This is a genomic window from Vibrio sp. 1874 (assembly GCF_033344395.1).
GTDB lineage: Bacteria > Pseudomonadota > Gammaproteobacteria > Enterobacterales > Vibrionaceae > Vibrio > Vibrio alginolyticus.
Genome location: NZ_JAWPOR010000021.1, coordinates 1 through 51773, shown reverse-complemented (window position 1 = coordinate 51773; position 51773 = coordinate 1). Strand labels below are relative to the sequence as shown.

The following is a 51773-nucleotide window of genomic DNA, read 5'->3' as shown; positions in this document are numbered from 1 at the left end:
GTCTACGTTTCGCGATCCGTGAAGGTGGCCGTACAGTAGGTGCTGGTGTTGTTGCTAAGATCTTCGACTAATTCATAACGAATTAAACGAAATCTTGCACTGTTCTTCTTTTTGAAGAAAGCGCATCGAAAAGGGAAGCTTAGGCTTCCCTTTTTCATTTCTAGATTACATTTAGTTATAAGTGTTGAAATAAAAGACGTCACTTTTTCGATTTAAAAACAGAGTTTTACCGGCTTTGTTTCTTAACGCTTTTACTCACCCCTCTTAACCCTTTGATCTTTTCCTGCAGCGGTAAAATCGTTATAACCAAATATTCTGAGCGGACACCATAATGCGACTGGTAACAAGAACTATTCTTGTTTATATTGTTTGTCACAGATTAGTTTTATAGGTTTTTTGAGTATGTACGTTTGTCTTTGCCATGGTGTCTCCGACAAAAAAATTAGGAAGTTGGCGATAGATGAAGGCGTAACAGATATTAAAGGAATCAAAAAGTGCACGGCATTGGGCAGCCAATGTGGTAAGTGCATCAGACAGGCCAAGGAAATTTTAGCGGAAACTAGTTACACGGAATTTAAACAAGCCAGCTAATTGCTGTAAGTATGCAGTAATTATTTGCCTTACATTTTGACACCTTCTCATTTGCTTCTACATTTAAATGAAGCCAAAGAGGAGGGTTTTGTCATGAAAGGCGATCCAATCATCATTCAACATCTCAATAAAGTGCTCGGTAACGAGCTCGTCGCTATTAATCAGTATTTTCTTCACGCCCGAATGTATAAAGACTGGGGCTTAAAGCACCTAGCAGACAAGGAATATCACGAATCTATCGATGAGATGAAGCATGCCGATCATCTAATTGAGCGTATTTTGTTCCTTGAAGGCCTACCGAACCTACAAGATTTAGGTAAGTTGATGATTGGTGAAGATACCAAGGAAATGCTCGAGTGTGACTTAAAGCTTGAAATGGCGGCTATTCCAGATTTAAAAGATGCGATTGCCTACGCTGAAGACATTCGAGATTATGTGTCTCGAGATCTCTTCCAAGATATTCTTGAAGATGAAGAAGAACATGTTGATTGGCTAGAGACGCAACTTGGCTTGATTGAAATGTCTGGTATTGAGAATTATCTCCAAGCGCAATACGTGGACGAAGAGTAACGATACTTTCTAAGTTTGCATACTCCAATAATAGTAAGAAGAAAGAGCACCTGACTCGAAAATCGGGTGCTTAACCCCGTTATCTGGTCTAATCTCTTTTATTATCGGCTTTTTAAGGATATTGCTCGCAATCTTGCCTATGAAGTTTGATTTCTATCCGATAGAATTTATGCCCCCTTACCTAAAAATAAAAAAGAGAAACGTCCATGTCTGAAGACAACCACCAAGCAGCCACTCCAGAAGAAGAACATCGCCAAAAAGCATTGGATTACCATGCTTATCCAACTCCAGGAAAGATTGCTGTCGAACTGACAAAGCCTGCGGAAACGGCGGGTGATCTTGCCCTTGCATATAGCCCTGGTGTTGCAGAGCCAGTGCGTGAAATCGCACAAAACCCGGATAACGTGTACAAGTACACTGCAAAAGGGAACATGGTTGCTGTTATTTCTAACGGTACCGCTATTCTAGGTCTAGGTAACCTAGGTCCACTTGCATCTAAGCCAGTGATGGAAGGTAAAGCGTTACTGTTTAAGCGTTTTGCAGGTCTTGACTCTATTGATATTGAAGTTAAGCACCGCACGATCGATGAATTTGTTGATACTGTTGCGAGCATTGCAGACACTTTTGGCGGTATCAACCTTGAAGATATTAAAGCACCAGACTGTTTTGAGATTGAAAAGCGTCTGATTGAACGTTGTGATGTACCAGTATTCCACGATGATCAACATGGTACTGCTATTGTAACGGCAGCGGGTATGCTGAATGCAATCGAACTTCAAGGTAAGAAACTTGAAGATTCAACAATTGTTTGTCTTGGCGCTGGCGCTGCCGCTGTAGCGTGTATGGAGCTTCTGATCAAATGCGGCGCAATGCGCGAAAAAATCTACATGCTAGATCGCAAAGGTGTGATTCACACTCGTCGTGATGATCTTAATGAATATAAGCAGCTATTTGCGAACAATACAGATAAGCGCACACTAGAAGACGTGATTGAAGGTGCAGATCTGTTCCTAGGTGTATCTGGTCCAAACCTATTGCCAGCGGAAGCGTTGAAGTTGATGGCAGATAAGCCAATCGTATTCGCATGTTCTAACCCGGATCCTGAAATCAAGCCGGAACTTGCTCACGCAGTTCGTGATGACTTGATCATGGGTACTGGCCGTAGTGATTATCCTAACCAAGTTAACAACGTATTGTGTTTCCCATTCATTTTCCGCGGTGCTCTTGATGTGCGTGCAAGTGAAATCAATGATGAAATGAAACTTGCAGCCGTTGAGGCGATTCGTGAGCTAGCAAAAGAGCCTGTACCTGAAGCCGTATTGAAGGCTGCAGGTGTTGATAAGCTAGAGTTTGGTGCGGACTATATTATTCCAAAACCAATGGATTCACGTTTGCTACCACGTGTTGCAAAAGCGGTCGCTCAGGCGGCGGTTAATTCAGGTGTAGCTCGTATCGAGATGCCTGAAAACTACATGGCAGAGTAATATATCTTTCAGATGTGATACACAAAAATGGGACGCTATTGCGTCCCATTTTTTATGTCATTCATTTGGCTCGAGGCAAGAGTTATTACCTGAAACCTCTTATCAGGCTTTTTTATTCTTCGTCGAATGACTCAAATTCGATGCCCATTTCCGTCATCAGCGCTTTTACTTCTGTTGGAATATCATCAGGACGGTCTTTACGAAGGTCTTCATCTGTCGGAAGTGGCTGACCTGTGTACGCGTGCAAAAATGCCTCGCATAGCAATTCGCTATTGGTTGCATGGCGTAAGTTATTGATCTGACGGCGAGTACGCTCATCAGTTAGCACCTTTAAAACTTTTAGCGGGATAGAGACGGTAATTTTTTTTACTTGTTCGCTTTTTTTGCCGTGCTCTGCATATGGGCTAATGTATTCGCCATTCCAGTCAGCCATTGCACACCTTCATTTATGTAATCGGTTAAAAATAATTTAGGTGCTGATTTTAGCTGCATTTACCGCCATAAGCAAAGACATATAGACGTCTAGAAGTGTTGACGTCTCATTTTTTGACGAGTAAAGTGAACATAACAGCAAAGGAAGCGTGTTGATCACTTTATGTTACTCATTAGATATAGCGCATTCCTATTTAGAAGTCATTACCCGTGAAAGGATACACCCATGAGCACTCGCAAACTTGCGACCATTGCAGTACGCACTGGTATTGAATCAGACAGCCAATATCATGCTGTCGTTCCACCTATTTATCTTTCCACTAACTATGGTTTTCCTGCTTTTGGTGAAGTGCCCAAGTATGATTACACACGATCTGGTAATCCAAACCGCGGACTGTTGGAAAGTGCGCTATCTGAACTTGAGTCTGGAAAAGGAGCGGTTGTTACTAACTGCGGTACGTCGGCATTAAATTTATGGGTTTCCGCTTTTCTCGGCCCAGATGATCTCATTATTGCTCCTCACGATTGTTATGGCGGCACCTATCGTCTTTTTAATACCCGAGCTAGCAAAGGCGATTTTAAGGTTCAGTTTGTCGATCAATCAGACGAACAGGCTTTAGATGCTGCATTGGCACAAAAACCAAAACTCATTTTGCTAGAAACTCCGTCAAACCCTCTGGTTCGCGTAGTGGATATTGCAGCTACTTGTGAAAAAGCGAAACAAATCGGCGCGTTAGTTGCGGTGGACAATACCTTTTTGACACCCGTGTACCAAAAACCTTTAGAGCTAGGTGCGGATTTTGTTATCCACTCCACAACAAAGTACATCAACGGTCATTCGGACGTAATTGGTGGAGTAATCATCACCAACACAGAGGCGCATGCAGAAGAGCTTGCATGGTGGGGCAATTGTATTGGTGCAACGGGCACACCTTTCGATAGTTATATGACGCTGCGAGGTATTCGTACGCTTGGTGCTCGTATGCGAGTACATGAGGAGAGCTCACAGCAGGTACTGGCTTACCTACAGAAACAAGCGTTAGTTAAAACTATCTATCATCCAAGCCTGCCGGAACATCCAGGTCATGACATCGCTAAAAAGCAGCAAACGGGCTTTGGCTCTATGTTGAGTTTTGAGTTTGCTGGTTCGTTTGAGCAGATAAAGGTGTTTGTGAAAGAGCTCCAACTGTTTTCATTAGCTGAATCATTAGGTGGTGTAGAAAGTTTGATTTGCCACCCGGCATCCATGACTCACCGTGCAATGGGTGAGGAGGCACTGGCGGAGGCTGGGGTCTCTCATCAACTATTGCGTTTGTCTGTCGGTTTGGAAGATGCACAAGACCTCATCACAGATTTAGAACAAGCGTTCGCTAAAGCTACCCAGTAATAGGAGACGATAACAATGACTGTACAACGTCAGCTGCATAAGTTTGGTGGCAGTAGCTTAGCAAACCCAGAATGCTACTTACGCGTTGTGGGTATTCTCAAGGAGTATTCGACAGAAAATGATCTGGTGGTCGTATCTGCTGCAGGAAAAACCACTAACCGCTTGATTGAGTTTTTGGAAGGGTTAAGTAAAGATGGCCGAATTGCGCATGAAGCGCTTCAAAGCTTGAGACAGTTCCAAACTGAGCTAATAGAAAGCTTGTTGGAGAGTGAAGCAAAAGAAGAGCTGTTAGCTTTATTACATGATGAGTTCAGTACTCTCTCGGAGCTAACTGCACCACTCACTAATGCGCAAAAAGCTGCGGTACTGGGACACGGAGAAGTATGGTCTGCTCGCCTATTGGCCGCGTTATTATCTCAACGTTCTATCCCTGCGGTTGCACAAGATGCACGAGCGTTTTTACGTGCAGAAGCGGGAACTCAACCAGAGGTTGATCGCGCTCGTTCATACCCTTTAATTAAAGAGATCCTCGCGCAGCATAACCATAAACGTGTGGTAATTACTGGCTTTATGGCTCAGAACGAGGCAGGAGAAACCATTCTACTTGGTCGTAACGGCTCTGACTATTCTGCAACGGTCATAGGCGCGCTTGCTGAAGTCAGTACTGTCACGATTTGGAGTGATGTTGCTGGTGTCTATAGTGCCGATCCACGTTTGGTGTCTGACGCTTGTTTATTACCGTTACTTCGATTGGATGAAGCCAGTGAACTTGCTCGCTTAGCTGCCCCAGTGCTACACAGTCGTACGCTTCAGCCTGTGGCGCAAAGTACCATGGACCTTAATCTCAAGTGTAGCTATCTGCCAGAGTCGGGTTCTACTCGTATTGAGCGTGTATTGGCATCTGGTCGTGGCGCTAAAATTATTACTTCACTGGATGATGTTTTATTGGTGCAGTTGTCTTTCATGCATGGGCACGACTTCGAAAAAACACAGAGTGATGTATTACAAGCGTTGCAGCGCGCGCAATTAGAGCCACTGGCATTTGAAGCTCAATCCGATCAGCACACGCTACGCTTGGCTTACACCGCAGAAATCGCCGGTGGTGCATTGAAACACTTGCAAGAGCTTGCGGTAGAGGCAGAAATTAAGCTAAAAGAAGGTTACTCGCTCTTAGCTGCGGTAGGTGCAGGCGTTACGAAAAACGCCAATCATTGCTTTGGCTTTTATCAGAAGCTAAAGCACTCTCCGGTAGAATTTATCTCTGAAACAGACTCAGGGCTGAGCCTAGTCGCTGTTTTGCGCCGTACTGATACCGAGGCGTTGGTTCAAACGATTCATAGCCAGTTGTTCCAAGCGCAAAAACGCGTGGCAGTGGCTTTATGTGGCAAGGGTAATATTGGTTCTAGTTGGTTAAATTTATTTGCGACGCAAAAAAGTGAGCTCGAAAAACGTCATGGTATGAGCTTTGATCTTGTCGCGGTTGTGGATAGCCAAACCTATTGGTTCGATGAGCAAGGTATTGAGGCGGCGAGTGTTGCTGAACGATTTGATGATGAAAGCATAGCCAACAATGGGGATTGGCTGGCACGTTTGGGAGCGCTTAAAAGCTATGATGAAGCCGTCGTGCTTGATGTTACCGCGAGTAAAGAGTTAGCTCAGCGCTACGTAGAAATCGCACAGCAAGGCATTCATTTGATTTCCGCTAACAAAGTGGCCGGTTCCGCAGATAGTCAGTACTACCATCAGGTTCAAGATGCATTCGCTAAAATTGGTCGTCATTGGCTATACAACGCAACGGTTGGTGCTGGGTTACCGATAAACCATACCGTGCGAGATCTTCGTGAAAGTGGGGATGAAATCGTCGCTCTATCGGGGATTTTCTCGGGGACGTTATCATGGCTGTTCCAACAGTTTGATGGTTCTGTGCCATTTAATGATTTAGTCGATCTTGCTTGGCAGCAAGGGTTAACCGAACCTGACCCTCGTTCTGATTTAGATGGCTCCGATGTAATGCGTAAGTTAGTCATCTTGGCTCGAGAATCGGGCCTAGATATAGAACCAGACAGCGTTAAAGTTGAGTCTTTGGTGCCAGAAGAATTAAGAGAACTGAGCTTAGATGATTTCTTTGATAATGGAGCATTGTTGAGTGAAATACTTCAAGAGCGTCTGACAAAAGCACAGAGAAACGATCAAGTGCTTCGCTATGTTGCGCGTTTAGAAAAAAATGGTAAAGCAACGGTGGGAGTCGAAGCGTTGTCTCGTGAGCACGCGCTCGCTAACTTATTGCCATGCGATAACATTTTTGCCATAGAGAGCAAGTGGTACAAAGATAACCCTCTGGTCATTCGAGGACCAGGCGCAGGCAGAGAAGTGACAGCCGGCGCTATTCAATCCGACCTCAACCGATTGGCTGGTTTATTTTAAAGTTGCGATTGACCTAAAAACCCTGGAACTAATCCAGGGTTTTTTATTCCCCTATCAGTGCCATACTGAAGTCATAACCCGTGCAAAATGGTGAGATGATGCTCAAGTAGAAACTTGAACTATCTTCATTATTAACTTGAGAAAAATTCATAATTACAAGGTTGACATTAAATCGTATTCAATACATTCTGTAGACATATAGACGTCTAAACGTCGATTTTAAGGATTTGTTTTCGTGGCGGAGTGCCGCAGGGAGAGTAAGATGGGATATACGCACGCAGGCCATATCGACGCCTTGAACCAGAATATTGCTGAGTTATCAGATAACATCAATGTATCGTTTGAGTTTTTTCCGCCAAGCAGCGCTAAGATGGAAGAAACACTTTGGAATTCAGTGCACCGTCTTAAAACGCTTCAACCTAAATTTGTTTCTGTGACTTACGGTGCGAACTCCGGCGAGCGTGACAGAACACACTCCATCATTAAAGAAATTAAAGCAACAACCGGATTGGTTGCCGCTCCCCATCTCACTTGTATTGATGCGACTCGTGAAGAGCTGATTAATATTGCCGATGACTATTGGAACAATGGTATTGAAAATATCGTCGCTCTGCGTGGTGATATTCCTCCAGGTGGCGGTGCGCCTGATATGTATGCCTCGGATTTGGTTGAGCTGCTGAAATCACGCCACGATTTCGATATCTCCGTTGCTGCATTCCCTGAGGTTCACCCTGAAGCTAAAAGCGCACAGTCTGACTTATTGAACCTAAAACGTAAGGTAGATGCAGGTGCAAACCGTGCTATTACTCAGTTCTTTTTTGACGTTGAGTCTTACCTGCGATTCCGTGACCGTTGTGTCGCAGCAGGAATTGACGTAGAGATTGTGCCAGGAATTTTGCCTGTATCGAACTTTAAGCAAGCTTCTCGCTTTGCGGCACAGAACAATGTGAAAGTACCAGGATGGATGAGCAAACAATTCGATGGCTTGGATGATGATCCGGTGACTCGCCAGCTTGTAGGAGCTAGCCAAGCTATTGATATGGTGCGTGTACTGAGTCGTGAAGGGGTTAAGGATTTTCACTTCTACACACTAAACCGTGCAGAGATGACTTACGCGTTATGCCATACGTTGGGTGTTCGTCCTCGCGCAGTAGTCGGTGCGTAAACCTAGTTTCAAAAAGATAAAAGGCTTGCCAAGTGGCAAGCCTTTTTCGTTTTATCAAAGCAAAAGGAGTTTAACCAATCACTTCAAGTTCAGTTAGAACTTCTTCTGCCCAAGTGATCCAAGTTTCACGTAACAGTAGGTTACGGCGAAGCGTTAGACGTTCTAGGCGAGCTTGTTTATCTAAAGTTGACGGCGTTGCGTAGTAAGCCGCTTCAATTTCTTTGTAGTGAGAAACCAGTTTGCGAGACTCTTCAACTAGCTCGGCGAGTTGGTCACGGAATGGAGCCGCTGGTTGAACGGCACATGCCATCAATTTCGCTGAAAACTCATCACGAACTGTTGGGTGTGCAGTTGGTTGATCAAACCACTCTCCTAAAGCGCTGCGACCAGCGTCTGTAATGGAGTAAACCTTGCGGTCTGGTTTGCCTTCTTGGGGTTCTAATACGCAAGTAACCAGTTCTTTCTCAGCCATTTTGTTGAGTTCACGGTACACCTGTTGGTGGCTTGCTTTCCAGAAGTAACCGATGCTAGCAGAGAATTCTTTAGTGATATCGTAACCGGTTGCGTCGCGAGTGCTAAGAACAGTTAAGATTACGTGTGGTAATGACATGTCTTCAATCCAAATGGTCAATAAACTTGTAAACAAGCTACTTATACTTTCAGCTGCGCTCTTACTGGCACTTGAGTTTTTTAATGTATAAGTAGCACCAACAATGTTGGTCCTGTCACCTTAAAGCCGTTTATCACCTAGAGAGATGGGGAGTCCCATCAAGGCTGGAGCAGGTATGATTGGATTTATGAGCTCTCAGCAGGCAAGTAGTATATAAATAATAAGCATGAAGTGGAATAGTAGGACAAAATTACCCTAAAAAACTAACATAATAATCAATAGTGTTAACTTGTGGTTTTTTGTTCTTTTATTTTGGTATTTTTTGGGTCTCTAGTAGTTTATTTAACTGCTTTTGTTTTGGTGCGATTATCCTGTGATAAAAAAAAGCTGAGCATTTGCCCAGCTTTCTATTAAAAATGAAACGATTAGCCTGTGTTGCGCATACCTGCAGCAATACCAGCAATCGTCACCATCAACGCTTCTTCCAAGTTTGCAGAAGCTTCTTCGGTTTGACGCGTGCGGTATAGCAGCTCTGCTTGTAGCATATTCAATGGCTCAACGTAGATATTGCGTAAGCGAATAGACTCGAGTCCCCAAGGGTCATGCTGCATCAAGTTTTCATTGTTCTCTACATTCAGTACCGCTTTGATGTCTTCTTGAAGCTGAGCACGAAGTTTTTCACCGAGTGGACGGAGCGACTCATCCACCAATCGCTCATCGTAGTAGCGAGAGATATCAATATTACACTTCGAGTACACCATCTCTAGCATGCCGAGACGAGTAGAGAAAAACGGCCATTCGCGGCACATCTCTTCGAGCAATGCTTGGTGGCCTTTATCGATCGAGTATTGAATCGCTTCACCTGCGCCTAGCCATGCAGGAAGTACCAAACGGTTTTGACTCCATGAGAAGATCCACGGGATTGCACGTAAGCTTTCTACTCCGCCCTTAGGGTTGCGTTTTGCAGGACGAGAACCAAGTGGCAACTTACCGAGTTCGAGTTCTGGTGTTGCTTGGCGGAAGTAAGGCACGAAATCTGGCTCGCCACGAACCACATTTCGGTAAGACTCACAGCTTACTTCTGATAGCACTTCCATCAAGTCGCGCCATTCTTGTTTTGGCTCCGGTGGCGGTAACAAGTTGGCTTCCAGAATCGCACTTGCGTATAGGTTAAAGCTGTTTACTGCGACATCTGGGAGACCCAGTTTAAAGCGGATCATCTCGCCTTGCTCTGTTACACGTAAACCGCCTTTCAAGCTTTTTGGTGGTTGCGACAAAAGCGCAGCATGCGCAGGTGCGCCACCGCGACCGACTGTGCCCCCACGACCATGGAATAGAGTTAGCTCAACGCCTTCTTCTTCAGCCACTTTAACTAACGATTCCATCGCATGATACTGAGCCCAACCTGCAGACATAACACCTGCATCTTTCGCTGAGTCAGAGTAACCAATCATGACCATCTGGTGGTTTTGGATAAAACCACGGTAAAGGTCAATCCCCATAAGCTGCTTGATGACCGATTCCGCGTTATTCAAATCGTCTAGCGTTTCGAACAGAGGACACACATCCATGCGGTAAGGGCAACCAGCTTCTTGTAGCAGTAGATGAACGGCTAGTACGTCAGAGGCGGTACGTGCCATTGAAATAACGTAAGCGCCAAACGCTTCACGCGGTTGTGCTGCAACAATCTTACAGGTATCCAAAACCTCTTTGACGGGTTCAGACGGTTCCCAATCACGAGGGAGAAGCGGACGTTTAGATGCCAGCTCGTTAGTTAGAAAAGCAATCTTATCTTGCTCACTCCATTGTTCGTAATCACCAATACCTAAGTAGCGAGTCAGTTCAGACAAGACGTCTGAGTGACGCGTGCTCTCCTGGCGGATATCAAGACGTACAAGATGGATACCAAATGCTTTTACGCGGCGTAGTGTATCCAGTAGTGAGCCGTTGGCTATTACACCCATGCCACATTCGTTTAGTGACTGGTAGCAGGCATACAACGGTTCCCAAAGTTGCTCGACTTTTTGCAGTGGTGCTTTAACGGCCAGTTTTTGACCGTGGATCTTAGCATCGAGAATATCTTTGGTTTCATTGAGCAGAGTGCGTAATTGCTTCAGGATCGCACGGTATGGTTCGTGCTGATCTTCGCCAGCAAGCTCACGGACTTGATCGTTTGAAACTGTCATAGACAGCTCGCTGATCAACTCGTTGATGTCATTGAGATAAAGATCGGCGGCTTTCCAACGAGACAAAAGTAAGACTTCACGCGTAACGTTGTGAGTAACAAACGGGTTACCGTCACGGTCACCGCCCATCCAAGAGGAAAAGTGCACTGGGCGAGCATCAATGGGTAAACCTTCTCCAAGGTAAGATTTTAGACGGTCATTCATCTCACGTAGGAAGTCCGGTACTGCTTCCCATAGCGAGTTTTCAACGACCGCAAAGCCCCACTTTGCTTCATCCAACGGAGTTGGGCGTTGTTGTCGAATCACGTCTGAATGCCAGCCTTGGGCAATCAGTTGCTCTAGGCGGCGTTCGGTTTTTCTGCGCTCTTTAGAAGAAAGATCGCTTAGCTCCAACTTTGATAAGCACTCGTTTATCTTGACCAGTTTGTTGATCATCGTGCGGCGCGTAATTTCTGTTGGGTGAGCCGTCAATACCAATTCAATATTTAGATCACGAACCGCTTGGGCAGTGTCCAGTTTGCTCACATCGTTTTGTACCAGTTTAGAAAACAGCGAGTTAATCGCGTCTGGTTCGCAAATGTGCTCTTCACAATGGCGTGAAATCGTGTGGTATTGCTCAGCGATATTGGTGAGGTTTAGAAATTGGTTAAACGCGCGAGTAACGGGCGTTAGCTGCTCATCAGGTAGATGTTTGATTTCTTCGATCAAGCTGTCCCTGTCTGCTTGATTCCCTGCTTGAGCTGATTTGGATAATTTACGAATGGTTTCCACTTTCTCGAAGATTTCTTCGCCATGGGCATCGCGAATGGTGTTACCCAATAAGTGGCCTAACATGCGCACATTACTTTTGAGTGCGGCGTATTTCTCGTTCATTGTCGTCCTGCCTCGTAAAAAAACTACATCCATTGTCCTTGTTAAGACTCCAATCTAGCGAAAAGCACCAGTTATAGTCAAATAAAGCAGACTAAGTTTGCAATTATTCCGCTGTCTCCTGATTTAGAGCAAATTTACGGCAGCCATAGAGTAAGAAGTGAAAATTAATTACAAAATAACAAGTTAAATAAGTGTTAAGACTAGCGCTAAATTGTGAAGATAAAAAGATGCAGCTCAATCGAGCTGCACAGACTTTTGAGCTTAAACGCGTATTAACAGCAGTACTTGACCATCGCCTTTGAAAGCACATCAATTGTGGGGTCGATAAAGTCGAAGGATAGAAACTCATCCGGTTGGTGGGCTTGGTCGATTGACCCAGGGCCGAGCACCAAGGTTGGACACAACTGCTGTAGAAATGGTGCTTCAGTACAGTAGTTCACGGTTTCTGAACTGGTTTGGCAGATCTCTTCAACACCACCAATAAATGGGTGGTCATGTTGGCATTCGTAACCTGGAATAGGCTCATGCAATGGAATAATCTCCAGTCTCCCAGGCCATTTCGCTTCGACTTCTTTTAATGCTCCGCGCAACATGTTCTCTAAACCATCAAGACTAATGCCGGGAAGAGGACGCACGTCGTAATGCAGTTCGCAGCAACCACAAATACGGTTAGCGCTGTCACCACCATGAATGTGTCCAAGATTTAGGGTTGGGCTTGGAATGGCAAAACCCGGATGGTGATATTCTTTAATCAATTTGTCACGCAGTTGCATCATGGCGAACATGACTTCATGCATGATCTCAATAGCGTTAACGCCAAGCGCTGGGTCCGATGAGTGACCGGACTTGCCTGTTACGCGAATGGCATTTGCCACATGCCCTTTATGACCTCGAATTGGTACAAGGCTGGTGGGTTCACCAATGATGCAGTAATCCGGCTTAAATGGGGCGTTTGCTGTGAAATGTCGCGCGCCCAACATGGTGGTCTCTTCGTCACAAGTGGCTAATACGTAAAGTGGTTTGCTCTGCTTGCTCCAATCGACTTTCTTCACTGCTTCATAAATAAAGGCGAAAAAGCCTTTCATGTCTGCTGTGCCTAAACCGTAGAAGCGGTTGTCTTTTTCCGTCAGTTTATGCGGATCAAAATTCCATCGCCCTTGATCGAATGGCACGGTATCACTATGGCCAGCAAGTAAAAGGCCACCTTCTCCCTCTCCCATACGTGCGATCATATTGTGCTTGCCTGGCTCGACTTCGATCACTTCAACGCTAAAACCCAGATCTTTAAACCAAGATGCGAGTTTTTCGATGACTTTTGCATTGCCCTGATCCCAGCTCGGATCCGTGGAGCTGATAGAAGAGGTGCTGATGAGTCCTTCATAGACCTCTAGAAAAGTTGGTAATTGCATGGATTCTTCAAATCTCCTGTTGACAGACAGACCACAAAAATGTAAAACACATATTAAATCATATTTAATGAATAAAAAATCAAAATAAAGCAAAAATTAAATATGAATAGTCATTTGAGCCTTTAAGTATATGGATGTCACACAATGCTAAAAACCACGATTATTGGAGCCAGCGGTTACACCGGCGCAGAGTTAGCGTTAATGGTTAATAAACACCCACAACTCACGCTATCAGGTTTATACGTTTCCGCCAACAGTGTTGATGCGGGAAAGAGCATCGCGCAGCTACACGGTAAGCTAGCGGGCATCATTGATATGCCAGTTTTACCACTAACGGATCCACTGCAAATCGCTCAAGAATCGGACGTGGTGTTTTTGGCAACGGCTCACGAAGTCAGCCATGATTTAGCCCCAACTTTCTTGGAGACAGGCTGTCAGGTATTCGATTTATCGGGTGCATTCCGTGTGAAAAGTGAAGGCTTTTACGACACTTTTTATGGCTTCGCACATCAACATAACAACTGGTTAGATAAAGCAGCATACGGCTTAGCAGAGTGGAACCAAGAATCAATAAAAACCACTCCTTTGATTGCAGTAGCAGGTTGCTACCCAACCGCTTCACAGCTTGCAATCAAACCTTTATTAGAACATGCGTTGCTTGATACCAACCAATGGCCAGTGATCAACGCAACCAGTGGTGTATCTGGTGCAGGGCGTAAAGCCTCCATGGTTAACAGCTTCTGTGAAGTGAGCTTGCAACCTTATGGTGTATTTAACCATCGTCACCAGCCAGAGATTGCTCAGCACTTGGGTTGCGATGTGATTTTTACTCCGCACCTCGGCAACTTTAAACGCGGCATTCTTGCCACTATCACCATGAAGCTTGCGCAAGGTGTGACAGAAGCACAAGTGGCACAGGCGTTTGAACAAGCTTATCAAGGCAAGCCTGCGGTGCGTCTTAAAGGCGACGGTATTCCACGTATTCAGGATGTCGAAAATACCCCTTTCTGCGATATCGGCTGGAAGGTACAAGGCGAACACATCATTGTGATTTCAGCTATCGACAACCTACTTAAAGGTGCATCGAGTCAAGCGATGCAATGTCTCAATATTCATTACGGTTACCCAGAACTGACAGCGTTGCTGTAGTCGTTGAAAGAGGGAAATGCGATGACGCAAACCAATCAAGCTCCTTTAGTCATTAAGCTAGGTGGTGCAGCTCTATCATGCACTCAAACCTTAAGCCAACTGTTTGGTGCCATTGCGGCTTACCAAAAATCGGCACAGCGACAAATCGCCATCGTTCATGGCGGTGGCTACCTAGTTGATGAGTTGATGGCAAAGCTTCAGCTTGAAACCGTAAAGAAAAACGGTTTACGCGTAACGCCTTACGATCAAATTCCTGTGATTGCAGGCGCGCTTGCAGGCACTGCGAATAAGTTACTTCAAGGTCAAGCGATTGCGGACGGTCTTAACGCTGTGGGCCTTAGCCTTGCGGATGGTGGTTTGTGTCTTGTTGAAGAACTTGACCCAGAACTCGGCGCGGTAGGCAAAGCATCACCGGGTGACTCAGCACTATTACAAGCGGTGCTAAACACAGGTGCACTGCCGATCATCAGTTCAATTGGTTTAACCAAAGATGGCCAGATGATGAATGTGAATGCTGATCAAGCAGCAGTCGCGGTTGCGGGCGCATTAGATGCGGAGTTAGTCCTGTTATCAGACGTGAGTGGTGTATTAGATGGAAAAGGCCATTTGATCAAAACCCTGTCAGAGCAGCAAGCTAACTCGTTGATCGATGGACATGTGATCACCGATGGCATGATCGTCAAAGTTAAAGCCGCTTTGGAGGCCGCCAATGATCTTGGCCGTCCAATTGAAGTCGCGACCTGGCGTTACCCAGAAAAATTAGCACAGTTATTCGCTGGTGAAAGTATTGGTACTCAATTCTTGCCTCAATAAGCATCAGCAAAAGAATTCAATATTAGGAAGTCGTAGTTGGCACTGACCGCCGAGCGCAGCGCCAGTTAAGTTTGGAGAAAAAACATGAGCAAAGTGAACGTAAATAAAGTGGTAGTCGCATACTCAGGCGGTCTAGATACTTCAGTAATTATCCCGTGGCTAAAAGAGAACTACGACTGTGAAGTAGTGGCTTTCGTTGCCGATGTTGGTCAAGGTGCCGAAGAGCTAGAAGGCATTGAAGCGAAAGCAAAAGCCTCTGGTGCTTCTGAGTGCTACATCGCTGACTTGAAAGAAGAAATGGTCGCAGACTACATTTACCCAACGCTAAAAACCGGCGCGTACTACGAAGGTAAGTACCTGCTAGGTACATCAATGGCGCGTCCAATCATTGCCAAAGCGCAGGTTGAAGTGGCACGTAAAGTGGGCGCGGACGCTCTGTGTCATGGCTGTACAGGTAAAGGTAACGACCAAGTACGTTTTGAAGGCGCATTCGCAGCACTAGCACCGGACTTACAAGTGATTGCACCTTGGCGTGAGTGGGACCTAGTGAGCCGTGAAGAGTGTTTGGATTACCTAGCTGAGCGTAATATTCCTTGCTCTGCGTCTCTTACTAAGATCTATTCACGTGATGCAAACGCATGGCACATTTCGACGGAAGGCGGCGTTTTAGAAGATACGTGGAACGCACCAAACGAAGACTGCTGGGTGTGGACTGTCGACCCAGAGCAAGCGCCAAATGAAGCGGAATACGTCACGCTGAAAGTAGAAAAAGGTGAAGTGGTCGAAGTTGATGGTGAAGTGATGACACCATACAACGCACTGGTTTACCTAAACGAGAAGGGCGCTAAGCACGGTGTTGGCCGTATCGATATCGTGGAAAACCGTCTTGTTGGGATGAAGTCTCGTGGTTGTTATGAAACACCGGGAGGCACCATCATGATGGAAGCGCTGCGTGCTGTAGAGCAGCTTGTGCTAGACAAATCATCATTCGAATTCCGTGAGGAGCTAGGTCTAAAAGCGTCTCACCTTGTATACGATGGCCGTTGGTTTACGCCACTATGTAAATCGATCCTTGCCGCTTCAGAAGAGCTAGCGCAAGACGTTAACGGTGAAGTGGTTGTTAAGCTCTACAAAGGTCAAGCGACAGTGACGCAAAAACGTTCTGACAACAGCTTGTATTCAGAAGAGTTCGCGACTTTTGGTGAAGATGAAGTTTACGACCAAAGCCATGCAGGTGGGTTTATCCGTCTTTACTCGCTATCAAGCCGTATTCGTGCATTGAACAGCCAGAAGAAATAATCCCTTAACATCCATCTCGGATTGAATAAAGACCCGCCATTTATAGGCGGGTCTTTTGGTTTCTAAAAGCGGGTATCTAAAGTTAGTTTGAATATATATGTAAAAATATTGAATTTATACTTTATTTTTTATCGAAATTGCCGTAACGTTGACCCATAAGAAAAAGTGAGCAAATGACCATCAAATTGGTTACTACTCATTCGAGAACGTTAGAGTAAGCAATAGTCATCAGGAGAGACGCAATGGCATTATGGGGCGGAAGATTTACCCAAGCGGCAGACACCAGATTTAAAGAGTTCAATGATTCGTTGCGTTTTGACTACCGATTGGCTGAGCAAGACATCGTAGGTTCAATCGCATGGTCTAAAGCTCTGCTTTCTGTTGATGTGCTATCGGCAGAAGAACAGCAGAAACTGGAACTTGCTTTAAATGAGCTGAAGTTAGAAGTGATGGAAGACCCTCACCAAATTCTTCGCTCTGATGCAGAAGATATCCACTCTTGGGTTGAACAGCAGCTAATCAGTAAAGTGGGAGATTTAGGTAAAAAACTCCACACTGGGCGTTCTCGGAATGACCAAGTCGCCACAGACTTGAAACTTTGGTGTCGTCAGCAAGGTCAGCAATTATTGATTGCTTTAGATCGCCTACAAGCACAAATGGTCCATGTTGCTAAACAGCACCAAGGCACCGTATTGCCAGGCTATACTCATCTTCAGCGTGCTCAACCTGTAACCTTTGCTCACTGGTGCTTGGCTTATGTTGAAATGTTCGAGCGTGACTACTCTCGTCTGAATGATGCCTTACAGCGTCTCGACACTTGTCCACTTGGCTCGGGTGCGTTAGCGGGAACGGCTTATCCGATTGATCGCGAACAATTAGCACATAATCTCGGTTTCCACCGTGCTACGCGTAATTCACTCGATTCGGTTTCAGATCGTGATCATGTGATGGAACTGATGTCGGTGGCGTCGATTTCTATGCTTCACCTTTCTCGTCTTGCAGAAGATATGATCTTCTACAATTCAGGCGAGTCAAACTTCATTGAGTTAGCGGATACGGTGACATCTGGTTCGTCATTAATGCCACAGAAGAAAAACCCAGATGCACTTGAGTTGATCCGTGGTAAGACAGGGCGTGTCTATGGCGCATTATCGAGCATGATGATGACAGTTAAAGCCTTGCCATTGGCGTACAACAAAGACATGCAGGAAGATAAAGAAGGGTTGTTTGACGCTTTAGATACATGGAACGACTGCATGGAAATGGCAGCTCTGTGTTTTGACGGTATTAAAGTGAATGGCGAGCGCACACTAGAAGCGGCGAAACAAGGTTACGCAAACTCGACTGAGTTGGCTGATTACCTAGTGGCGAAAGGCATCCCATTCCGTGAAGCTCACCACATCGTCGGTGTCGCGGTCGTTGGTGCTATTGCTAAAGGCTGTGCGCTGGAAGAATTGTCTCTGCAAGAGCTAAAAGCCTTCTCTGAGGTGATTGAAGATGATGTGTATGACATTCTGACTATCGATTCGTGTTTGGAAAAGCGTTGTGCTTTGGGGGGTGTTTCGCCTCACCAGGTCGCTTACGCGGTAGAACAAGCGGATAAGCGCCTGAGCCAGCGTGACAGCTCGGCGGTGAAAGTGCGTCCTGCACGTTTGACGGACATTGAAACGTTGGAAGGTATGGTTGCTTACTGGGCGAACCTTGGTGAGAATCTTCCGCGCTCTCGTAATGAGCTCGTGAGAGATATTGGCTCTTTCGCGGTGGCTGAGCATCATGGTGAAGTGACGGGTTGCGCTTCTCTATATGTGTATGACTCAGGGTTGGCTGAAATACGCTCTCTTGGTATCGAAGCGGGCTGGCAAGGCCAAGGGCAGGGCAGTGCGATTGTGAACTATTTGGTTGAGAAAGCGCGCCAGATGGCGATCAAGAAAGTCTTTGTTCTAACGCGAACGCCTGAGTTCTTTATGAAGCAAAGCTTTTTACCGACATCGAAGTCATTACTGCCGGAGAAAGTTCTGAAAGATTGCGATCAGTGCCCACGTCAACATGCATGTGATGAGGTAGCGCTTGAGATCAATTTAATGGAGCAAGTGATCCAAAAAACGCATGTGGCATGAACTGAAGTTGTGGAGTGATTTTATTAGCATTCAATGACATAGTCATTTTCCTGTTTACTTACATCAGTATTCGCTAAAAAAATCGAAAAAATTTGGAACCTTTGAGAGGAAGCCCGGTCTATTAAAGTACCACTGCTTTTTCTTAGAAGAATCTAAGAGAGCCCCAGAACTGACATTGGTTTTGGGGCTTTTTTCTATCTGTCACTTTTCTCTTTTTTATTCGCCTTTTTTTGTCCCCGTCGACGCTGCCAAGGCAAGATGACAAAACGCATCCATAAGTGTAAAAACAACAAAACGTTGAAAGCGAAGCCGGCAAAGATCAAAGCGATCGACTCGATGCTTTGTGGATCATCTTTGAGCGTAAACCACCATACAATCCAACACAGTACAGAAAGTACCGTCAATTGATCCAAGCATCGTTGGCAACGTCCAAGTTTTTTCCAAAACCAATGTTCTTCGCAGCGGCGACAAGTCATAGTGTTTTCCAAACCATTAGTGTTGCTTCAGATTATATATCTAACTAAATGGTGGAAAGCGTTTCTTACACGGGCTTAGATCGCCATGACACAACCAAAAATGGAAAGTTAGCTTTGTAAAAGCTTTGTGGCACGTAATTGATGTATGGTGCGCTGTCAGTCTTTAACAGGAAATATAATGATGTCGACAGAGTTGAAACTTGCGCTGAGTATCGCTGGTGGGTTCTTTATGATCGGTGTTGTCGCGATTTGTATGGTCAGCCGCTATGCAATGATGGCAGCGTAAGAGAGATTTCATTGCGCCAAAGTAGTAAAGCAAAGCCTCGTTGATGACGAGGCTTTGCTTTATATTTAGATAGAAGCCTGAAAGCGTTAGCAGCCTGGGCCGCAGTCAAGACAATGTTTCACTATTTCTGGCCCTAAGTGTAGTTTTGCATTCAAATCACGTAGAGCGGTGCGGACGCCTTCTTCAATCACTGGGTGATAGAAGGGCATATCTAACATCTCAGAAATCGTCATCCTATTTTGGTGCGCCCACGCTAAAAGGTGCGCAAGATGCTCTGCATTCGGGCCCATCATTTCTGCACCTAAAAAACGTCCAGTGCCTTGCTCTCCGTAGACATGCAGAATGCCTTTATTACGAAGCATGACGCGCGAACGTCCTTGATTTTCAAACGAGACTTCACCGGTTGCGAAACATCCACATGTGCCTAGACGTGTTTCTAGTTGTTTATATGTTTCTCCAACCATAGCAATTTGAGGGTCGGAGAACACGGCTGAAATTGGTGAGCGACGCAGACCCGCACGAATATCTGGGAAACGGCCTGCGTTGTCTCCAGCAATACGGCCTTGGTCAGCGGCTTCGTGCAGCAGTGGAATTTGGTTACTTGCATCACCTGCGATGAAGATGCTCTCTACCGAAGTTTGCAATGTGTAGTGATCCGCCGTTGGTACGCCACGTTCATCGAGAGCCACATTGGTGTTCTCGATCGCCAGCTTATCGACGTTTGGACGACGACCCGTTGCGGCCAATACGTAATCGACAACGAAAGTTTCTAATTCACCATCATGGTTGATGAATTGGATTTCGACCTTGTCTTCGCCGTCATTGTCTGACGAAGCAATGCGTTTCATACTTTCGACTTTTACATCTGCATCAAGGTAGAACTCTTCCTTAAAGGCTTTATCTGCATACGCCATCACCTCTGGGTCTGTCAGTGGGCCCACTTGTCCTCCAAGGCCAAAGAGCTTCACGTTTACTCCTAGGCGGTGTAAAGCCTGACCCAATTCAAGGCCGATGACTCCTGGGCCAAATACTGCCACTGACTCTGGTAAGTCATCCCAGTCAAATACATCATCGTTAATCACTAGGCGATCACCCAGTTCATTCCAAGCTGCCGGATATGCTGGACGAGATCCTGTCGCAATAACAATGCGCTGTGCGGTGACCTGAGTATGATCATCTATGATGAGAGTGTGGTCATCGGCAAACTTCGCGTAGCCCGATAGTTTGTCTTCAGCGGGAATATCATCGACACTTTCAAGCACAAAGCCAACAAAACGATCGCGTTCGCGCTTTACACGATCCATAACTTCTCGTCCGTTAATTCGTACTTCACCTTGCGGGTGTATCCCAAATCCAGGTGCTTTTTCGATTTGATGAACACTTTCTGCTGCCGCAATTAACAGCTTAGACGGCATGCATCCGACACGAGCACAGGTTGTTCCGTAGGGACCGCCCTCAATCATTACCACGCTGTTGGTATGAGCTTTTGCTGCTCGATAAGCACCAAGACCAGCTGTCCCGCCACCAATAATCGCTACGTCGACATTAACTTGTTTCATCGTGAACTCTCGCTTTTGTTCTAAGCCAAGCTAGCTACATTGAGCTTGGAGAGTGAATTGGATAGTTGAATCTGGATAAGTAGTCACCTTATTGGCAGATAACTACTTATCTAGACTAGTAGAAGAAGTGGTTTAGGGTTGGCCTCCGAGCCAAAGGCACCGGAGACCGAGGGTGTAGGCTATGGACAGCTTAGCCTAGATACGCTTCTAGCTCTTCGCTACCGCCGATGTGCTTGCCACCGATAAAGACTTGTGGAACAGTCGTGCGACCAGATATAGCTCGTAGACTAACTGTTGTTGCGTCTTTACCCAGAATCACTTCTTCATATTGAAGACCGTGGTCAATCAGATTTTGTTTCGCTTTCATACAGAAAGGGCAGCCTGGTTTAGTGAACACCGTGATGGATTCTTGCGTTTTGTAGTCAGGCGCTATGTAGTTCAGCATCGTATCTGCGTCTGACACCTTGAATGGGTCGCCTGGTTCGTTTGGCTCAATGAACATTTTTTCCACTACACCATCTTTTACTAACATGCTGTAACGCCATGAACGTTTGCCAAAGCCGATGTCGTTTTTATCCACTAACATACCCATGCCATCGGTGAATTCACCATTACCATCCGGGATGAAGGTAATGTTTTCTGCTTCTTGGTCTTGTTTCCATGCATTCATCACGAACGTATCATTGACCGAGATACAAATAATCTCATCCACTCCGTGCTCTTTAAATACAGGGAACAATTCGTTGTAACGAGGTAGATGGCTTGATGAACAGGTTGGAGTAAATGCACCCGGTAAGCTAAATACGATAACGGTCTTACCTTTAAATAGCTCATCGGTCGTTACATTCACCCAAGAGTCACCTTGACGAACTGGAAAAGTAACTTGAGGGACTTGTTGACCTTCTTTAGATACAAACATAATGATTTCCTTTGACTATTTTAAATTATGCGTATAGAGCTTAGCGTTTTTCGTCGCTCTGTTTCGTTTTGTTGAGCCCATTATTGTAAAAATCCTTTGATAGCTCTAATCGTTTGGTGTTATGGTTTTGATAGGTATTAGCTATTGTTAAAGAAGCGAAGCGTGAAGTATGAATATTCGAGATTTTGAGTACTTAGTTGCACTTGCGGAACATAAGCACTTTCGCAAAGCGGCAGAGGCATGTTTTGTTAGCCAGCCAACATTGAGTGGGCAAATTCGTAAACTAGAGGATGAACTCGGGACCACGCTTTTAGAGCGAAGCAGCCGACGTGTTTTGTTTACCGATTCAGGGTTACAGCTGGTGGAGCAGGCTAAACGCATCTTAAGTGAAGTGAAAACCTTCAGAGATATGGCAAGCGGTCAAAGCGGAGCCATGACTGGACCGATGCATATTGGTTTCATCCCGACGGTTGGGCCTTATCTACTACCCAAAATTCTGCCGCAGATAAAAGAAGCATTTCCTGAGCTGGAGCTATTTCTTCACGAAGCTCAAACACATCAATTAGTGCGTCAATTGGAAGAAGGCAAACTAGATTGCTTAGTTTTAGCTTCGGTTGATGAAACTGCGCCATTTAAAGAGATCGAAGTGTATCAAGAGCCATTAAGTGTCGCAGTGCCATGTGACCATGAGTGGGCCTCTCTCGACCATGTTGATATGTTGGAGCTGAATGGTAAAACCGTTTTAGCGTTGGGAGACGGCCACTGTCTGCGAGATCAAGCGTTAGGTTTTTGTTTTGCCGCTGGAGCAAAAGACGATGAGCGTTTTAAAGCCACCAGCTTGGAGACGTTACGCAACATGGTTGCTGCCGGTGCGGGGATTACGTTATTGCCTCAGCTTTCTATCCCTAATGAGAAGCAAAAAGATGGCGTATGCTACGTACCAGCTGTTAACCCAACCCCCTCGCGTAATATTGTTCTCGTATACCGTCCGGGCTCACCATTACGAGCTAGGTTTGAAGCTTTAGCAGCGAAGATTAAAGAGGTGTTGGCTTCTTATCCATCATTGAATGCTGCAGCATAAAAAGCAGAAATAAAAAAGGGAGAGCTTGATGCTCTCCCTTGTGCTTTTGTGATTTAGAACAGTTCTTCTGCGCCAGAGCCTGAAGAGTAAATACTATCTTCTAAACGGTCGCCAGCGTATTCGGTAGGCTCCGTGCCTTTTTCAAAGTATTCGAACATTGATGTGCTATCTACCTTGTGCGTTAGCATACCGCTGTTGCGATCAATACGAACTCGAATAATATCCTCTGGAATATTTTTACCTTGCTCCGGCGTCCCTTCTAGCGCAACACGCATGAAGTCAATCCAAGCAGGCTCTGCGGTTTTCGCACCCGACTCGGCACCAGAAACTTGGCCTTGCCCTAGGTTGCTGTTAACAGTGGTGCGGCCAAGTGCACGTGAGTGATCATCAAAGCCAACCCAAGCTATCGCAACGACACCAGGTCCATAGCCATTGTACCAAGCATCCTTGGAATCATTCGTTGTACCCGTTTTACCCCCGATATCACGACGACCAAGTTTTTGCGCGCGCCAGCCTGTACCATTCCAACCTGTGCCTTCACGCCAGTTACCGCCACCCCAAATGTTGCTGTACATCATCTCACGCATTAAGAATGCATTCTGTTCAGAGATAACTTGCGGTGCATATTGAGGTTCATCATTTTCAAGGGCATTGTCTGTTGCTAGGCCATTAATTGCGACGTCTTGTTCGCCAAATTCATCAGCGTAGCGATTTTCTGGCTGCTCGCTCATTTGCGGACAATCCTTATGACAAACGCTCTTTGGATTCGCTTTAAACAGCACTTCACCGAATGCATCTTCCACGCGTTCTACGTAGAACGGTTCGACGTAATAACCTCCGTTCGCAAATACAGAGTAGCCTTGTGCTACTTTCATTGGTGTTAAGCTACCAGCACCGAGCGCGATGGTCTCTGAACGTGGTACTTGGTTAATATCAAAACCGAAACGAGTAAGGTACTGACGTGTCTCCTCGAGGCCAACTTCACGGAGTGTACGCACTGCCATGACGTTTTTTGATTGAGCTAAGCCGAGGCGAAGACGCGTTGGACCACCATAAGTTGGTGGTGAGTTTTTTGGTCGCCAAGCTGAACCCGAACCTGCATCCCACTTGTTAATCGGCGCATCGTTAATCAAAGTGGCTAGAGTCAGCCCTTTGTCAATTGCTGCCGAGTAGATGAAAGGCTTGATACTTGAACCAACCTGACGTACTGACATGGTTGCACGGTTAAACTTGCTGTGAACAAAGTTGAAACCACCAACCAGCGACAATATCGCGCCATTTTCTGGGTTCATCGCAACAAACGCGGTGTTTGCTGTCGGCACTTGGCTCAGTTTCCAGCTCAGTGTTGTGTTGTCATCTTCATCGGTTTCACTTACTTCGCGAACCCAAACTTGTTGACCTGTCGCTAGCACATCATGCGCTGACTTTGGTGTTGAGCCTTGGCGGTTATCAGTAATGTACTTACGTGCCCAGTGCATTCCAGTCCAAGGGATGGTTTGCTCTTCATGGTTCTTAACCCATACTTGCGCCGTCTTATCATCGACTTTCGTCACAACCGCAGGGTAAAGGTCACCATAAGTTGGCTGTTTCTTCAGGTGCTTTTCTATTTGCTCATTGCCCCAGGCTGCTTCCCCTTCTTTCCAAAGCACACTTTCTGCACCACGGTAGCCATGACGTTCATCGTATGACAAGAGGTTATTTACCGCAGACGTATTTGCAGCATCTTGCAGTTTAGAATCCACAGTCATGTAGATATTCAAGCCAGAGGTGTAAGCTTCTTCTTCACCGTACTCTTTTACTGCCCATGCACGAGCCAACTCTGCTACGTAAGGCGCTGAAAGCTCAATTTCAGCGCTATGATAACGCGCCACAATAGGTTCATTGCGTGCTTCGTCATACTGCTCTTGTGTAATGTATTTCTCATCAAGCATTCGCATTAATACAACGTTACGGCGTTTTGTTGCGCGCTCAAGAGAGTAAATTGGGTTCATGGTTGATGGCGCTTTTGGCATACCAGCGAGTGTTGCAATCTCACTTAACGTCAATTCATCAAGGCTCTTGCCAAAATACACTTGAGCGGCAGCACCAAAGCCATATGAGCGGTAACCAAGGAAGATTTTATTGACATAAAGCTCCATGATTTCTTGCTTACTTAAAAGCTGCTCAATATGGATAGCAATAAAAATCTCTTTAATCTTACGCATGATCTTCTTCTCATTAGATAAGAAGAAGTTACGAGCTAGCTGTTGCGTAATCGTACTTGCACCCTGTTTAGCCGAGCCTGAAACCGCAACAACAACAGCTGCACGAGTGATGCCGATAGGGTCGATACCAGGATGCTCGTAGAAACGGCTATCTTCGGTTGCGATGAGCGCGTGAATTAAGTCTTGAGGAATTTCGTCATAAGTAACAGGAATACGACGCTTTTCACCGAACTGTGCGATCAGCTTCCCGTCTTGACTAAACACCTTCATAGGTGTTTGTAATTCAACGTCTTTTAGAGTTGCAACATCTGGCAATTCAGGCTTCACGTACTGATAGAAGCCAAATATTGTGGTGACTCCAAGAATTATGCAAATCAATGTTAAAAATAATAAACGCTTTATGAACTTCACCGGAGAATCCCTGATTGGTTGAGGCTGTGTAACGGCAAACCCTTGTACTCTTAGGTCAAAAATTTAGCACATAAGAGATATTAACTCTTATTTGGATGCTAATAACAACCTTTGCACGAAGAAATTTCGGAGCGAGAGTAAGAGATGGATAAGCTAATCGTTACCGGCATCGATATAGGCCATAACAGCCTCAAAGCCGTAGTACTTAAACCCACAGGCAACAATTACGCTCTGTTGGGTTACAAAGAAATATTACTAAAGGAAGGTATTGTCGCTGAAAATAACACCATAAATCATCAAGAAATTGTAAAGACCCTCAAGCAGATAAAAAAAGAACTGCCTTTTGGCGCTAAAAAAGTTGCGATCTCAGTTCCTGATAACTCGGTAATTAGCAAGAAACTGCAAATAGAACAAAATCTTGAAGAGAGTGAAGTTGAGTTTGCAGTGATACAAGCCTTTTCTCATCAATCGCCATTCCCTGTCGAAGAGCTGAGTTTAGACTTCGTTCGTCTTCGCGCTGAGGGCGGGCAGAGTGGCAGTGATAGCTATCAAGTGTTTGCGACAAGAAAAGATGTGGTAGAAGGCCGAGTCGATGCATTACAAAAGTCCGGACTAAAACCTGTTTTAGTGGACGTGCATTCGCAAAGCCTTGGTCATATCTGGAAGCTCACCGCCGATCGCTTTCCTGACAAAAACAAATACTGCTTACTCGATATTGGCACCTTATCGAGCTCCTTCACCATGTTTACCGAACAAGGTGAACTGTTTCACAAAGAGTTTGCTTACGGCACACGCGGAGTAAACTGCGCTTCTCCAGTCGATTTTCTGTCCGATGATGCTCAGGAGAAAACAGAGCTGTTTAACCGTCAAATCGTAGAGCGAGTAAAGCGCCAGATGCAGCTCTATACCTCAATCAATGGCTCACAAAACATCAAGGGTATCTGGTTATCAGGGGAAGGGGCCTCCACTCCCATGCTCGCAGAGGAGTTGTCTCAACAATTGTCGTTAGAGTGTGAATTGCTAAATCCGCTAGGGCTATTTGAGATGAAGGTGTCTAAGCGTAAGCGTCGTGCTGTGGATTGGCAGCATTTCTCAACAGCAGCCGGACTGGCCGTTCGTGGCATTCATTGGCTAGGAGGCGCCCGTGCTTTATCGCATTAATTTACTTCCTTGGCGAGAGAGTCAAAGAGAAGAGCACCGACGTCGTTTCATCAGTTTGGTCGCATTAGGCATGTTGGTCGCTGTTGGCATCCAGTGGGGTATTGGAAAGTTTTTTGAGTACCAACAAGATCAACAACAGGAGCGGCTCGATTACCTCACTCACTACATTGCCGAACTCGACCAGCGTATTGAAGCAATGAAAATTGCAGAGCTAGAGCACAGCAAAATCCTCGAACGTCTAAAGGTCGTTGAAGGTTTACAAAACGGACGAAACAAAACGACCGAGTTCATGAACTTAATGCCTGCCGTTATCCCTGAAGGTGTATATGTCGACAAGATCAAAATGAATGATCTGGAAATTGAGATCTCTGGGATCTCTGATAGCACTCCAAAACTTGCCACGATGCTGGACAACATGGAGCGCTCGGCCAAGTTGAACGACGTAGAAATGCATTCCATCGTTCACGGCAAAGCCCGTTTTGGGAAAGAGTTTCAAACATTCAAAGTGTCTTTCATGTTCAAAGTAACGGAGAAGAAATTGGAGGCTCAACGTGGTTGATTGGCAGGATCTCGAAATAGATGAAATGGCCGAGTGGCCATTGTTGCCCCAGATTGTAGTAATCGTACTTCTGATCATGGCGATTCAAGGCTTAGGTTATTGGTTTTACCTTAAACCGAAAGAAGAACAGTTGAATCACTTGATTCAGCAGGAGCAGACACTCAAGGTGGCATTGAAGATCAAAGCGAACAAAGTGGCAGCGTTGCCTCAGCTTCAATCTCAATTGGATGAACTTACCACTCGTTACGAGTTATTACTGCAACAACTGCCTGCGCAAAAAGAGCTGGCTACAATGCTCGCTTCAGTGAATGAGCTTGGCATCGACAATAAGCTGACTTTCACCCGAATCGACTGGGGCGAAAAACAATCAGAGCACTTCCTTTATCGTCTTCCTTTAAACATAGAGTTAACGGGCGACTTTCATGACATCGGCCATTTTTCTCAGGCAATAGCGACGCTACCTCGAATCATCACGTTTAAAGATGTGACTTGGCAACGTGTCAGCCAAGAGAGCGAAACCCTGCACTTTCGGGTGCGCGCTAACACCTATCAGTTTAAGCCGGAGGAGGCGAAAAATGACAAGTAAGTCTTTGTTGTTGGTATTGATGGGTTCTCTATTGATGGGCTGCCAGGCGAATGATGAATCATTGACGGATTTTATTCGAGGAGTGGAAACACAGGCGCGTCGAGAGGTCGAGAAGCTTAAGCCCGCAGACAAGTATGTTGCAGTCACGTACGCACCGGAAGTACAGCGTGCACCCTTTGAATTACCCAAAGAAGCCATCATCGCGACTCAGCCAGTTGCAAGAAAAGATTGTTGGCAACCGCCCTCAAGAAGGCGAACTGGAAAATTAGAAAAATTCCCATTAAGCCAATTACGTTTGAAAGGGGTCATGGGCATGGATAACACGGTTTCTGGCCTCGTTCAGGCTCCCAATGGCAACGTCTATAAAGTTAAGCCGGGTCAATACCTCGGACGCAATAATGGCAAAGTGACCCATGTCAGCCACTCCTACTTGTTGATTAATGAAACGTTGCCCGACGGCTTAGGATGTTGGCAAAAACGTAAAGTTAAGTTGGCTTTGAGATAGCCCCATTTATTTTTGATATTGAGTAATGAAAATGAGACAAGGATTAACACGTACACCAAGGATACTTACTGGGCTCTTCTCCTTATGGTTGTTTGTATTTTTAGCCCCTTTAGCGGCAGCTGAAGAAGTTTCGTCCAATGCCCTAAAAAGTATCGACTTTCGAACTAATAAAGATAAAGACGCGGTGATTGTCGTCGAATTGGCGTCACCGGCCGCGATTGTAGATATCAAGCGTGTACAGGAAGGGTTAAGTATCGATTTGCTTAACACTTCAGTAAAAGACGAGCAATTGTATCTCCTAGACGTGAAAGACTTTTCGACTGTGGTTGAGAGCGTAGAAGTGTTTCGCGACACCTCGACGACGCGCTTGGTTGCGCACATCAATGAAGAATACAAGCATGATTACCGTTTAACGGGGCGTTTTTTGGAAATCAAAGTAGCGAAGATCAAACCTAATGAGAAAGCCCCAGATAAAAGCATTTTAGAAAGAGAAGGTAAGCTTATTTCGATTAACTTCCAAGATATTCCTGTGCGAAACGTCTTGCAGCTTATTGCTGATTACAAACAATTCAATTTGGTTGTCTCCGACTCTGTGGAAGGCAACCTCACGCTTCGTCTTGATGGTGTCCCTTGGCAGCAAGTGCTGGATATTATATTGCAAGTTAAGGGGTTAGATAAGCGTGTTGATGGCAACGTGATTTTAGTTGCTCCGACTGATGAGCTGGACTTGCGTGAGAAGCAGCAGTTAGAAAAACAAAAACTGACGGAAGAAATGGGAGAGCTTTCATCTGAAATCATCAAAGTTAATTTTGCTAAAGCATCAGACATTGCGGAGATGATCAATGGTGAAGGAAATATCAGCATGCTGTCAGAGCGCGGCAGTATGACCATTGATGAGCGAACTAACTCGTTATTGATTAGAGAGTTACCTGAAAACATCGAGGTGATTCGAGAAATTATTGAGTCTTTGGATATTCCAGTTAAACAGGTTCAAATTGAGGCGCGTATTGTGACCATCAATGAAGGTAACATGGATGAGTTAGGGATTCGTTGGGGTTTTACGTCTATTAATGGCAGTAATACAGTGGGCGGTTCTATTGAGAACAACCTTGCCACGATCGGTCTCTATAATGGAGAAGGGGGCGACGACGGTGGTGACGGTGATGGAGTGGGGATCGATGACTTCCTAAATGTAAACTTAGCTGCAACCAGTCCGAATGCGACCAGCATTGCTTTTCAGGTCGCAAAGTTAGGTTCAGACACCTTGTTGGATCTTGAGCTTTCTGCTCTGCAACAAGAGTCTAAAGCTGAGATTATCTCGAGCCCACGTTTGATCACTACCAATAAGAAACCTGCCTATATCGAACAAGGTACAGAGATTCCTTACCTAGAGTCATCATCAAGTGGTGCAACGACGGTGACGTTCAAAAAGGCGGTATTAAGTTTGAAGGTAACCCCGCAAATCACACCGGATAACCGCTTAGTATTGGATTTAAGTGTCACGCAAGATAGACCTGGACAAGTAGTGAAGACCGGCACTGGTGAAGCTGTTGCGATTGATACTCAACGTATCGGGACGCAAGTGTTAGTGAATAACGGTGAAACGGTCGTTCTTGGTGGTATTTTTCAGCACAGCATTACTAACTCGGTGGACAAAGTGCCTTTGTTGGGCGACCTGCCGCTATTAGGTGCTCTTTTTCGTCGAAGTTATGAGAATGTTGGCAAAAGTGAGCTGTTAATTTTCGTCACGCCTAAGGTGGTGATTCAGTAGTTCTGTCTCGGGAAAAACTGATTAAATCAAAAATAAAGTTGCAATAGTGGCACCATGCTTGGATAATTTCGGGTCTTATCACGAATTATCTGTGAGGAACTGGTGCCACAAGCCTTGTAGAACAGCAGTTTAGCTGTGTTTTCTTGTGGCGATCTTATTGAATCAATGTTGTAAATTACTGCTAAACATGGCTGAGAAACGTAATATTTTCCTTGTTGGCCCAATGGGCGCCGGCAAAAGTACAATTGGTAGACATCTAGCACAGCAACTGCATATGGAGTTTGTTGACTCCGATACAGTGATCGAAGAACGCACTGGTGCAGACATCTCTTGGGTTTTTGATGTAGAAGGTGAAGAAGGCTTCCGCAAGCGTGAAGAAGCGGTACTTGAAGACCTAACACAAGAGCAAGGCATCGTGCTTGCGACTGGCGGTGGCTCTGTTAAGAGCAAAGAAAACCGCAATCGTCTTTCGGCACGTGGTGTTGTTGTTTACTTAGAAACGACGATTGAAAAGCAACTTGCGCGTACAAACCGCGACAAGAAGCGTCCTTTACTTCAAACGGATAACCCTCGCGAAGTATTGGAGCAATTAGCTGAAGAACGTAATCCTTTATATGAAGAAGTAGCGGATTACACTGTTCGCACTGACGATCAAAGTGCAAAAGTGGTAGCCAACCAGATCGTAAAAATGCTAGAAGAGAGATAAGTCTTTATCTTTTTTTTAATTGGAGCAAACCGATGGAACGGATTACGGTCAACCTAGCTGAGCGTAGCTACCCAATCTCTATTGGCGCCGGGTTATTTGAGGACCCGGCGTACCTCTCTCAAGTTCTCTCAAACAAAAATGCAAAACAAAAAGTTGTTGTGATCAGTAATGTCACAGTGGCGCCTTTGTATGCAGACAAAATTTTAAAGCAACTCGAGCAGCTCGGTTGTAGTGCATCCTTGTTAGAATTGCCTGACGGTGAACAGTACAAAAACTTGGATGTATTTAATCAAGTAATGAACTTCTTACTGGAAGGGAGTTATGCTCGTGATGTTGTGATCATCGCGTTAGGTGGTGGTGTTATTGGCGACCTTGTGGGTTTTGCGTCTGCCTGTTACCAGCGTGGGGTCGACTTTATTCAAATACCGACCACATTACTATCCCAAGTGGACTCTTCGGTTGGTGGAAAAACCGCGGTTAACCATCCGTTGGGTAAGAACATGATAGGTGCGTTTTACCAACCTAAAGCAGTGATCATTGATACCAACTGCCTGTCGACGTTGCCTGAACGTGAGTTCGCTGCGGGTATCGCCGAAGTCATTAAGTACGGCATTATTTACGATGCAGATTTTTTTGTATGGTTAGAAGACAATCTTGAGCGCTTGTATGCGTTGGATGAAGAAGCACTAACTTATGCGATCGCACGTTGCTGTGAAATAAAAGCGGAAGTGGTGGCTCAGGATGAGAAAGAGTCGGGCATCCGTGCTTTGCTTAACTTAGGTCACACCTTTGGTCATGCGATTGAAGCGGAACTTGGCTATGGCAATTGGCTGCATGGTGAAGCGGTATCTTCCGGCACTGTTATGGCGGCCAAAACGTCGCATCTACGTGGTCTGATCTCGGAAGAGCAATTTGAGCGTATTGTTGCGATTTTGCGTCGTGCAAAACTGCCTGTGCATACTCCAGACAGTATGAATTTCGATGACTTCATCAAGCACATGATGCGAGATAAGAAAGTCCTCTCTGGTCAATTACGATTGGTTTTGCCTACAGGCATTGGCACTGCCGAGGTAATTGCTGATACGACACAAGACGTACTCAAACAGGCAATAGACTTCGGTCGCGATATTTAACCTTGTAATGGCGCCTTTGGGCGTCATTCTTGTAGTGTATTAAGGTTATTAGATGAGTGTTGCTCACGTACTGGAATTAGATTCTCAAATCGAGTTGCTTGATAGATTAGGTCTACTGACTAACTTTGGTTCCAATCTCATTGCGATTAATGGTCATGATGGGTACGGGAAATCTTGGTTAGCGCAGCGATACCTTGAAGTGGGTGCCAGTAACAAGAATCAATGTTTGTTACTTTGTCATTCTAATCAAGACGATGTGCAGCATCGCGTCCTTATTTTGAATCAACTGGTTTCAGACGCATTGTTTAATCAGCAAGAGCCTTTACTTGATAGCCTTGAAAGGCTTTTAGGTGATGAGCCGTGTGACATTGCAATTGTTGTAGATGATGCGCATTTATTGAGTGAGACACTTATCTCTGAGCTTTGGATGCTGGTCTTAGAGGCGCACCATAAGCCAAATTGGACCATCAATGTCTTACTGTTTACACAGTCTGGACGTTTAGACGGTTTGCTAGCACGTCTCAGTTATGGACAAGAGATAAAGCCTGTTGAGCTTGATATTGATATGTTGTCCGAAGTGGAAGCTCGTCGTTTCTTTGAGTCACTTGTTGCGCGCTACGTCGATGATGAGTCTGAGAAACGGGTTAGAGATGCATTTAAAAAAGTCGACCCAGTACCGGGTGACATCATGGCGTTAGGAGAGATGAAAGTGGAAAAAAGGATCATTATCCGCTCGATTGTCGGTTCACCCCTGAATATTGCGTTGGTGGTATTAGTATTACTGTTGCTTGCTGCGGGTGGCTATTGGTGGATGCTTAGTCAACCAAGTCCTGATGATAAAGCGCAGCAAATTGCTGGCGGTTTAGAGCAAACGGCTATTCCAACTTTTGAAGAGTCAGTAATCAGTGCAGCGCAATCTTCACTGCAACCTGTAACCGATGGCTCTAGCAGTCTTGATAACTCTGGTGCGGTTGATGATTCTGATTCATTACCGCCAGCAGTGACAGAAGAAGTAGCGAGCGTAGGCAGTGATGACAATCAACAAAGAGTGGTGATTGAGTCGAATGTGGTCGATGCATTGCTTGAAGGTAAAACTGATTCAGCAGACACAAAAGCGATTGATGACGTCGTAGGTACTGAGAAAACAGAAACCGCCGATGAAACTAGCTCTCCTTTGATTAAAGTCGTAAAACCGAATCAAGATATGGCGCAAGCACCTGCTCAGTCAGAAGAGGGTGAGGCAAACCAACCTGTTGTGAAGTTTTCATTTGCTCGTGAAGAACTAAAAGCGCTATCGCCAAGAGCTTATACTTTACAACTCGCAGCTATGACCTCAATGGAAGATGTACAATCCTTTCTCAATGAGCATAAACTGAATAATCAAGTGCGAATTTATCCTACCGTTCGTAATGACACCGAGTGGTATATCATCACATATCAAGATTATCCGACAATTCAAATGGCTCGTGATGCCGTCGCAAGCTTGCCAGATTCGGTTAAGTCGGTGAGTCCTTGGGCAAAATCACTCCGTCAGGTTCACCGTGAAATTGAACGAGTGAAATAAACCTGAGCTTCCCTGAAAAATATGTTACATTCCGCAGCCTTAATTTTTGGTCGATAGATAGAGCAGTAGATGAAAAAGCAACGAGCCTTTCTTAAATGGGCAGGAGGAAAATACGGACTGGTTGAAGACATCCAACGTCATTTGCCGCCGGCTCGAAAGCTAGTTGAACCTTTTGTTGGTGCGGGCTCAGTGTTTCTGAATACCGATTATGACCATTATCTACTTGCAGATATCAATCCAGATTTGATCAATCTGTACAACCTGCTGAAAGAACGCCCTGAAGAGTATATCTCTGAAGCGAAGCGTTGGTTTGTCGCTGAGAACAACCGCAAAGAAACCTACCTACACATTCGCGCTGAATTTAATAAAACCGATGACGTGATGTACCGCTCTTTAGCGTTTTTGTACATGAACCGCTTTGGTTTTAATGGCCTATGCCGTTACAACAAAAAAGGTGGCTTCAATGTACCGTTTGGCTCTTACAAAAAGCCGTATTTCCCTGAGGCGGAATTGGAGTTTTTTGCAGAAAAAGCCAAAAAAGCTACGTTCGTTTGTGAAGGTTATCCTGAAACATTTCGTCGTGCGCGCAAAGGGAGCGTCGTGTATTGCGATCCACCTTATGCGCCGCTTTCAAATACGGCAAATTTCACCTCATACGCAGGTAATGGTTTCACGTTGGACGACCAAGCTGCATTAGCCGACATTGCTGAAAGAACAGCGACTGAACGTGGCATTCCTGTGTTGATTTCTAACCACGACACTACCTTGACACGTCGGTTGTATCACGGTGCGGATCTTAATGTGGTAAAAGTAAAGCGTACCATTAGCCGTAATGGTAACGGTCGTAATAAAGTTGATGAGCTACTTGCGCTTTTTCATGCCCCAGACATGGATAAATCAAGCTCTTAATTCTCACACTATTATATCTAAATAGTGGATCTCCCCACTGGCTTCGGTAGAATTGCGCGCAGATTGTTTGCTCATTACTACTGAGGTCAGGTATGAAAGATTTTCTTATTGCTCCATCCATTTTATCGGCAGATTTTGCTCGTCTCGGTGAAGATGTAGAAAAAGTACTCGCAGCGGGTGCGGATGTGGTGCATTTCGACGTTATGGATAACCACTATGTACCAAACCTGACTTTTGGTGCGCCTGTGTGTAAAGCACTACGCGATTATGGCATCACAGCGCCAATCGATGTTCACCTAATGGTGAAACCCGTTGACCGTATTATTCCTGATTTCGCAAAAGCGGGTGCGTCGATGATTACGTTCCATGTAGAAGCTTCTGATCATGTAGACCGTACACTGCAGTTAATTAAAGAGCACGGCTGTCAGGCTGGTGTGGTACTAAACCCAGCAACGCCACTTGCAAGTCTTGAGTTTATTATGGATAAAGTCGACATGATTCTACTGATGTCGGTAAACCCTGGTTTTGGTGGTCAATCATTCATTCCTCATACACTAGATAAACTGCGTGCCGTTCGTAAGATGATTGACGAGTCTGGCCGTGATATCCGCTTAGAAATCGATGGCGGTGTGAAGGTTGACAACATTCGTGAAATTGCAGAAGCGGGCGCAGACATGTTTGTTGCAGGCTCGGCGATTTTCGGTGAGCCAGATTACAAACAAGTGATCGATCAAATGCGCGCTGAACTGGCTGAAGTTAAATAAGCACCGATAAGCCAGCGCAATAACACGCTGATTTTAAAGGCTGCCAGCTTGTTGGCAGCCTTTGTGTTTTCTAGTATTAGAAGAAATTAAATATCCGCTGCGCTGAGCAAATAATCACTTGCCTATTTTACGCCCTTTCTGTACTATTCGTGCTCCTTAAACTCAGTCAATTATCTTTAGTTCCTTGCTTCCTCTGGACGACTGAGCCATTTGTGGAAGCTGAATAATCCGTAAGGAGCAACCAATGCGTCATTACGAAATCGTATTCATGGTGCACCCAGATCAAAGCGAGCAAGTTGCTGGCATGATCGAGCGTTACACTGGTTCAATCACTGAAGCTGGCGGTAAAATCCACCGTCTAGAAGACTGGGGCCGTCGTCAACTGGCTTACCCAATCAACAAGCTTCACAAAGCTCACTACGTTCTTATGAACGTTGAAGCTGACCAAGCTGTAATTGATGAGCTAGAAACTGCTTTCCGTTTCAACGATGCAGTTCTACGTAACATGATCATGCGTACTAAAGCAGCGATCACTGAGCAATCTATCATGCTTAAGCAAAAAGAAGAGCGTGCTCCACGTCGTGAAGAGCGTTCTGAAGCTAAGCCTGAAGCTAAGTCAGAAGCTGCTGAGTAAGTTTTCTTATGGCCAATCGAATGGAGCTGAGCGGCACCATTGCCAAACCGCCCATTCGTAGTAAAAGCCCTGGTGGCATTGAACACTGTCGGTTTTGGCTGGAGCATCGCTCTACTATTATCGAAGCTGACTTACCTCGACAAGTTTATTGTCGTATGCCGGTAGTCGTCAGCGGGCTTGGGTCACAAGCACTAACTCAGAATTTAGTTCAAGGCAGTAACATTAAGGTAAGTGGTTTTGTCACTTATCAAACCGGCCGAAATGGCGTGGGAAAATTAGTGTTACACGCCGACAACATTACTCAAATTTAAGATCAGGAGATAGCCCATGGCTCGTTTCTTCCGTCGTCGTAAATTCTGCCGTTTCACTGCAGAAGGCGTACAAGAGATTGATTACAAAGACGTAGCAACTCTTAAAAACTACATCACTGAAGCTGGTAAAATCGTACCTAGCCGTATCACTGGTACAAGCGCTAAGTACCAGCGTCAACTAGCACGTGCTATCAAGCGTTCACGCTACCTAGCTCTACTACCGTACACTGACAAGCATCAGTAATCGGTTCATTTTATTAAGAAAGAGGATTAAGCAATGCAAGTTATTCTACTTGATAAAATTGGTAACCTAGGTGGTCTTGGCGATACTGCAAACGTTAAATCTGGCTACGCTCGTAACTTCCTTATCCCACAAGGTAAAGCAGTTATGGCAACTAAAGCTAACGTTGAAATGTTTGAAGCTCGTCGTGCTGAACTAGAAGCTAAAGTTGCTGAGCAACTAGCTGCTGCAGAAGCTCGCGCAGAGAAAGTTAACGCTCTAGAAGCGGTAGTTATCGCTTCTAAAGCTGGTGACGAAGGCAAACTATTCGGTTCTATCGGTACTCGTGACATCGCTGACGCTATCACAGCTGCAGGCGTTGAAGTTGCTAAGAGCGAAGTTCGCCTTCCTGAAGGTGCTCTACGTAACACTGGTGAGTTCGAGATCAGCGTTCAACTTCACTCTGAAGTTTTCGCGACAGTTAACCTACAAGTTGTTGCTGCTGAGTAATTCAGTATCAAGACGAAATACTAAAAAGCACCTCCTCGGAGGTGCTTTTTTATTTCTAAAACTGAGAGAAAAAGGGTTAAAAAGCGAAAAGTAAATTAACGGAAAATACGCTGTCTGCTTTGCTTAAGCCTTCAGGCACTTTATCGTGATACTGACGAGAGTGCGCCAGTTTCAGTGCGATATCTTCAGTAATATCATTGGTTACACTGAGTTCACTATCAGTACGTGTGTTACTTCTACCTGTTACCAACGTAATATCAGCTGCGAAACTTAAATTATCCAACGCATGCCAAGTTGTGTTGATATTTCCTCGAAAAATGCCTTCTCTAACGATATCGGGAAAGACAATATCGTCATCATCTATTTCGTCTAAGTTTGGCTCTTGATAGCGAAAACCAGGGCCTACTTCTACCTCTAAAATGAAGTTCTCAGTGTAGGAGAACTGGTAACCCAAACCACCTGACAACGTATAGTCTTTAAAATAAGCACTGTAGCGAGAATCCACTCCTTTAAAGCTGCCATACAAATACGTCTTAGGGCCTAACTTGTAGTCACTCTGCAGGGAATAGGTGGATGAGCGTTTGTCTTCTTCACCGTCTTTGTACAAGTTGTAGTACTTCCATTCACCATTAGAACGGTGTCGACCTGACGTATATTCAGCACTCAAACGAGCATTCAGGGAACGAGAGTCCGTGTTACCTGTGTGAGCTTGATAGCCGAACTCCACCTCGGTTTTTAGTGGGTCGGGTAAATCAATATTTTGCTCTGGCTGTACTGATTCGTCAGCATACGATGCACTAGCGCACAGTAGGCTAAAGCTAAGTAACCAGTATCGGGACACATCAACCTCGAACGTAATCAAAAAGGAGGGGCATGATACTGATACAGATATTTGGTTGGGTCAATGGTAGGTTAATTTTTATTAGAGCTAGGCGGAAGAACCAGGCTATTACCCGGATGGTTCACATGATGATTTCTTAACAAGTAATTGTCGCTTCGGGGAAGCATCTCAGCTAGGTTAAGGTTATAATCGTGGGTCAATAGTAGTTATCGAGCAAAGTCATGGCGGAAAACAGAAATCGCAAACCTTCAGACAGTCAGGTCGACGCAATCAAAGTGCCACCTCACTCACTAGAAGCCGAGCAATCAGTAATTGGTGGTCTTTTACTGGATAATGAACGTTGGGACACCGTTGCCGAACGTGTTGTGAGCAGTGATTTCTATAGTCGTCCACACCGCCTGATTTTTGAAGGTGTAAAAACCATTCTTGAAGCGGGTAAACCTCTCGATCTTATTACTTTATCGGAATATCTAGAGCGTCACGAGTTGTTAGAAGATGTAGGCGGTTTTGCTTACCTTGCTGACTTGGCGAAGAATACGCCAAGTGCAGCTAACATCAATGCGTATGCTGATATTGTCGCTGAGCGCGCGATTGTTCGTGGCCTTATTGGTGTCGCGAATGAAATTGCGGACGCGGGCTATGACCCTCAAGGTCGCAGTTCTGAAGATTTAATAGACATGGCGGAGAGTAAAGTTTTTGCTATCGCCGAGTCTCGAACTAGTGAAAACGAAGGACCACAAAACGTCGACAACATCCTCGAAAAGACGTTAGAACGTATCGAGTTGTTGTATAAAACGCCACAAGATGGTGTTACCGGGGTCGATACCGGTTTCACAGATCTCAATAAGAAAACCGCAGGTTTGCAAGGCTCTGATTTGGTGATTGTCGCTGCGCGTCCATCGATGGGTAAAACGACCTTTGCGATGAACTTGTGTGAAAATGCAGCCATGCAACAAGAAAAGCCCGTACTTATTTTCTCGTTAGAGATGCCAGCTGAACAGTTGATGATGCGTATGTTGGCCTCTTTGTCTCGTGTTGACCAAACCAAGATCCGTACGGGTCAGCTAGATGACGAAGATTGGGCGCGTATTTCTTCTACTATGGGTATCCTGATGCAGAAGAAAAATATGTACATTGATGATAGCTCTGGACTAACTCCGACCGAAGTGCGTTCGCGCGCTCGCCGTATCGCTCGTGAACATGGCGGTCTATCGATGATCATGGTCGACTACCTTCAGTTGATGCGCGTGCCTTCGTTAACCGATAACCGTACTCTTGAGATTGCTGAGATCTCTCGCTCTCTTAAGGCGCTGGCAAAAGAGCTAAATGTGCCTGTTGTGGCACTGTCGCAGCTAAACCGTTCCCTAGAGCAACGTGCGGATAAACGACCAGTAAACTCGGACTTGCGTGAATCCGGTTCCATCGAGCAGGATGCCGACTTGATCATGTTCATCTACCGTGATGAGGTTTATCACCCAGATAGTCCGTACAAAGGTACGGCCGAAATCATTATTGGTAAACAGCGTAATGGTCCTATCGGCTCTGTTCGCCTCACTTTCCAAGGTCAACATTCGCGTTTCGACAACTACGCGGGTCCTGCATTCGATATTGATGATGAGTAATCCCATGAGCTATATGAAAGCGGCCAAGGCGTGCATTGATTTGTCTGCGTTGCAGCACAACTTACAGCGCGTAAAAGCTCAAGCGCCACAAAGTAAAGTGATGGCTGTCGTCAAGGCCAATGGTTATGGTCACGGATTACGTCATGTCGCAAAACATGCTAACCATGCGGATGCGTTTGGTGTGGCTCGTATTGAAGAAGCATTGCAACTGCGCGCTTGTGGAGTAGTAAAGCCGATTCTATTGCTAGAAGGTTTTTACTCTCCTGGTGACTTACCTGTTCTTGTGACGAACAACATCCAAACTGTGGTGCACTGTGAAGAGCAGCTTATCGCCTTGGAGCAAGCAGACCTTGAAACTCCGGTTGTCGTGTGGCTGAAGATTGACAGTGGCATGCACCGCCTTGGGGTTCGTCCTGAACAATATGACGAGTTTGTAACGCGGCTGAAGGAGTGTCCAAATGTAGCGAAACCGTTGCGTTACATGAGCCACTTTGGCTGTGCAGATGAGCTGGATAGCGATATTACCCCACAACAGATTGAGCTGTTTAAATCGTTGACTTCTGGTTGCCAAGGGGAACGTTCACTGGCGGCATCTGCGGGGTTATTGGCATGGCCTCAAAGCCATTTAGATTGGGTTCGTCCGGGTATTATCATGTATGGTGTGTCGCCATTCGATGACAAAACGGCGCAAGATCTTGGGTATCAGCCTGTCATGACACTTAAATCCCACCTTATTGCGGTACGCGAAGTGAAGAAAGGTGAAAGTGTTGGCTACGGTGGTATTTGGACCAGTGAGCGAGATACAAAAGTTGGTGTCATTGCTGTAGGGTATGGCGACGGTTACCCAAGAAGTGCTCCAAACGGTACGCCGGTGTGGGTTAATGGCCGTAAAGTACCTATTGCAGGTCGAGTTTCCATGGATATGCTGACGGTCGATTTGGGACCAGACGCAACGGATAAAGTCAGCGACGAAGCGATTCTTTGGGGGAAAGAGCTCCCAGTAGAAGAAGTAGCGGGTCACATTGGTACGATTGCGTATGAACTCGTGACTAAGCTAACGCCTCGCGTCGAGATGGAATACTCCAAATAAACAACGAAAGGCTAACCCAAGGTTAGCCTTTGTTTTATCTACTCACCGTTAATCGTAGCAATAACGCGGCGGCCGCCACCAAAGTCTCGATGCTCACCCAAGTAAATACCTTGCCATGTTCCTAAAGCTAATCGACCATTTTGGATTGGTACCGTCACACTACTGCCAAGCAGTGATGCTTTAATATGTGCCGGCATGTCGTCGTCACCTTCATAGGTGTGCTGATAATAAGGAGCACGCTCTGGCACAAACTTATTGAAGTGCGCTTCCATGTCCATACGCACGGTTGGATCAGCATTCTCATTTAAGGTCAAACTGGCGGAGGTGTGCTGAATAAATAAGTGTAATAAACCTACTGAAAGTTCGTTTATTTGTGGTAATTGTTGTTCAATTTCATCAGTTATCAGGTGAAAACCGCGGCTTCTCGCTTTTAATTGCAGTGTTTTTTGTGCCCACATACGTGTTCCTTTGGAAATTTATAAATTGGCGTCTATCCTATTCCAATTAGAGCCTGTCATTAGTAAATGATATGATTCTTGTCATCGTAAATGAATGTTCAATTTCAGGGCAGGGAACGTGACCTAACTCAATGTGAGTGTAAAAGCTCTCGGTCATAATTGGCGCCTGAAAAAAAATTACAAAGACTTGTTTTGTGGCAATTTGCCCAAACATCTAATTTATATTCTATTTGCTAAATCGGGGATTCCACAGTTTTCGCTAGACTGTAAGGAATGGAACCTACTGTAACATCGGGATAAAGACCATGTTGAAAAATATCAATCCAACGCAAACACAAGCTTGGAAAGCGCTAACGGCGCATTTCGAATCTGCACAAGATATGGATCTTAAAGAGCTGTTTGCTCAAGACGCAGCGCGTTTCGACAAATACTCTGCACGTTTCGGCTCAGACATCCTAGTCGATTACTCAAAGAACCTCATCAATGAGGAAACTCTGAAGCACCTGTTTGCTCTTGCGAAAGAGACCGAGCTGAAATCTGCAATTGAAGCGATGTTCAGTGGTGAAGCGATCAACCAAACAGAAGGTCGCGCTGTTCTTCACACTGCACTACGTAACCGCACTAATACTCCAGTTATGGTAGATGGCGAAGACGTAATGCCAGCAGTGAACGCGGTTCTAGAAAAAATGAAATCATTCACTGAGCGCGTTATCGGCGGTGAATGGAAAGGTTACACAGGCAAAGCAATTACCGATATTGTGAACATCGGTATCGGCGGTTCTGACCTTGGCCCTTACATGGTGACGGAAGCTCTAGCGCCATACAAAAATCATCTAAACCTTCACTTCGTATCTAACGTTGATGGTACACACATCGTTGAAACGTTGAAGAAAGTTAACCCAGAAACGACGTTATTCTTGATCGCGTCTAAGACGTTTACAACACAAGAAACCATGACTAACGCGCACACTGCTCGTGATTGGTTCCTAGAATCGGCGGGTGATCAGGCTCATGTGGCTAAGCACTTTGCTGCGCTTTCAACAAACGCGACAGCCGTGTCTGAATTTGGTATCGATACAGCGAACATGTTTGAATTCTGGGACTGGGTTGGTGGCCGTTACTCACTATGGTCTGCGATCGGTCTATCAATTGCACTAGCAGTAGGTTTCGACAACTTCGTTGAGCTGCTTGATGGCGCTCACGAGATGGACAAGCACTTTGTATCAACAGATCTAGAAAGCAACATCCCTGTGATCCTTGCGCTTATCGGTATTTGGTACAACAACTTCCACGGTGCGGAATCAGAAGCTATTCTGCCTTACGATCAGTACATGCACCGTTTCGCGGCGTACTTCCAGCAAGGTAACATGGAATCAAACGGTAAATACGTTGACCGTGACGGCAATGCTGTAACTTACCAAACTGGCCCAATCATTTGGGGTGAACCAGGTACCAACGGTCAGCACGCGTTCTACCAGCTAATTCACCAAGGTACTAAGCTTATCCCATGTGACTTCATTGCACCTGCAATTAGCCACAACCCAGCTAGCGATCATCACCAAAAACTGATGTCTAACTTCTTCGCGCAAACTGAAGCTCTAGCGTTTGGTAAAAATGAAGAAACCGTGAAAGAAGAGTTGGTGAAAGTAGGTAAGAATGCTGAAGAAGTGGCAGCGATTGCGCCATTCAAAGTGTTTGAAGGTAACCGTCCAACAAACTCTATTCTAGTGAAGCAAATCACGCCTCGTACGCTAGGTAACTTGATCGCAATGTACGAACACAAAATTTTCGTACAAGGTGTTATCTGGAATATCTTCAGCTTTGACCAGTGGGGCGTGGAGCTAGGTAAACAACTGGCTAACCAAATCCTACCTGAGCTTGCAGACGAGTCTCAAATCAGCTCGCATGACAGCTCAACAAACGGTCTAATCAACGCATTTAAAGCGTTCAAAGCTTAATGTTTGAATAGATAAAGAAAAGGTCAGCAAATGCTGACCTTTTTATTGCCTGAGGCAAAAACAAAATAGGTTGGCCAGTGCCAACCTATTTTTTCTCTTTTATTCGAAGCAAATTTCGATAAAGGCATTTCCCCATTGGGAAGAGAAAGGCATGATAATAATTGAGCCTTCACACTTGTGGCGAATCGTATGACCTCGGCCCGAAACCACAACCGGTGTTGCCATATCAAAGTCAAAACCACTTTCCGCCAGAATGCGTTTCGCACCACCAGTAACCATGTTGGTGATCTCACCCACCATATCGGTCACTTCTTCATTGAGCCCATTTGGACGTTCACCAAGCATGTTCTGCATGATTTCTAGGGCGAGTGCTTCATCAAAGGTGATCGACATTGAACCACGAGTTTGTGGGCCTACCATACCAATCAGACCAGAAACGTCACCTCGTGCGATCTCATCTTTTTTGATTCGCGGTTTTTGTGGCTTCAGCTCAAGAGAAGCCATAGTTTTTAGCACGTTCATTAAAGAAGCTAAAAACGGGTTTACAAATTCAGCGCGCATAACGTTCTTCTATACTTTTTCTTTCGTCTCGGAGGAACAGGCCTGGCATTCACCATGAGTTTCAATAACTTGGTTGGTCAGTTTGAATCCATGCTTCTCGGCGTTTTCGGCTAACAAGGATATCAGCGTCTCATCTTCGAGTTCAACGACATCACCACATTTATCGCAAATTAGTAATTGGAAAAAGTGCTGCTGAGTATTGAAAGAACAACAAGTAATAAAGCTATTTGTCGATTCCACTCGGTGGATGAAGCCTTGCTCTAGGAGAAAATCTAATGCTCGATAAACAGTGGGCGGCTTAGCCTGAGGCTCACTCTCTTTTAGTTGCTCCAATAGCTCATACGCACTTGAGGCGCGGCGATTAGAACAAATGAGTTCAAATACGCGTCGGCGTTGCGGAGTCAGTCGTACTCCACGCTCTGCGCAGATACTTTCAATTTGTTCAATGATTGTTGGGTTCAAACCTTTCACCATAACTATCGGACGTGCTCTATGATAAATCATTTCTATACGAAGTTCGTTTAGAAATGCTTCATTTTACCCACTATCAGAACGAAAATCATGAATTAAAGCAAGTCGGTGGTGGTGTGAAGGCGGAATAATCATCACAGAATGAATCAACGAATGACAGATTCGTATTACTTCTGCGTATTCCTAAGCACTTGGCTAGTCAGCCAACCAAATCATTCTCGCTGAAACTAGCACCCAGAGGTGCTTGGGTATACAATACCCGACTTATTTTTTGAGCGTACTGCTGCGCTCGACCTTGGCAACATAAAAACGGGTGTTTATATCATGACTCATTCTTGCAGGCTCTCCGTAGCACCAATGTTAGATTGGACTGATCGTCATTGTCGCTACTTCCATCGCTTAATGACCAAAGAAACCCTGTTGTACACTGAAATGGTGACGACAGGTGCGATCATTCATGGAAAAGGAGATTTCCTGGCTTATAACGAAGAAGAGCATCCGTTAGCCCTTCAACTTGGTGGTTCAAACCCAGCAGATTTGGCTACGTGTGCCAAGCTAGCGCAAGAGCGTGGCTACGATGAGATTAACCTAAATGTGGGGTGTCCATCTGACCGCGTACAAAACGGTCGATTTGGTGCTTGCCTAATGGCTGAACCGCAGTTAGTTGCGGATTGTGTCGCAGCAATGAAAGACGTGGTCGATATCCCTGTAACAGTCAAGACTCGCATTGGTATTGATGATCAAGACTCTTACGAATTCCTAACGGATTTCGTTTCTATTGTTTCAGAAAAGGGTGGCTGTGAGCAGTTCACTATCCATGCTCGTAAAGCTTGGTTAAGTGGTCTAAGCCCAAAAGAAAACCGTGAGATCCCACCATTGGATTACCCACGCGCTTACCAATTGAAGCAAGACTTCTCACACCTAACGATTGCGATTAACGGTGGCGTGAAATCATTAGAAGAAGCAAAAGCACATCTTCAGCATCTTGACGGTGTGATGATTGGTCGTGAAGCATACCAAAGCCCATATTTACTGGCATCGGTAGATCAAGAGTTGTTTGGCTCTAATGCTCCAGTGAAGAAACGCAGCGAAATTGTTGAAGAGATGTATCCATACATTGAAGCGCAATTAGCGAAAGGTGCGTACCTTGGTCATATTACCCGCCACATGTTAGGTTTGTTCCAAAGCATGCCCGGTGCTCGTCAATGGCGTCGTCATATCAGTGAAAATGCGCACAAACCAGGTTCTGGTCTAGAAGTATTGCAAGACGCGCTAGCTAAGATTCCAAAAGAATTGAATGTGTAAAATTCGCCAGTGAATGGCTAAAATTACCAACTAAAGACTGATAAAGCCAGAGTGCAGAAATGCCTCTGGCTTTGTTTTTTTATTAAAAATCATAATCTTAACTTCGTTTCTGTAAGTTGGTATGGAAACTGCTCTGTTTATTGAAAACAAATGGAGAAGTGATTATGTTGGAGCTAATCTTTATTTTAGTCTTTGCGGCGACCTTGTTGGTTACGGGTATCACAATGATGACCGTATTCGCAGCAACTGGTATTGCGTTAGTTGTGATGTTTTTACTGGGAATGGTTGGAGCGGTACTTAAACTATTACCATGGTTAATCGTGATTGCATTGGGTATTTGGTTCTTCAAGAATTACGTCGCTCAGCCCCGCTATAAATAATGAGTAACATCATTTAGTTGATGGAGAGGCGTGAGAATATGGTATATTTCCTCTCACGTCCTCTACGTGAATATCAGCTATCTCGGAGTAAATACTACATGACAAATAAAGCGAACATCGCTTTAACGGCATTATCGTTGGCAGTATCTTTTCCTGTTTTTGCAGAGTACTCTGTATCGACAAAAGTCGGCGCAGAGGTATGGGCTGCCGACACTAAAGTTAATGAAGTGAGACGAGATAGCAGTACCGCAGGCACTTTTTACGCGGCGATTGAACATGATGTTAAATATGTCCCTAATGCGCGCCTTCGTTACTCAAGTGTTGATGCGGATTACATGGGGTTCGATAAGCTCGATTTAACCTTGTATTACCACGTTCTAGAGCATGATTTATTGCACTTTGATGCGGGTCTCACGTTCAGTAATTTAAGTGACACTAAATACATTGATGCTGGCTCAAGCAGGCGTGTAGAAGAATTTGATGAGCTGATTTGGGCTTGGTATGGTTACGCAGAAATTCAAGTTCCGGATACAAACTTTGATGTGATTGGTGAGATAAACTTTGGTGACAACAAAGGTATCAAAAGCACCGATTTCATGGCAGGTGTTCAATACAATGTACCGCTCGAAAAAGCTCGACTGGCTTTTCGTGGAGGTTACCGTGTGATTGATTTAGAGTCCGATAAATTCATGTCGGATCTAGGGAAAGAGTTTATTTTTGCTAACGGCTTCTTTGTGAGTGCGGAATACGCGTTCTAAATTCAGCCATGTTAGATATTCGATTTACTTAAAACGTCGCTTTATAAGCGGCGTTTTTTTATATCACTTCATTATATCTAATCGAAATTTCTCCCTATTTGGCTGACTTAGACCATGCTTACCTAGGAGCAATGTGAAAGTTAAAGCAGGGATAGCGATGACAATAAATGAACTAAGACATCTATTCCGTGAAAATCAGCTTATCGAAGCGATTATTGAGCCTGCAATCCAAGAGGGTGGTTGGGTTGTAGAGTTCAGACATGCGCGCGGTGGTTTTGTTTTTCTAACGGACAGTCACGGCGAAGAATGTCTTTATGAAGATTTAGATACTGCGTCAAAATCGGCAATGGCAGTAGGCTTTCAACAAGTCCGCATTGAAGATCGATGAGCAAAAAGTAAGCCGTTCTTACTTCCAAAAAGTTATAAAACATTCACTTCTATTCTTTCTTGTTATTAAGGAGAGTGGGTACTCTATCGTCACGCAATGAATAGGGATGTCGTGATAATGTCTTTTCAAAAGAATGAGTATTCTCACAAGAATGTGTCTGAAGATAATAATGGGCAAGGAGGAAATCCTCCAATCGCAAGCCCTCTGAATGACCAACAAATTAGCTCACTCCAACAAACTGTCTCTGAGTTGTCTTCACAGCAACTTGCTTGGGTCAGTGGGTATTTTTGGGGATTAGCTCAAAATCAACCAAACACAGCGGTAACGCCAATTGCACAAGCAACGGCAGCCGTATCAGCGAAGCCAGCAGGTAAGTTGAGTATTATTTTTGCTTCCCAAACGGGCAATGCTAAAGGTGTTGCTGAAGCTCTGGAACAGGAAGCAAAAGCAGAAGGAATTGCAGTCGAACTTTTTGATGCAAGCGATTATAAAGGTAAAAACTTAGCCAAAGAAACGCATGTCATTATTGTGGCATCGACTAACGGCGAAGGCGAAGCGCCAGACAATGCCATTGAGCTACATGAGTTTTTGCAATCGAAGAAGGCTCATAAGCTGCCAAACCTGCAATATGGTGTTATTGCATTGGGAGATTCTAGCTACGAGTTCTTCTGTCAGACCGGTAAAGACTTCGACACTTACCTATCAAAGCTAGGCGCGACTCCATTTATCGAGCGTCTTGATTGCGATGTGGATTATGAAGCCCCTGCAACTGAATGGCGTAAGAATGCGTTAGACAAGGTAAAAGATACACTGTCTTCTGGCTCTGAAGCGGATGTGGTTCAACTTCCTGTGGGTCAAGCTGCGACTGCGCACTCTCCTTACAATAAACAGAATCCGTACACTGCAACGTTACTGACCAGTCAAAAAATCACGGGCCGTGACTCTGGAAAAGACGTTCGTCATATAGAAATCGACTTAGAAGGCTCGGGTTTAACGTATCAGCCAGGTGATGCACTAGGTGTGTGGTTTGAAAATAGCTCGGAACTTGCAAACGCCATTCTTGGTAAGGTCGGTTTGTCTGGGGTTGAGACTGTTGACGTTGATGGTGAAAGCTTGTCAATCCACAGTGCTCTTGTGAGTAAATATGAAATCACAACATCTAACCCACAGCTCATCACAAAGTTTGCCGAGTTATCCGGTAGCAAGAAGCTACAAAAGTTAGTTGAAGATAAAGATAAACTTCGCGAGTACTCTGCAAATACTCAAATCGTTGATGTACTGGCAGAAAAGAAAACCAAGTTAACCGCAGATGAATTGATTGGTTTGCTTCGTCGTCTTACTCCACGCCTTTACTCTATTGCATCAAGCCAAGAAGAGGTCGATGAAGAAGTACACCTAACGGTTGCTTTGGTTGAGTACGAACAAAACGACGAAAAACGGTATGGTGGTGCGTCTAGTTTCTTAGCACAGCGTCTCGAAGAGGGGGATGAAGTTAAAGTATTTGTTGAGCATAACAACAACTTCAAACTGCCGGAAGATGATAGCACTCCAATTATCATGGTTGGTCCTGGCACAGGGATCGCACCATTCCGTAGCTTTATTCAGGAACGTGAAAACCGCGATTCTGAAGGCAAAAACTGGTTGTTCTTTGGTGATCGCACGTTCACTCAAGACTTCTTATACCAAGTGGAATGGCAAAAGTATCTCAAGTCAGGAGTACTAAGCCGATTGGATGTTGCCTTTAGTCGTGACCAAGTAGAAAAGGTTTACGTACAACATCGCATCTTAGAAAACGCAGCTCATGTGTGGCAGTGGATCCAAGAAGGCGCTTATATCTATGTCTGCGGTGATGCAACGCGTATGGCAAAAGATGTGCACGACGCATTGGTTATCGTTGCTGAACAAGAAGGCAAGATGCCGCGTGACGATGCAGAACAATTTATTAATGACCTACGTAAAGCGAAACGTTATCAGAGGGATGTGTACTAATGACTTTTTCTACGGACAATAATAAGCAGGTTGTATTAGGTGAAGAGTTAGGGCCGCTATCTGATAACGAGCGCCTGAAGCGGGAAAGCAACTTATTACGTGGCACCATTGAGCAAGATTTACAGGACCGTATTACTGGTGGCTTTACTGCCGACAACTTCCAGTTAATTCGTTTCCACGGTATGTATCAACAAGACGATCGTGATATCCGTAATGAACGCACAAAGCAAAAACTGGAACCATTACATAATGTGATGCTTCGTGCTCGTATGCCTGGAGGCATCATCACGCCAACGCAATGGTTAGCGATCGACAAGTTCGCAACGGAGCACTCTTTATATGGAAGTATTCGTCTGACGACTCGCCAAACGTTCCAGTTTCATGGGGTATTAAAACCGAATATTAAGTTGATGCATCAAACGCTCAACAGTATTGGCATTGATTCGATTGCAACCGCGGGTGATGTAAACCGTAACGTGTTGTGTACCACTAATCCAGTGGAGTCAGAGTTACACCAAGAAGCTTACGAATGGGCGAAGAGAATCAGTGAACACCTGCTTCCGAAAACACGCGCTTATGCAGAGATTTGGCTAGACGGTGAAAAAGTAGAAAGCACGGAAGAAGACGAACCGATTCTAGGCAAGAACTACTTACCACGTAAGTTTAAAACCACAGTGGTTATCCCACCGCAAAATGACGTAGATGTACACGCTAACGATCTCAACTTCGTAGCGATTGCAGATAACGGCAAGCTGGTTGGTTTTAACGTCCTGGTCGGCGGCGGCTTAGCGATGACGCATGGCGATACATCAACTTATCCGCGCCGCGCTGACGACTTTGGCTTTATTCCGCTGGACAAGACACTTGATGTTGCCGCAGCTGTAGTAACAACTCAGCGCGACTGGGGTAACCGTTCAAACCGTAAGAACGCAAAAACCAAATACACATTGGATCGTGTAGGTAGCGATGTCTTTAAAGCGGAAGTCGAGAAACGTGCTGGTGTTAAGTTTGAGCAAAGCCGTCCATATGAATTCACAGAACGTGGTGACCGTATTGGCTGGGTAGAAGGAATTGATGGTAAATATCATTTAGCGCTTTTCATCGAAAACGGTCGCTTATTAGACTTTCCAGGTAAACCACTTAAGACGGGTGTTGCTGAAATTGCCAAAATCCACAAAGGCGATTTCCGCATGACAGCGAACCAAAACCTAATTGTTGCGGGTGTACCTAAAAACGAAAAAGCGAAGATTGAAAAGATCGCTCGTGAACATGGCTTAATGGACGACGGCGTAAGTGAACAGCGTAAGAACTCAATGGCTTGCGTTGCTTTTCCAACTTGTCCGCTAGCGATGGCAGAAGCTGAACGTTTCCTTCCTCAGTTTGTTACTGATGTGGAGGGGATTCTGGAGAAGCACAACCTACCAGAAAATGACAACATCATTTTGCGTGTAACTGGGTGTCCAAATGGTTGTGGTCGCGCAATGTTGGCTGAAATTGGTCTAGTTGGCAAAGCGCCGGGTCGTTACAACTTGCACCTAGGTGGTAACCGTGCCGGTACTCGAGTACCAAAAATGTATAAAGAGAACATCACGGATAAGCAAATCTTAGAAGAGATTGATCTGCTGGTGGCTCGATGGTCGAAAGAGCGTGAAGAAGGCGAAGCCTTTGGCGATTTTACTATTCGTGCTGGCATTATCCAAGAAGTGCTCGTATCGAAGAGGGACTTTCATGCTTGATTCTGTAGCATCCAAGCTTGAGCTCACAGAGTTACTGACATTAACAAAGACGGAGCAAATCCTCCGTCTTGCTCAAATTAATGTCGAGCTCGAAAAGCTTTCAGCACAAGAGAGAGTAGCATGGGCTTTAGATAATCTAGAAGGCGAGTTCGCGGTTTCTTCTAGTTTTGGTATTCAAGCCGCGGTTATGCTTCATTTAGTTACTCGCGCCAAAGCGGACATCCCCGTAATTCTAACCGATACTGGTTACCTGTTTGCTGAGACGTACCGATTTATCGATGAGCTGACAGATGCTCTCAACCTAAATTTAAAAGTTTATCGAGCCAAAGAAAGTGCGAATTGGCAAGAAGCTCGATATGGAAAATTATGGGAGCAGGGTGTAGAGGGAATTGAAAAATACAACAAGCTCAATAAAGTTGAGCCGATGCGTCGAGCGTTAAAAGAGCTTAATGTTGGAACGTGGTTCTCTGGATTGCGTCGAGAGCAAAGTAAATCTCGTGCAGGTTTACCGATTCTATCCATTCAGAACGGTGTGTTTAAATTTCTACCAGTAATTGATTGGACTAATAAAGACGTTCATTACTACTTAGAACAACACGGCCTTAAATACCACCCATTGTGGGATGAAGGTTACCTTTCAGTTGGTGATACACATACCACTCGTAAATGGGAGCCGGGAATGTCAGAGGAAGAAACTCGATTCTTTGGCTTAAAGCGAGAATGTGGCCTACACGAAGATGATGGCTCTGAACAAGATGGGTCTGGCATATAGCCATAATACTCTTTAAATAGAGTTTAGGTTAAGTTTAATAAAGATAGCTGCAATAAAGCAGCTTTCTTTATTTATGGTACTTGAAAAATACGTCTCAAAGCACAACTCTGTGGATAAGTTGTGTGAGAGTTTGGGGTAAAGTTGGATAAATAAAGCTTTGAGTGAAAGTTGCGCGGTTAAGCGTTATTTTTGCAATTTTTTCAAAATAACGCTTGCCAATGTGATGGCGATCTCTATAATGCCTCCTCGTCGACAGGACAAGGGCTCACAAGAGTTTAAAGCCAGTCAGACGGGCCAAAAAGAAAAACGAAATAATTTGAAAAAAGTGTTTGACACTGAAGATTATCTCGCTAGAATGGCCGCCTCTTCCGAAGTGATGTAAGTCACAAAGAAGAGTAGCTCTTTAAAAATATAGACCTATCAATCTGTGTGGGCACTCGTTGATGATAATCCAATTAGAAGCTTCGGCTTCAAATTAGGTTTCAATGATACGAAGTGACCATTCGAATTGGGAAGCAGCCTTGAGCTGTTTTGTTTTACTTTTTCAAAAGTGAAAACCAATAAGAGCACAGTCAATTCAAACATTACTTTATGTAATGTTCAGTATTCATTGAGCCGAACAAAATCTTAAATTGAAGAGTTTGATCATGGCTCAGATTGAACGCT

Annotated in this window: 47 protein-coding genes and 1 pseudogene; 36 read left to right on the top strand and 12 right to left on the bottom strand. The window is 45.0% G+C overall.

Annotated elements, in window-relative coordinates:
• From R8N46_RS22135 to R8N46_RS22120, 4 genes and pseudogenes are all read left to right on the top strand, one after another.
• A pseudogene (locus tag R8N46_RS22135) lies at positions 1–71 on the top strand (elongation factor Tu); the annotation flags it as partial.
• A 331-nt stretch (positions 72–402) separates the two neighbouring features.
• Positions 403–591, top strand: a complete 189-nt coding sequence (locus R8N46_RS22130) for a (2Fe-2S)-binding protein (protein ID WP_005381360.1) — start codon at positions 403–405, stop codon at positions 589–591.
• A gap of 93 nt (positions 592–684) precedes the next feature.
• Complete coding sequence (gene bfr, locus R8N46_RS22125) at positions 685–1161, top strand: bacterioferritin (RefSeq protein WP_005381359.1); 477 nt, start codon at positions 685–687, stop codon at positions 1159–1161.
• Positions 1162–1367: 206 nt separating this feature from the next.
• Positions 1368–2645, top strand: a complete 1278-nt coding sequence (locus R8N46_RS22120) for a malic enzyme-like NAD(P)-binding protein (protein ID WP_005381358.1) — start codon at positions 1368–1370, stop codon at positions 2643–2645.
• 112 nt (positions 2646–2757) lie between these two features.
• Here the strand turns inward: R8N46_RS22120 and metJ are convergent, their stop codons facing one another.
• Positions 2758–3078 carry a met regulon transcriptional regulator MetJ gene (metJ, locus tag R8N46_RS22115; protein ID WP_005381353.1) on the bottom strand — a complete coding sequence of 107 codons (321 nt, stop codon included), beginning with the start codon at positions 3076–3078 and terminating at the stop codon, positions 2758–2760.
• A gap of 225 nt (positions 3079–3303) precedes the next feature.
• Here metJ and R8N46_RS22110 point away from each other — a divergent pair, with 225 nt between their 5' ends.
• From R8N46_RS22110 to metF, 3 genes are all read left to right on the top strand, one after another.
• Positions 3304–4464: an O-succinylhomoserine (thiol)-lyase gene (locus R8N46_RS22110; protein ID WP_213972564.1), complete on the top strand. Its 1161-nt coding sequence runs from the start codon at positions 3304–3306 to the stop codon at positions 4462–4464.
• A 15-nt stretch (positions 4465–4479) separates the two neighbouring features.
• The gene (locus tag R8N46_RS22105) at positions 4480–6888 is read left to right on the top strand and encodes a bifunctional aspartate kinase/homoserine dehydrogenase II (RefSeq protein WP_115386339.1); all 2409 of its coding nucleotides are present in this window, start codon (positions 4480–4482) and stop codon (positions 6886–6888) included.
• Between the two features lie 262 nt (positions 6889–7150).
• Positions 7151–8053, top strand: a complete 903-nt coding sequence (gene metF, locus R8N46_RS22100) for a methylenetetrahydrofolate reductase (protein WP_005381345.1) — start codon at positions 7151–7153, stop codon at positions 8051–8053.
• A 70-nt stretch (positions 8054–8123) separates the two neighbouring features.
• Here the strand turns inward: metF and R8N46_RS22095 are convergent, their stop codons facing one another.
• The 3 genes from R8N46_RS22095 to argE form a co-directional block, all read right to left on the bottom strand.
• On the bottom strand, positions 8124–8663 hold the full coding sequence (locus tag R8N46_RS22095) for a PadR family transcriptional regulator (protein ID WP_005382791.1): 540 nt from the start codon (positions 8661–8663) through the stop codon (positions 8124–8126).
• Between the two features lie 425 nt (positions 8664–9088).
• Positions 9089–11722 (bottom strand): phosphoenolpyruvate carboxylase, encoded by a 2634-nt coding sequence (ppc, locus tag R8N46_RS22090; protein ID WP_005381336.1) that lies wholly within the window; start codon positions 11720–11722, stop codon positions 9089–9091.
• Between the two features lie 272 nt (positions 11723–11994).
• The gene (argE, locus tag R8N46_RS22085; RefSeq protein ID WP_005381335.1) at positions 11995–13131 is read right to left on the bottom strand and encodes an acetylornithine deacetylase; all 1137 of its coding nucleotides are present in this window, start codon (positions 13129–13131) and stop codon (positions 11995–11997) included.
• 144 nt (positions 13132–13275) lie between these two features.
• Here argE and argC point away from each other — a divergent pair, with 144 nt between their 5' ends.
• The 4 genes from argC to argH all read left to right on the top strand — a co-directional run bounded on the left by argC (position 13276) and on the right by argH (position 18509).
• A complete protein-coding gene (gene argC, locus R8N46_RS22080; RefSeq protein WP_053350729.1) occupies positions 13276–14280 on the top strand; it encodes an N-acetyl-gamma-glutamyl-phosphate reductase in 1005 nt (334 codons plus the stop codon).
• A 21-nt stretch (positions 14281–14301) separates the two neighbouring features.
• A complete protein-coding gene (gene argB / locus R8N46_RS22075) occupies positions 14302–15093 on the top strand; it encodes an acetylglutamate kinase (protein ID WP_005381333.1) in 792 nt (263 codons plus the stop codon).
• Between the two features lie 84 nt (positions 15094–15177).
• The gene (locus tag R8N46_RS22070; RefSeq protein WP_005381332.1) at positions 15178–16392 is read left to right on the top strand and encodes an argininosuccinate synthase; all 1215 of its coding nucleotides are present in this window, start codon (positions 15178–15180) and stop codon (positions 16390–16392) included.
• 242 nt (positions 16393–16634) lie between these two features.
• Complete coding sequence (gene argH, locus R8N46_RS22065; protein ID WP_017633526.1) at positions 16635–18509, top strand: argininosuccinate lyase; 1875 nt, start codon at positions 16635–16637, stop codon at positions 18507–18509.
• A gap of 194 nt (positions 18510–18703) precedes the next feature.
• Here argH and R8N46_RS22060 read toward each other — a convergent pair whose 3' ends face one another.
• From R8N46_RS22060 to R8N46_RS22050, 3 genes are all read right to left on the bottom strand, one after another.
• The gene (locus tag R8N46_RS22060; protein ID WP_017633527.1) at positions 18704–18985 is read right to left on the bottom strand and encodes a DUF3624 domain-containing protein; all 282 of its coding nucleotides are present in this window, start codon (positions 18983–18985) and stop codon (positions 18704–18706) included.
• 372 nt (positions 18986–19357) lie between these two features.
• On the bottom strand, positions 19358–20830 hold the full coding sequence (locus tag R8N46_RS22055; protein WP_115386338.1) for a dihydrolipoyl dehydrogenase: 1473 nt from the start codon (positions 20828–20830) through the stop codon (positions 19358–19360).
• A gap of 190 nt (positions 20831–21020) precedes the next feature.
• Positions 21021–21749 carry a redoxin family protein gene (locus R8N46_RS22050; protein ID WP_054866559.1) on the bottom strand — a complete coding sequence of 243 codons (729 nt, stop codon included), beginning with the start codon at positions 21747–21749 and terminating at the stop codon, positions 21021–21023.
• A 169-nt stretch (positions 21750–21918) separates the two neighbouring features.
• Between R8N46_RS22050 and oxyR the strand changes: the two genes are divergently transcribed.
• Positions 21919–22830 carry a DNA-binding transcriptional regulator OxyR gene (gene oxyR, locus R8N46_RS22045; RefSeq protein WP_005381326.1) on the top strand — a complete coding sequence of 304 codons (912 nt, stop codon included), beginning with the start codon at positions 21919–21921 and terminating at the stop codon, positions 22828–22830.
• Positions 22831–22883: 53 nt separating this feature from the next.
• Here the strand turns inward: oxyR and R8N46_RS22040 are convergent, their stop codons facing one another.
• Complete coding sequence (locus R8N46_RS22040) at positions 22884–25445, bottom strand: penicillin-binding protein 1A (protein WP_115386337.1); 2562 nt, start codon at positions 25443–25445, stop codon at positions 22884–22886.
• Between the two features lie 144 nt (positions 25446–25589).
• Between R8N46_RS22040 and pilM the strand changes: the two genes are divergently transcribed.
• From pilM to rplI, 14 genes are all read left to right on the top strand, one after another.
• Positions 25590–26606 (top strand): type IV pilus biogenesis protein PilM, encoded by a 1017-nt coding sequence (gene pilM / locus R8N46_RS22035; protein ID WP_115386336.1) that lies wholly within the window; start codon positions 25590–25592, stop codon positions 26604–26606.
• Positions 26590–27165 carry a PilN domain-containing protein gene (locus tag R8N46_RS22030; protein WP_115386335.1) on the top strand — a complete coding sequence of 192 codons (576 nt, stop codon included), beginning with the start codon at positions 26590–26592 and terminating at the stop codon, positions 27163–27165. The genes pilM and R8N46_RS22030 overlap by 17 nt, the downstream gene beginning before the upstream one ends.
• Entirely contained in the window at positions 27158–27751 is a 594-nt protein-coding gene (locus R8N46_RS22025; protein ID WP_042523672.1) for a type 4a pilus biogenesis protein PilO, read from the top strand. The genes R8N46_RS22030 and R8N46_RS22025 overlap by 8 nt, the downstream gene beginning before the upstream one ends.
• On the top strand, positions 27741–28256 hold the full coding sequence (locus R8N46_RS22020) for a pilus assembly protein PilP (RefSeq protein ID WP_115386334.1): 516 nt from the start codon (positions 27741–27743) through the stop codon (positions 28254–28256). Before R8N46_RS22025 ends, R8N46_RS22020 begins: the two co-directional genes overlap by 11 nt.
• 25 nt (positions 28257–28281) lie before the next feature.
• Positions 28282–30027 carry a type IV pilus secretin PilQ family protein gene (locus R8N46_RS22015; protein ID WP_318098547.1) on the top strand — a complete coding sequence of 582 codons (1746 nt, stop codon included), beginning with the start codon at positions 28282–28284 and terminating at the stop codon, positions 30025–30027.
• Between the two features lie 187 nt (positions 30028–30214).
• Positions 30215–30733, top strand: a complete 519-nt coding sequence (aroK, locus tag R8N46_RS22010) for a shikimate kinase AroK (protein WP_005381319.1) — start codon at positions 30215–30217, stop codon at positions 30731–30733.
• Between the two features lie 32 nt (positions 30734–30765).
• A complete protein-coding gene (gene aroB, locus R8N46_RS22005; RefSeq protein ID WP_005381318.1) occupies positions 30766–31866 on the top strand; it encodes a 3-dehydroquinate synthase in 1101 nt (366 codons plus the stop codon).
• A gap of 52 nt (positions 31867–31918) precedes the next feature.
• Positions 31919–33430 carry an SPOR domain-containing protein gene (locus tag R8N46_RS22000; RefSeq protein WP_115386332.1) on the top strand — a complete coding sequence of 504 codons (1512 nt, stop codon included), beginning with the start codon at positions 31919–31921 and terminating at the stop codon, positions 33428–33430.
• 69 nt (positions 33431–33499) lie between these two features.
• Positions 33500–34339, top strand: coding sequence for a Dam family site-specific DNA-(adenine-N6)-methyltransferase (locus R8N46_RS21995; RefSeq protein ID WP_213972567.1), 840 nt, complete (start codon positions 33500–33502; stop codon positions 34337–34339).
• A gap of 92 nt (positions 34340–34431) precedes the next feature.
• Positions 34432–35103, top strand: coding sequence for a ribulose-phosphate 3-epimerase (gene rpe, locus R8N46_RS21990; RefSeq protein WP_005381300.1), 672 nt, complete (start codon positions 34432–34434; stop codon positions 35101–35103).
• Positions 35104–35347: 244 nt separating this feature from the next.
• Complete coding sequence (gene rpsF, locus R8N46_RS21985) at positions 35348–35737, top strand: 30S ribosomal protein S6 (RefSeq protein ID WP_005381299.1); 390 nt, start codon at positions 35348–35350, stop codon at positions 35735–35737.
• A gap of 8 nt (positions 35738–35745) precedes the next feature.
• Positions 35746–36048: a primosomal replication protein N gene (gene priB, locus R8N46_RS21980; protein ID WP_005381298.1), complete on the top strand. Its 303-nt coding sequence runs from the start codon at positions 35746–35748 to the stop codon at positions 36046–36048.
• 16 nt (positions 36049–36064) lie between these two features.
• Positions 36065–36292: a 30S ribosomal protein S18 gene (gene rpsR / locus R8N46_RS21975; protein ID WP_000090472.1), complete on the top strand. Its 228-nt coding sequence runs from the start codon at positions 36065–36067 to the stop codon at positions 36290–36292.
• Between the two features lie 33 nt (positions 36293–36325).
• Positions 36326–36778 carry a 50S ribosomal protein L9 gene (rplI, locus tag R8N46_RS21970; protein WP_005382760.1) on the top strand — a complete coding sequence of 151 codons (453 nt, stop codon included), beginning with the start codon at positions 36326–36328 and terminating at the stop codon, positions 36776–36778.
• A 76-nt stretch (positions 36779–36854) separates the two neighbouring features.
• Here rplI and R8N46_RS21965 read toward each other — a convergent pair whose 3' ends face one another.
• Positions 36855–37619, bottom strand: a complete 765-nt coding sequence (locus R8N46_RS21965) for a DUF481 domain-containing protein (protein ID WP_115386331.1) — start codon at positions 37617–37619, stop codon at positions 36855–36857.
• Between the two features lie 221 nt (positions 37620–37840).
• On the opposite strand from R8N46_RS21965, the gene R8N46_RS21960 reads away from it, so the two are divergent.
• Both R8N46_RS21960 and alr read left to right on the top strand, forming a co-directional pair.
• Positions 37841–39241 (top strand): replicative DNA helicase, encoded by a 1401-nt coding sequence (locus R8N46_RS21960; protein ID WP_005382759.1) that lies wholly within the window; start codon positions 37841–37843, stop codon positions 39239–39241.
• A gap of 13 nt (positions 39242–39254) precedes the next feature.
• Positions 39255–40331: an alanine racemase gene (alr, locus tag R8N46_RS21955; RefSeq protein ID WP_031777284.1), complete on the top strand. Its 1077-nt coding sequence runs from the start codon at positions 39255–39257 to the stop codon at positions 40329–40331.
• 38 nt (positions 40332–40369) lie between these two features.
• Here alr and R8N46_RS21950 read toward each other — a convergent pair whose 3' ends face one another.
• Positions 40370–40789 (bottom strand): secondary thiamine-phosphate synthase enzyme YjbQ, encoded by a 420-nt coding sequence (locus R8N46_RS21950; RefSeq protein ID WP_005381271.1) that lies wholly within the window; start codon positions 40787–40789, stop codon positions 40370–40372.
• Positions 40790–41094: 305 nt separating this feature from the next.
• Here R8N46_RS21950 and pgi point away from each other — a divergent pair, with 305 nt between their 5' ends.
• Complete coding sequence (pgi, locus tag R8N46_RS21945; RefSeq protein WP_318098546.1) at positions 41095–42747, top strand: glucose-6-phosphate isomerase; 1653 nt, start codon at positions 41095–41097, stop codon at positions 42745–42747.
• Between the two features lie 99 nt (positions 42748–42846).
• Here the strand turns inward: pgi and R8N46_RS21940 are convergent, their stop codons facing one another.
• Both R8N46_RS21940 and zur read right to left on the bottom strand, forming a co-directional pair.
• Positions 42847–43308, bottom strand: a complete 462-nt coding sequence (locus R8N46_RS21940) for a chemotaxis protein CheX (protein WP_005381269.1) — start codon at positions 43306–43308, stop codon at positions 42847–42849.
• A gap of 9 nt (positions 43309–43317) precedes the next feature.
• Positions 43318–43782, bottom strand: a complete 465-nt coding sequence (gene zur / locus R8N46_RS21935) for a zinc uptake transcriptional repressor Zur (protein ID WP_005381268.1) — start codon at positions 43780–43782, stop codon at positions 43318–43320.
• A 321-nt stretch (positions 43783–44103) separates the two neighbouring features.
• Between zur and dusA the strand changes: the two genes are divergently transcribed.
• From dusA to R8N46_RS21900, 7 genes are all read left to right on the top strand, one after another.
• Positions 44104–45084, top strand: coding sequence for a tRNA dihydrouridine(20/20a) synthase DusA (gene dusA, locus R8N46_RS21930; protein WP_017821727.1), 981 nt, complete (start codon positions 44104–44106; stop codon positions 45082–45084).
• 164 nt (positions 45085–45248) lie between these two features.
• Complete coding sequence (pspG, locus tag R8N46_RS21925; protein ID WP_005381266.1) at positions 45249–45464, top strand: envelope stress response protein PspG; 216 nt, start codon at positions 45249–45251, stop codon at positions 45462–45464.
• A gap of 98 nt (positions 45465–45562) precedes the next feature.
• The gene (locus R8N46_RS21920) at positions 45563–46222 is read left to right on the top strand and encodes a TIGR04219 family outer membrane beta-barrel protein (RefSeq protein WP_005381265.1); all 660 of its coding nucleotides are present in this window, start codon (positions 45563–45565) and stop codon (positions 46220–46222) included.
• A 157-nt stretch (positions 46223–46379) separates the two neighbouring features.
• Positions 46380–46610: a hypothetical protein gene (locus tag R8N46_RS21915; protein WP_005381264.1), complete on the top strand. Its 231-nt coding sequence runs from the start codon at positions 46380–46382 to the stop codon at positions 46608–46610.
• A 117-nt stretch (positions 46611–46727) separates the two neighbouring features.
• Positions 46728–48599, top strand: coding sequence for an assimilatory sulfite reductase (NADPH) flavoprotein subunit (locus R8N46_RS21910; RefSeq protein WP_213972570.1), 1872 nt, complete (start codon positions 46728–46730; stop codon positions 48597–48599).
• A complete protein-coding gene (cysI, locus tag R8N46_RS21905; protein WP_017821724.1) occupies positions 48599–50335 on the top strand; it encodes an assimilatory sulfite reductase (NADPH) hemoprotein subunit in 1737 nt (578 codons plus the stop codon). The genes R8N46_RS21910 and cysI overlap by 1 nt, the downstream gene beginning before the upstream one ends.
• Positions 50328–51107: a phosphoadenylyl-sulfate reductase gene (locus tag R8N46_RS21900; RefSeq protein WP_005382748.1), complete on the top strand. Its 780-nt coding sequence runs from the start codon at positions 50328–50330 to the stop codon at positions 51105–51107. Before cysI ends, R8N46_RS21900 begins: the two co-directional genes overlap by 8 nt.
• The last annotated feature ends 666 nt before the right edge of the window (positions 51108–51773 follow it).

Bases quoted from the DNA above. Each gene is read 5' to 3' on its own strand.
- R8N46_RS22130 (WP_005381360.1), top strand. From the start codon at position 403: ATGTACGTTTGTCTTTGCCATGGTGTCTCCGACAAAAAAATTAGGAAG.
- rplI (WP_005382760.1), top strand. From the start codon at position 36,326: ATGCAAGTTATTCTACTTGATAAAATTGGTAACCTAGGTGGTCTTGGC.
- R8N46_RS21900 (WP_005382748.1), top strand. From the start codon at position 50,328: ATGCTTGATTCTGTAGCATCCAAGCTTGAGCTCACAGAGTTACTGACA.
- argE (WP_005381335.1), bottom strand. From the start codon at position 13,131: ATGCAATTACCAACTTTTCTAGAGGTCTATGAAGGACTCATCAGCACC.
- R8N46_RS22055 (WP_115386338.1), bottom strand. From the start codon at position 20,830: ATGAAACAAGTTAATGTCGACGTAGCGATTATTGGTGGCGGGACAGCT.
- R8N46_RS21960 (WP_005382759.1), top strand. From the start codon at position 37,841: ATGGCGGAAAACAGAAATCGCAAACCTTCAGACAGTCAGGTCGACGCA.
- alr (WP_031777284.1), top strand. From the start codon at position 39,255: ATGAAAGCGGCCAAGGCGTGCATTGATTTGTCTGCGTTGCAGCACAAC.
- rpsF (WP_005381299.1), top strand. From the start codon at position 35,348: ATGCGTCATTACGAAATCGTATTCATGGTGCACCCAGATCAAAGCGAG.
- pgi (WP_318098546.1), top strand. From the start codon at position 41,095: ATGTTGAAAAATATCAATCCAACGCAAACACAAGCTTGGAAAGCGCTA.
- R8N46_RS22020 (WP_115386334.1), top strand. From the start codon at position 27,741: ATGACAAGTAAGTCTTTGTTGTTGGTATTGATGGGTTCTCTATTGATG.
- aroB (WP_005381318.1), top strand. From the start codon at position 30,766: ATGGAACGGATTACGGTCAACCTAGCTGAGCGTAGCTACCCAATCTCT.
- R8N46_RS22120 (WP_005381358.1), top strand. From the start codon at position 1,368: ATGTCTGAAGACAACCACCAAGCAGCCACTCCAGAAGAAGAACATCGC.
- R8N46_RS22105 (WP_115386339.1), top strand. From the start codon at position 4,480: ATGACTGTACAACGTCAGCTGCATAAGTTTGGTGGCAGTAGCTTAGCA.
- R8N46_RS21920 (WP_005381265.1), top strand. From the start codon at position 45,563: ATGACAAATAAAGCGAACATCGCTTTAACGGCATTATCGTTGGCAGTA.
- cysI (WP_017821724.1), top strand. From the start codon at position 48,599: ATGACTTTTTCTACGGACAATAATAAGCAGGTTGTATTAGGTGAAGAG.
- rpe (WP_005381300.1), top strand. From the start codon at position 34,432: ATGAAAGATTTTCTTATTGCTCCATCCATTTTATCGGCAGATTTTGCT.
- argC (WP_053350729.1), top strand. From the start codon at position 13,276: ATGCTAAAAACCACGATTATTGGAGCCAGCGGTTACACCGGCGCAGAG.
- R8N46_RS21940 (WP_005381269.1), bottom strand. From the start codon at position 43,308: ATGCGCGCTGAATTTGTAAACCCGTTTTTAGCTTCTTTAATGAACGTG.
- oxyR (WP_005381326.1), top strand. From the start codon at position 21,919: ATGAATATTCGAGATTTTGAGTACTTAGTTGCACTTGCGGAACATAAG.
- R8N46_RS21995 (WP_213972567.1), top strand. From the start codon at position 33,500: ATGAAAAAGCAACGAGCCTTTCTTAAATGGGCAGGAGGAAAATACGGA.
- R8N46_RS21910 (WP_213972570.1), top strand. From the start codon at position 46,728: ATGTCTTTTCAAAAGAATGAGTATTCTCACAAGAATGTGTCTGAAGAT.
- priB (WP_005381298.1), top strand. From the start codon at position 35,746: ATGGCCAATCGAATGGAGCTGAGCGGCACCATTGCCAAACCGCCCATT.
- R8N46_RS21950 (WP_005381271.1), bottom strand. From the start codon at position 40,789: ATGTGGGCACAAAAAACACTGCAATTAAAAGCGAGAAGCCGCGGTTTT.
- ppc (WP_005381336.1), bottom strand. From the start codon at position 11,722: ATGAACGAGAAATACGCCGCACTCAAAAGTAATGTGCGCATGTTAGGC.
- argB (WP_005381333.1), top strand. From the start codon at position 14,302: ATGACGCAAACCAATCAAGCTCCTTTAGTCATTAAGCTAGGTGGTGCA.
- pilM (WP_115386336.1), top strand. From the start codon at position 25,590: ATGGATAAGCTAATCGTTACCGGCATCGATATAGGCCATAACAGCCTC.
- pspG (WP_005381266.1), top strand. From the start codon at position 45,249: ATGTTGGAGCTAATCTTTATTTTAGTCTTTGCGGCGACCTTGTTGGTT.
- R8N46_RS22070 (WP_005381332.1), top strand. From the start codon at position 15,178: ATGAGCAAAGTGAACGTAAATAAAGTGGTAGTCGCATACTCAGGCGGT.
- bfr (WP_005381359.1), top strand. From the start codon at position 685: ATGAAAGGCGATCCAATCATCATTCAACATCTCAATAAAGTGCTCGGT.
- R8N46_RS22015 (WP_318098547.1), top strand. From the start codon at position 28,282: ATGAAAATGAGACAAGGATTAACACGTACACCAAGGATACTTACTGGG.
- argH (WP_017633526.1), top strand. From the start codon at position 16,635: ATGGCATTATGGGGCGGAAGATTTACCCAAGCGGCAGACACCAGATTT.
- R8N46_RS22095 (WP_005382791.1), bottom strand. From the start codon at position 8,663: ATGTCATTACCACACGTAATCTTAACTGTTCTTAGCACTCGCGACGCA.
- rpsR (WP_000090472.1), top strand. From the start codon at position 36,065: ATGGCTCGTTTCTTCCGTCGTCGTAAATTCTGCCGTTTCACTGCAGAA.
- R8N46_RS22110 (WP_213972564.1), top strand. From the start codon at position 3,304: ATGAGCACTCGCAAACTTGCGACCATTGCAGTACGCACTGGTATTGAA.
- R8N46_RS22050 (WP_054866559.1), bottom strand. From the start codon at position 21,749: ATGTTTGTATCTAAAGAAGGTCAACAAGTCCCTCAAGTTACTTTTCCA.
- R8N46_RS21915 (WP_005381264.1), top strand. From the start codon at position 46,380: ATGACAATAAATGAACTAAGACATCTATTCCGTGAAAATCAGCTTATC.
- metJ (WP_005381353.1), bottom strand. From the start codon at position 3,078: ATGGCTGACTGGAATGGCGAATACATTAGCCCATATGCAGAGCACGGC.
- R8N46_RS22060 (WP_017633527.1), bottom strand. From the start codon at position 18,985: ATGACTTGTCGCCGCTGCGAAGAACATTGGTTTTGGAAAAAACTTGGA.
- dusA (WP_017821727.1), top strand. From the start codon at position 44,104: ATGACTCATTCTTGCAGGCTCTCCGTAGCACCAATGTTAGATTGGACT.
- metF (WP_005381345.1), top strand. From the start codon at position 7,151: ATGGGATATACGCACGCAGGCCATATCGACGCCTTGAACCAGAATATT.
- aroK (WP_005381319.1), top strand. From the start codon at position 30,215: ATGGCTGAGAAACGTAATATTTTCCTTGTTGGCCCAATGGGCGCCGGC.
- R8N46_RS22000 (WP_115386332.1), top strand. From the start codon at position 31,919: ATGAGTGTTGCTCACGTACTGGAATTAGATTCTCAAATCGAGTTGCTT.
- zur (WP_005381268.1), bottom strand. From the start codon at position 43,782: ATGGTGAAAGGTTTGAACCCAACAATCATTGAACAAATTGAAAGTATC.